Raw genomic sequence first — 55,310 nt, 5'->3', positions numbered from 1 at the left:
CTGTCACGGCGGCGGCGTGCGCGAGGAACTTCCGACGCTTCACCGACTCGTCCTCCTCAGGATGGGGTGTGTCCGCGGCTGCGGCCACCCTCACTGCCGTTGTCTCGTCATAGGCGAGACCCATGTATCCACGTGGGACACCCAGGCCGATGGCGATCCTGGTCAGGACGTCGTAGGCCATCACCTGACGTCCCTTGAGGATCTCCGAGACCTCGGACTGCGACTGCCCGGTGAGCGCCGCGATCTGGCGCTGGGACACGCCGTGCCGTCGGAGCAGCCGGTAGACCGAGCTGATCTCCCGTCGGGCCAGTGCGTCCCGCATCTCCTGCTGGTCCCACACGTCGGTGGGGATCGGAGAGCCCTGGGAACTCATGGTGTTCATCGCGCACCCTCACAGTCCGTTGGGCGTCATCGGCAGACTAGGGGGAGGTCCCCGAGCCCGAGAAGTCCTCTTCGGCAGGGCTGATCGGCCCTGCCGAACACCGCTTACCGCTCACCGTAAGAGTTCCACCGGTGGGCGCTGTGACGTCCCGTTCCGGCATGAATCATCGCAATCTGGATTCCGGTAAGCGAGTGAGCACGGAGAGGAACAGCCAACCGATGGACAGCTCCTCCCCCGGCTCCACCTCCATCGTGGAGACGGGTGACACCGGATCCACATGGCGCGGCACGACCGGGCAGCGTCGGACGTGGCAGATCAGCTGCGGCGACGTGGTCGACCGGGACCGCCAGCTCACCGTGAAGGTGGTTCAGGGCCGAGTGGTCCTGGTCGGCCCTCCCGGGGAGACGGCAGTCTTGTCCCACGACCAGCTCGTACAGCTCAGGGCTGCGCTACGCGAAGCCGCCGACCAGGCGGAAAGGTGACGGTGACGTTTCGATGGACGCGATCCTCGGACAGGTTCTTCGCAACGCTGTGTGGGAACGCCTCGACCTGCTCACGGAGCTGGCGAGCCGCGCTGACGCCCCGTCCCTCCTGTCGGTGGCTCGATCCGAGCTCCCTCGGCTGACCGAGGGATGGCGTGCTCTGCTGGCAGCGCACGAGCCGGACGAGAAGGGCAACTGCCCCGAGTGCTCCGGTCGTTGGCGCCAGCAGAAGTCACCTTGCTCGGTGTGGCGCGCCGCGTACGAACACCTGGTCGCGGGCGGTCTCGCCCCGCGCCCGGCTCGCCACCTGCGCGAGGCCCCGGTGACCCCTCCTGTCACCCGGACCCGCCGCGCGGTGGCTCGAGCCCACTAACGGGCCTTTGCGACCGACCTGGCGTCCCCCCGACACGACCAGGTCTGCAAACGGCCTACTGACCGGTGGTCCGCGATGTGCGAACCCCCGACCGCTGCATCGCGGACCCCGGTCAGCTCAACTCCACAGATTCCCGCGGGCCGGTGCCGTGCACCTTCCCTCCCGACCGGTACCGGTCCGCGGTCACCAACCCCGGCCCCTTGCCTGCACCTCCCGCGCGGGTGAGGGGCCGTTTCCACGTTCGGACGCCGCGAGCACGGCTGGAGCTGCGCGCCGCTTCTTCCCACTTCCCGCGGTTTCTGCTGCCGGTGCTCCCGGTTCCGCGCCCGGCTTCAGCGGCGCGTACCCGTTTTCCACGTGAGGTAGGACGTGAGGCCGGGCAGCAAGCGGCCGGACAGTTCGAACGCCTTGAGCTGCCACGGGAACAGGTGCTCGGCGCGTTCCTTCTCCACGGCGTCGACGATCGCCGTGGCGACACGGTCGGGCGTGACCGTCGGGATCAGCCTGGCGATCGCCGGAATCCGCTCCTCCGCGCCGGGGTTGTTGGCGAAGTACTCGCTGGAGACCTTGCCCGGCACGACCTCGCTCACGCCGACGCCGGTCCCGCGCAGGTCGAGCCGCAGGGACGCGGTCAGGCCGCGCAACGCCCAGCGCGCCGACTGGTAGCCGGCCGCGCCGGGGATCGGCAGCCGCGACACCGGCGAGTTCACGTTGACGATCCAGCCGGAGCCGCGCGACCGCATGGCGCCGAGGAACTCCCTGGTGAGCAGCATGGCGGCCATGAACGGCACGGCGGTCATCGTGGCCAGGTCGTCCTGCGAGCACTCGTCGAGGAACAACCAGCGCCCGACACCCGCGTTGTTGACCAGCACGTCCGGCGTCTCCACGGCCTCGGCGAGCGCGTGGATCTGCGCGGCGTCGGCGAGGTCGGCCGGATGGGCGGTCGCGGAACCGCCGAACTCGGTGATCCGCTCGACCTGCAGATCGAGCAGCTCGGCGCTGCGGGCCACCAGGTGGACGTGCGCACCGCGTGCCGCGAACCGGAACGCGGTCTCCGCGCCGATGCCCTGGGACGCGCCCGTGACCAGTACCCGCTTGCCCGACAGTCGCATCAGTCCACCGATCGCACTCGACTCATCAACACTCCCGCCACCGCCGTCGCCAGCGCCGACGCCGCGAACAGACCGCGGTACCCGCCAAGGTTGGCCAAGATCACCGCGGTCAGCAAGGGCGCGATGACCTGCGGCAACGCGTTGGCCACGTTCAGCACGCCGAGGTCCTTGGCCCGGTCGGACGCCGCCGGCAGCACCTGGGTGAGCAGCGCGATGGCCACGGCCCAGTACGTGCCGAAGCCGACGCCCAGCAGCGGTGCGGCGACCAGCGCGGCGGTCCAGGTCGGCCAGGCGACGAGCAGCAGAGCGGCGAGCGCCATCACGACCGCGGCGAGGTAGACGTACGGCTTCCGGCGCCCGGAACGATCACTCCGTGCGCCGAACAGCACCGCTCCTGCGGCGAGCGCCACCCCGTAGAGCGCCATCAGCACGAGCAGTCCGTCCTCCGGCGACTCGTGGTGGACCACGTCGCCGAGGAAGTAGAGGAGGTAGAGCGTGCCGAACGCGTTGCCGAGGTTGATCAGGAGGTGCCCGGCCCACGCCCAGGCGAAGTCGGGGTGCTCCCGGGGTGAGATCCAGAACGTCGGCCGCACCGGCTTGGTGACGAGCTGCGTGTCGGGCGTGCGCAGGACGAAGAAGACGGCACCGACGAGCACGATGGCCGCGCACGCCAAATAACCGGCTCGCAGTCCGCTGACCAGCAACGTCACCACGACCGCGCCCAGCACCGTGCCGAGCATCTGGCTGATGCCGATCAACCCGCCGACCTGCGCCCGTTGGGCGATGGGCACCTGGTCGGGCACCACGGCGGTGAGCGCGGCGAGCATGCCGCCGATCCCGGCCTGCACCAGGCACCAGCCGGCGGTCATGACCGCGACGGACGGCGCGGTGGCGAGCACCGCCAGGCCGATCGCGCCGACGACCGCCCCGATCAGCGTCCACGGGTGGCGCCGGCCGAACCGCGAGGTCGTGCGGTCGGACAGGTACCCGATGAGCGGCACCACCAGCAGCGACACGGCGGCGCCGACGCCGGTGACGACGCCGAACACGAACTCCTTGTCCGCCACGTCGAGCAGCTCGGCCTGCTGCGGCAGCAGGACCTGGATCGGCGCGTAGACCGCCAGCCACAGCCCGAGGTTCGCGGCGAACAGCCAGGCCATCCAGCCCCGCCGGACCGGGACGACCGGTTCGGCCAGCGCCTCACTCACCGCTGATCACCCTGCGGTACCAGTGGAACGAGTCGCGCGGCGTGCGGCGCTGGGTCTCGAAGTCGACGTGCACCAGGCCGAACCGCTGCGAGTAGCCGGCCTCCCACTCGAAGTTGTCGAGCAGCGACCACACGAAGTACCCGTCGACACCGGCGTCGAGCGCTGCCTTGAGGTGTCCGTCGAGGTAGGCGATCCGGTCGGCGTCCTCGACCTCGTGCGGGAAGCTGCAGCCGCTCTCGGTGACGTGCACCGGCGGCAGGTCCGGGTGCCGTTCGCGCAGGGTGGCGATCATCTCGGTGAGCCCGGACGGCACAACCGGCCAGCCGAACCCGGTGCGCGGGTACTCGTCGACCTCGACCAGCTCGAACGGCAGCGGGTTGCCCTCCGACGGCAGCGTCAGCCTGGTCGGGTTGTAGTAGTTGACGCCGTAGAAGTCGAGCGGCTGGTGGATGGTCGCGAGGTCGCCGTCCCGGACGGGCATGAGCTCGGCGACCGAGTCCGGATAGCGGCCGGCCAGCACCGGATCGGCGTACAGCCAGTTGTGGACGTCGCTGTACGCGTCGGCCGCGGGCTGGTCGGCGGCGGTGGCCGGCCACGCGGGCGTGTGGTTGTTCGCGGTACCGACCGAGCGGGCGTTGTGGCCGCGCAGAACTTCCACCGCACGGCCGTGAGCGAGGTTCAGGTGGTGGGCGGTCGGCAACGCGTCGAAGAGCAGCGTCTTGCCCGGTGCGTGCTCACCGATCGCATAGCCCTGCAACGTGACCATGGCCGGTTCGTTGATCGGAATCCACATGTGGACCCGGTCGGCCAGCCGTTCCGCGAGCAGTGCGGTGTAGTCGGCGAACCGGTCGGCGATGTCGCGGCCGAGCCAGCCGCCCTCGGCTTCGAGCTGCAGCGGCGTGTCCCAGTGGTAGAGCGTGGCCACGGGCGCGATGCCGGCCTCGACGAGCGCATCGACGAGCCGGTCGTAGAAGTCGAGGCCCTCGGCGTTGGCCGGGCCCTTGCCGCTGGGCTGGATGCGCGGCCACGCGATGGAGAACCGGTAGGCGTTGACCCCCAGCTGGGTCATGAGTGCCACGTCCTCGCGCCACCGGTAGTAGTGATCGCACGCAACGCGGGCGCTGTCGTCGTCGTGCACCGGAGCGAAGTCGTCCCACACCGAGGGGCCTCGGCCGCCCGCGTCGAACGCGCCTTCGATCTGGAACGCGGACGTCGACACTCCCCAGAGGAAGTCGCTCATCGATCCTCCAAATGTGAAACTTGTTCGGATCGTAGGCGTGTTGACAGGTTCAGGGAAGTGAAGACGCCGCGCAGAAGGCAAGATGGAAGAACCCGAACTACTGGGAGTCGCCGTGACGAGCACCACCCCGCTCCGCCGTCAGCCCGTCCAGCAGCGCAGCGCCAAGAGGGTCGAGCGCATGCTCGAAGCCTGCGCGACCCTCATCGACGAGGTGGGCTACGACGGCGTCACCACCACGTTGATCGCGGAGAGAGCGGGCGTGGCGGTCGGCTCGCTGTACCAGTTCTTCCCGGACAAGCGGGCCGTCGTGCAGGCGCTGACCCTGCGCAACGTCGACCGGTTCTCCCAGGGCATCACCGACCGCCTCGAACAGGCCACCCTGGAGCACTGGTGGGACGCCGTGGACACGGTGTTCGACGTCTACGTGACGATGCACCGCGAGATCCCGGCGTTCGGCAAGCTGCACTTCGGCGACGTCGTGGACATGCGGCTGCTCGACGACCGGCGGGACAACAACGCCGTCATCTCCGACAAGATCTCCGAGCTGATCTCGGGCAACTTCGGCATCCCGATGAACGAGGTGCAGCTGCCGATCGCGATCGCCGTCGAGGCCGCGGACGCCGTGCTGAAGATGGCGTTCCGCAACAACCCGACCGGCGACCAGGCGATCCTCGTGGAGGCGAAGGCGCTGGTCAGGGGCTATCTGTCGTCGCGGCTGCCGGCCTAGCCGAAGTTGCGGCGCTCACCGCGGTAGGTGGGCACCGTGCGTTCGACGCGGTCGCCGCGCACCAGGTGCACCTCGTCGAACCGCTCGAACAGCTCGCCCGCTTTGGCGTGCCGCATCCAGACGCGGTCGCCGATGCGCAGCTGTTCGGCGGCCTTGCCGGTGACCGGGGTCTGCACCTCGCCCGCGCCTTCGAGGCCGAGCGTCTTCAGGCCCTCCGGCAGGTACGGCGAGGGCTGGCGGTCCGGGGTCGGGGTACCGGAGGCGATGTAGCCGCCGGCGAACAGGGTGGCGACGCGCTTGGTCGGCTTGCGGACCACGGACAGCGCGAAGAGTGCCGCCGGGTGGGGCTTGAAGGCCTGGTAGCCGTCGAAGAGGGTGGGGCCGAAGAGGCCGCTGCCCGCTGCCAGCTCCGTGACCGAGGGGTCGGTGCCGGTGAGCTCCAGGCTGCCGGTGCCGCCGCCGTTGACGAACTGCAGGTCGGTGACCTGGCGGACCGCGGTGATCACGGCGGTGCGCCGTTCGATCAGCTCCGGGCCGGACCTGGCCTGGATGAGCCGGATGCCGATCGCGCGCAGCGGCTGACCGGGCGGGTTGTCGCCCAGGCCCGCGATCTGGCCCTCGTAGGCCATGACGCCGACGAGGGTGAACCCGGTGCGGCGGACGATCTTGGCGGCGAGCGACGCGGCCTGCGCCGGGGTGTGCACCGGCGAGCGGCGTGGTCCGATGTGGACGCCGGGCAGCGGGCGCCAGGAGACGTCGAGCTCCAGGCAGACCCTGATGTCGGCGTGCGGGCCGATGGCGGCGTCGACGAAGTCGAGGTGCTCGACCGAGTCGACCATGATGGTGATGCGCTGGCGGGCGGTCTCGTTCGCGGCGAGCTTCTGCAGCGCGGCGCGGTCGGCCGTGGGGTAGGCGACCAGCAGGTCCTCGCTGACGTTCTGCTCGGAGAGCCAGAGCGCCTCGGCGAGCGAGTAGCACATGACCCCGGCGTAACCGGGTCGTTCGAGGGCCCGGCTCACCAGGTCGCGCACGCGGATCGACTTGCTCGCCACCCGGATGGGATGACCGGCAGCGCGGCGGGCGAGGTCCGCCGCGTTGTGGTCGAAGGCGTCCAGGTCGACGATCGCGAACGGAGGATCGAGGTCCTTCGTCGCGGTGTCGAGTCGAGTTCGGCGCATGCTCCGACGGTACGTCCTCAACCCTTGAAACGTGAAGAGCTTTCACTTACGTTACTCGCAGGTCACACTCCGTGGAGGTACCCGTGTGGACGAACTGGGCTCGCACCGCGACTTGTGCGCCGACGCGCGTCGTCCACCCGGCGAGCACTGACGAGATCGCCGCGACCGTCGTCTCCGGCGGCCGGGTGCGGGCGCGCGGCAGCGGTCACTCGTTCAACGACATCGCCGTCGCCCCCGAGGTGGCGCTCGACCTCGACCGGTGGACCGGCATCGTCCGCGCCGACGTGGAGACGGGCCTGGTCACCGTCCGCTCCGGCACGCCGCTGCACGTCCTGAACGCCGACCTGCACCGACTCGGCCTCGCCATGCCGAACCTCGGCGACATCGACGCGCAGACCGTGGCCGGTGCCGTGTCGACCTCCACCCACGGCACCGGCGCGAAGCTCGGCGTCCTGGCCACCGCCATCGCCGCGCTGGAGCTGGTGCTCGCCGACGGTTCGGTGGTCACCTGCTCGCGCTCCGAGCGACCGGACCTGTTCAACGCCGCCCGCGTCGGCCTCGGCGCGCTGGGCGTGATCAGCACCGTCACGCTGCAGTGCGTGCCGTCGTTCGTGCTGCAGGCCTCGGAGGCACCGGGCCGGCTCGACGCGGTGCTGGAGCAGTTCGACGACCTGTGCGCGGTCGAGGACCACGTCGAGTTCCACTGGTTCACACACTCGGACCGGGTGATCCTCAAGCGCAACAACCGGGTTCCCGAGCCGGCGCAGCCGCTGTCGCGGTTCCGGCAGGCCTGGGAGTACGAGGTCATGGAGAACGCCGCGTTCGGCGCGGTGTGCAAGGTGGCCAAGACCTTCCCGCGCTACACCAGGAAGCTCAACGAGGTCTGCGGCTCGCTGATCAGCGAGCGGTCCTATTCGGACTACTCGCACAACGTCTTCGTGACCCCGCGCCGGGTCCGGTTCGTGGAGACCGAGTTCTCCATCCCTCGCGAGACGCTGATGGACGTCATCGGCGAACTGCGTGCCGTCGCCAACCGCCTGGGCGACCGCGACGCGTTGATCGTCCCGTGCGAGGTGCGGGTGGCGCAGGCCGACGACATCTGGCTGTCGACCGCCTCCGGCCGTGACACCGCCTACATCTCCATGCACCAGGCGCTCGGCATGCCCTACAAGGCGTTCTTCGACGCGTACGCGTCCATCGCCGCGTCGGTCGGCGGTCGCCCGCACTGGGGCAAGATGCACGACCTCACCGCTGCCGAGCTGCGCCCGCTGTACCCGCACTTCGACGACTTCCTGCGCGTCCGCGACGAGGTGGACCCAACCCGCACCTTCACCAACGCCTACCTGACCCGCGTCCTCGGCTAGATGTCACGCGGGAGCCCCACGTTCCCCTGAGGGGCACGCGGGGCCCCCGCGTGCGCCAGGAGAGTACGAAAGCTCCCCGCGTGCACTCAGAGGACGGCGCGGACGGCGTCGGGGATGGGCGTGGAGCCGTTCGTCAGTTCGAGCGTTTTGCGGACGGTCTGGGGTGCGGTCAAGAGCTCCGCGAGCACGGCGGCGACGTCGGCGCGGGTCACCGGGGAGCGCGGCAGCACCGGGGCGGCCAGGGTGACGAGACCGGTCGGGGCGTCGTTCGTCAGCGGGCCGGGACGCAGGATCGTCCAGTCGAGTGAACGCGACCTCAGGTCGTCCTCCGCCGCCTTCTTCGCTTTGAGGTACACCGCGAACTCGGAGTCCACCGACGGCGAGTCCGCTGACTCGATGCCGACCGTGGAGACCTGGAGGAACCGCCGCACGCCCGCCTCGGCCGCTGCCGTGGCGAACAGGGCGGCGGCCCCGAAGTCCACTGTGTCCTTGCGGGCGGCTCCCGAGCCTGCCCCTGCGCCGGCGGCGAAGACCGCGGCGTCCGCGCCGTTCATGTATTCGGCGACCGAGTCCACTGTGGCGGACTCCAGGTCGCACAGCACCGGAACGGCTCCGGCTTCCTGCACGTCAGCGAAGTGATCGGGGTTGCGGACCAGTGCTGTTGCCGCGTCTCCACGGGTGGCCAGCTGCTGCTGGAGAAGCAGCGCGATCTGCCCGTGTCCGCCGGCGATGACTACTCGCATGCCCCGACCGTAGATCAGGAAGCGGTGGCGAGCACCTGCTCGTAGACCAGCTCGTTGACCCAACGGGTGATGGCGGTGTCCTCGACGGGCACGCACTCGTTGCGGCCGGACACGTCCACGGACAGGTCCTTCTCCTCGTCGGCCAGCAGGACCGAGACGCCGTAGCGGCGCACGCGCGGCAGGCAGTTCGTCAGGTAGTCGTTGGTGAACGCGACCGAGTCCGGGAGGACGGCGGCGGCGTTGCCGTAGCGGGCGAAGGGAACCGCGGAGGCCAGCGCGGTGCGCCAGTGGCGTGCGACGGCCAAGACGCCGACGATGCGCACGGCGGCCGGCGGGACGCGGCCTTCCATCTCCGGCCACACCCAGGTGGAGACGGTGGTCTTGTCGACCTCGGGACCCGCACCCACGCACACGCGCTCGGCGTGGGCGTCGGCCAGGAGCTCGGCCACGACGACGACCTTGCGGCCCATGAGGACCATCTCCGGGAGGACCACGCCGTGCCAGCCGAGGCGGATCGCCGCTGCGGCTGCCAGCTCCTCGACGGACGCGGGCAGTTCCGGAACCGGGACCGCGGTCGTCGACAGTCCCTGCGCGCTGCCGGGCGCCGCGATCCTTGCTGGGGTGCTGCTCACGCCAGTGCCTCCTCGCCACCACGCGGCGGGCGATCCGCCACGTTTCGACTCGTGCTCTGGATAAGGCGTACCAGGAAGCGCGCGGCCCGCCCCCAGGTCACCGGAGCCCCTGCGATCGACGGCGCCGACCGGTCGGTGACCGGTCGAGGAGCGGCGCGGGGAGTTCGGTCCTACGGTGCTGCCGTCTGGGTGACGTTAATCCGGTTGGACGCACCAAAAGACCTGCTCACAGTGGGTGCTCCAGGCGTGGTGGCGAAAAGGCGGCGAACGGTGCCGGTCACCGGCCGCCGACCGCTCACCGCGCCAGAACGACCACCTACATGATGATCACGGTTTTGCCAGGCCCGTGACCTGCGAAAACACCGGTGGCTTCGCGCAACGGCACACGGCGGGAAATCGGCACCGAGAGATCGCCGTCGAGCACCATGGACGCCAGGCGGACAAGCGTCTCCGGTGAGCCCTTCATGCCGAAGTTCTGCGCGCTGTCGCTCGACGCGTAGTTGGTGTTGAACGCCAACGGCGCATAGCGCGCGTTCGCCTCGAACGACGAGCGGTCGGCGCTCACGAGGTCGATGAGCGCGTCGGCCTCCACGAGCGAGTCGCCCCGGCCGATCGGGACCACGTGCTTGCCCGCCGCCCGCGCGATCTGGACGGCGAACGAGCCGACGCCGCCGTTCGGACCGACGACCAGCACGGATTTCGCGTCACCGAGCGCTTCCACCAGCTGCAGCGCCGTCATGCCTGCGGTCGGCAATGCCGCGGCGACCGCGGGGTCGAGGCCGTCCGGCAACGGCGCCAACGCGTTCCCGGCCGGAACCACGGCGTACTCGGCGTAAGTCCCCCGTCCGACGGGGCGGTGGAAGAAGGTCCCGAAAATCCGCTCGCCGGAACCGACGACCTCACCGGCACCGTCGGTTCCGGGAACCATCGGAAACCGGTGCTCTGCGGAACTCCGAAGCATCCCGTCGACGACTTTGCGGTCGAAGGGGTTCACGCTCGCGGCGAGCATCCGCACCTTGAGCTCTTCCGGACCCGCCTGCGGCTCCGGCAGCTCCACCAGCTCGAGCTCCGCACCGAAGTCCGCCGCCGCTATCGCCCACATGTCGCCCTCCGAACGAGTGACAGACATCACCTGTTGGATCACGGAATCCGATACTGCCGGTCAACGAAAGAACCCCCCTCGCGATTCCGCGAGGGGGGTTCGATCTGTCTTTCTCTATGGGCAAGGGGGGAGTTGAACCCCCACGTCCTTTCGGACACACGGACCTGAACCGTGCGCGTCTGCCATTCCGCCACTTGCCCCTGGAGACGTTGGAAACACTAGCACGCGTCCAAACCAGGTTCCTAATCGCCCCCTGTAGGCCTGGTCGCACCCGGATACGATCGGTGCAGAAGACCGTCCAGGCGGAAGGAGCTGACATGGGCCTGCAACGCTTCGAGCGCAAGCTCGAAGGTCTGGTCGGCAACACCTTCGCGCGCGTGTTCGGAGGCAACGTCGTGCCCCAAGAGGTGGCACAGGCGCTGCAACGGGAGGGTGACAGCAACATCCGCGAGCTCGCGGGTGGCAGACTGCTAGCCCCCAACCACTACACAGTGCTGCTCGGCCCTCAGGACCACGATCGACTTGCCGGGGACGAGCAGGATGAACTACGCATCACCCAGCTTCTCGCGGAGGGCCTGCGAGAGCACCTGGAAGAGTCCGGATGGGATACCTACGGTGACGTCGTAGTCTCCCTGGAGCGCTCCGAGGCGCTGCACACCGGACAGTTCCGAACCAGCTCGTCCGTCGACCCCGACGTGAAAGCGGCCAGCCGACGGTCAGCACCACCTCGCACCGCAGGAGACCGAGTCATGAGCCAGCCACCCGGCTACGGACAAGGACAGGGCCAGCCCGGCCACGACCCTTATGGTCAGCAGGGCGGCTACGACCAGGGTTACGGCCAGCAGCAGGGCTACGGCCAGCAGCAGGGCTACGACCAGGGCTACGGCCAACAGCAGCAGCAAGGCGGGTACGACCAGGGCTACGGCCAGCAGGGCGGCGGCTACGGCGGCGGCCAGCAGGGCTATGACCAGGGGTACGGCCAGCAGCAGGGCTACGACCAGGGTTATGGCGGCCAGCAGCAGGGCTACGGCCAGCAGGGTTACGACCAGGGCTACGGCGGCGGCCAGCAGGGCGGCGGCTACGACCAGGGTTACGGCCAGCAGCAGGGCTACGGCCAGCAGGGCTACGACCAGGGCTACGGCGGCGGCCAGCCGGCCGGCGGCTACGACCAGGGTTACGGCCAGCCCGCCGGTGGGTACGACCAGGGCTACAACCAGGGCGGATACGCCCCGCCGGCAGTGCAGGGCGGCAACCGCCAGCTCAACGCCACGCTGCACCTCGACGACGGGTCGAACCGGACGTACAACCTCAAGCAGGGTGGAAACGTCGTAGGACGTGGGCAGGAAGCCGACTTCCGCCTCCCCGACACGGGTGTGTCCAGGCGCCACCTGGAGATCACCTGGGACGGGCACAGTGCGATGCTCGCTGATCTCGGTTCGACCAACGGCACCACGGTGAACGGCACGCCAGTGCAGACTTGGCAGCTCGCGGAGGGCGACGTCGTCCGCATCGGCCACTCGTCACTGGTCTTCCGCACCGCGGGCTAGAGGTCGACACGGGCGTCGGTAAGCAACTCAAGGCAGGAGCGGTTACAACCGGTGCCAGAGCTGGTGATGCAGCTGACCAGAGCGGGCTTTCTCGTGCTCCTCTGGCTCTTTGTGCTGGCCGCCCTACGTGTGGTCCGCTCTGATCTCTACGCGGCCTCAGGGCTCCGGGCGTCAGGTCTGCCCGGTTTCCGGAGGTCCGACAAGTCGGCGAGGGGTAGCAAGGCGCCGAGGACGCTCGTGGTCACCCACGGCGCGCTCACCGGCACCCGCATCTCACTCGACGGCCGGCCGATCCTGATCGGCCGCGCGGACGACTCGACTCTCGTGCTGGACGACGACTTCGCGTCGACCAGGCACGCGAGGCTGTCGATGCGCGGCACCGACTGGTACGTGGAAGACCTCGGCTCCACGAACGGCACCTACCTAGACCGAGCCAAGGTCACCGCACCACTGCGCGTACCTCTCGGCACCCCGATCCGCATTGGCAAAACGGTGATCGAGCTGCGCTCATGACCTTGGTTCTTCGATACGCGGCCCGAAGCGACCGGGGCCTGGTCCGTTCCAACAACCAGGACTCCGTGTACGCGGGCCCCCGCCTGCTCGCAGTCGCCGACGGCATGGGTGGCCACGCCGCCGGCGAAGTCGCGAGCAAGGTGGTCATCGCCTCGCTGGCCCACGTCGACGACGACGAGCCCGGCGACGACCTCCTCGGCAAGCTCCGCGACGCGGTCGCGGCCGGCAACGGCGCCATCTCCGAGCTGGTCGCGAGCGACCCGGACCTGGAGGGCATGGGCACCACGCTGACCGCGGTGCTCTTCGCGGGCAACCGCCTCGGCCTGGTGCACATCGGCGACTCGCGCGCCTACCTGCTCAGAGAGGGCGGGTTCGCGCAGATCACGCACGACGACACGTTCGTCCAGTCGTTGATCGACGAGGGCCGGATCACGCCGGACGAGGCGGCCACGCACCCGCAGCGCTCGTTGCTGCTGCGCGCCCTCACCGGGCACGACTTCGAGCCCAGCCTCACGGTGCGCGAGGCACGGGCCGGTGACCGGTTCCTGCTGTGCTCGGACGGCCTGTCCGGTGTCGTCTCGATGGAGACGCTGGACGAGGCGATCCGCATCCCGGACCCGCAGGCCTGCGCGGACCGGATGATCGAGCTCGCGCTCAAGGGCGGCGGCCCCGACAACGTCACGGTGATCGTGGCGGACGTCGAGGACGTCGACTTCGGCGACGACTACCCGATCGTCGGCGGTGCGGCCGGTGACGGCAGCGAGGAGCACAACACCCCGCCGGACTCCGCGGCGTCACGGGCGAGCGCGCTCACGCAGCAGCGCCAGCCGATGCCGCAGCGGATGGAGGCACCGCCGCCACCGCCGCAGGACCCGAAGCGCAAGAAGCGCAACGCCCTCAAGGCGTTCGCGATCGTCTTCCTGCTGCTCGTCGTGGTCGGCGCGGCCGGGGTCGGCGGCAAGCTGTGGCTGAACACCCAGTTCTACGTGGGCGCGACCGAGGACGGTCAGGTCGCGATCTTCCGCGGGCTCAACGGCAGCGTGCTCGGGTTCAAGCTCTCGTCGAAGGTCGAGGACTCGTGCCCGCCCGGCTCGTCGGGCTGCACGCCGATCGCGGTGAAGGACCTGCAGGAGGCCGGGCGCAAGACGATCACCGAGGGCATCCGCAGCGACAACGGCATCGACGGCGCGCGCGCCGCGGTCCGCATGCTGCGCACGGCGCACATGCTGCCGTTGTGCAAGGACACCTCGGCCTCGTCCACCCCGACGTCGCCGACCACGACGACCCCGCCCACGACGACGACCCAGCCCGCGAACGGGACGCCCTCGTCGACCACGGCCCCCGCGGGTGGCGAGACCACCCAACCCTCGCTCACCTCGTCCGCGCAGAAGCCGGGCGTGGAATGCCGGGAGGGTCCGTAGTTGAAGGGCTCACCCGCCCCGTCCGGGGACGGCTCACCAGTCGCGTCGCTGGCGACCAGCACGTCGCCGGGGCTGCGGGCGCCGACGCGGCGCGGCACCGAACTGGTGATGCTCTCGTTCGCGGCCGGGCTCGTCACGCTGGCTCTGATCCTGGTGGAGCTCAACCAGGAGCGCTCGCTCAGCCTGCGCATCCTGTACCTGGGACTCGCCTACCTCGGCCTGTTCGCCTGCGCGCACCTCGCCGTGCGCCGCTGGGCGCCCTACGCCGACCCGGTGATCCTGCCGTGCGTCGCGCTGCTCAACGGGCTCGGCCTGGTGGTCATCCACCGGATCGACCTCGCCATGGAGGGCACCGTCTTCGCGGACGGCTCGACGTGGGACCCGATGGCGTTCAAGCAGGTCATCTGGACCGCGATCGGACTGCTGCTGTTCGCGGCCACGCTGAAGTTCCTCACCGACCACCGCACCCTGGCGCGCTTCGGCTACACGTTCGGCCTGGCCGGGCTGGTCGCCCTGCTGCTGCCCGGTGTGCTGCCGGGCTTCATCGCGCCGACGATCAACGGCGCGAAGATCTGGCTGCGGATCGGCCCGTTCTCCATCCAGCCGGGTGAGTTCGCCAAGATCCTGCTGATGGTCTTCTTCGCCGCGTTCCTGGTGTCGAAGCGGGACCTCTTCACCACCGCGGGCCGCCGGTTCCTCGGCATGGACCTGCCGCGCGCCCGCGACCTCGGCCCGCTGTTCGCGGCGTGGGGCGTGGCGGTCGCGGTCATGGTCCTGCAGAAGGACCTCGGCTCGTCGCTGCTGTTCTTCGGCATCGTGCTGGTGCTGCTCTACGTCGCCACCGAACGCGCGGCCTGGGTGGTGCTCGGCCTCGGTCTGTTCGCCGGCGGCGCGGTCATCGCGTGGAAGCTCTTCACGCACGTCCAGCAGCGCGTGGCGAACTGGTCGGACCCGATCGCCACCTACAACGACGACGGCGGCGGCTACCAGATCGCGCAGTCGCTCTTCGGTCTCGCGACCGGTGGCATCGGCGGTGCCGGGCTCGGCGCCGGGCGGCCGGAGATGATCCCGGAGTCCAACACCGACTTCATCACCGCGGTGATCGGCGAGGAGCTCGGGTTCGTCGGCTTCGCCGCGCTGCTGCTGGTCTACATGGTCGTCGCGATGCGCGGCCTGCGCGGTGCCATCTCGGTGCGCGACAGCTTCGGCAAGCTGCTCGGCGGCGGCCTGGCGTTCGCGATGTGCTTCCAGGTGTTCATCGTCGTCGGCGGTGTCACGAAGCTGATCCCGATGACGGGCATCACCGCCCCGTTCCTGTCCAAGGGCGGTTCGTCGCTGCTGGCGAACTACGTCCTGATCGCGTTGCTGCTGCGGATCTCCGCGGCCGCGCGGGCGCCGCAGCGTGCTCCGAAGCCGAAGCCGCAGCAGCCGGCCATCGCCGACCAGCACACAGTCATGGTGGAGCGTCCGAAATGAACACACCGCTCCGCCGGGTCGGCTTCGCCATGATGGTGATGATCCTGCTGCTGCTGGGCAACGCCACGTGGGTGCAGGTCATCAACGCCGACGAGTGGCGCAAGAACCCGAACAACCGCCGGGTGCTGCTCGACGAGTACGCCCGCAAGCGCGGTCTGATCATGGCCGCCGACGGCATGGTGATCGCGGACGTCAAGGAGACGACGGACCGGCTCCGGTACCTGCGCACCTACGCCGCGCCGCAGGCGTACGCCCCGGTGACCGGGTACCTCTCGGTCACCTACGGCACCGCCGGCATCGAGCGCGCCGAGAACGACCTGCTCAACGGCTCGGACGACCGGCTGTTCGCGCGCCGCGTCTCGGCGTTGATCACCGGTCGCGACCCGGTGGGCGGCAACGTGCAGCTCACGCTGGTGCCGCGGGTCCAGCAGATCGCCTACGACCAGCTGGCGGCGAAGGGCTTCCGCGGCTCGGTCGTCGCGATGAAGCCGGACACCGGCGAGATCCTCGCGATGGTCAGCACGCCGTCCTACGACCCGAACCTGCTGGCGAGCCACGACCCGACCGCGCAGCAGACCGCGTGGAAGCAGCTCACCACCGACGGCAACGGCGACCCGTTGATCAACCGCGCGATCCAGGGCATCTACCCGCCCGGCTCGACGTACAAGGTCGTCGTGGCCGCGGCCGCGCTCGCCAACGGTGACACCAAGGAGTCGCAGTACACGGCGGCGGGCTCGATCCCGTTGCCGGGCACGAACAACTTCCCGTTCCCGAACTACAACGGCCAGCCCTGCGGCAGCGGGCAGACCGCGTCGATGGAGCTCGCGCTCGCCAAGTCGTGCAACACGGCGTTCGGCGAGATGGCGGCGAAGGTCGGCAAGGCCAAGCTGCAGGCCCAGTCGGACAAGTTCGGCTTCAACGACGACGACCTCAGGGTGCCGATGGCGGTCGAGAACTCGACCATGGGCCCGGTCCCCGACGAGCCCGCGCTCTACCAGAGCGGCATCGGCCAGCGCGACGTCCGCGTGACCCCGCTGCAGAACGCGATGATCGCGGCGACGATCGCCAACGGCGGCAAGCGCATGCAGCCGTACCTGGTGTCGAAGATCCTCGGCCCCGACCTGAAGACGGTCGAGGACACCGAGCCCGACGAGATCAACACCGCGATGAGCTCGGCCAACGCGGCCGCGCTGCGCGACATGATGGTCCAGTCGGAGGCGAACACCGGCGGCGAGGGCAGGATCGCGAACGTCCAGGTGGCGTCGAAGACCGGTACCGCGGAGGTCGGCGGCAGCCGGGAGCAGACCGTGGCACCGCACGCCTGGTACATCGCGTTCGCGCCGGCGCAGAAGCCGGAGATCGCAATCGCGGTGATCGTGGAGAACGGTGGCGACCGCGGCCTCGGCGCGACCGGCGGCAAGGTGGCGGCGCCCATCGGCCGCGCCGTGATGAACGCGTATCTGGCGGGTCGCTGATGCTGACCACGGGCCAGCTCCTCGCCGACCGCTACCGCCTCACCAGGCGGATCGCGGTCGGTGGCATGGGCGAGGTCTGGGAGGCGGCCGACGACCGGCTCGACCGCCGGGTCGCCGTGAAGGTGCTGAAGGCGGAGCTGTCCGGCGACGCCGAGTTCCTGCACCGCTTCCGCGTCGAGGCGCGGATGACCGCGTCGCTCAACCACCCCGGCATCGCGTCGGTGCACGACTACGGCGAGACCGCGTCGGTCGCGGACGGGCCGGAGGACACGGCGTACCTGGTGATGGAGCTCGTCGAGGGCGAACCGCTCGCGACGATCATCTCGCGGGGCCGGCTCACCGCCGAGGTGACGCTGGACCTGCTGGAGCAGACCGGGAACGCGCTGCAGGCCGCGCACGAACGCGGGCTGGTGCACCGGGACGTCAAACCGGGCAACATCATGGTGACGCCGTCGGGCAAGGTGAAGATCACCGACTTCGGTATCGCGAAGGCCGTCGACGCCGCTCCCGTGACACGATCCGGCATGGTCATGGGCACCGCGCACTACATCGCTCCCGAGCAGGCGCTCGGCGGCGAGGCCGAACCGGCGAGCGACGTCTACTCGCTGGCCGTGTGCGGCTACGAATGCCTTGCGGGACATCGGCCGTTCCTGTCGGACAACGCGGTGACGGTGGCGATGATGCACATCCGCGACATCGCGCCGCCGTTGCCGCCGGACGTGCCACCGGGTGCGCGGGCGTTGATCGAGGCGACACTGGTGAAGGACCCGCGGCAGCGCTACCGCACCGGTGGCGAGTTCGCCGCGGCGGTCAGCGCGGTGCGGGTGGGCCAGCCGCTGCCGACGCCGTCGGGTTTCACGATGCCGCCGATCCCGCAGCAGGTGCAGCAGCAGCACCAGGTCGCCCAGCAGATGGCACCGCAGCAGCAGATGGCGCCCCAGCAACTGGCGCAACAGCAGCTGACGCCTCCGCAGGTGCCGCAGCAGGTCGCCCCGCAGCAGCCCCAGGTGTCCCAGCCGTTGCAGGTACCACCGCCGATGCCGCACCACTCCGGTGGTCAGCCTCGCGCCGGTACCCATCCGGGCATGCAACCGGTACAACAGCAACCGGTGCCGCACACCGGGACGTTCGCCCCGATGCCACCGCCACCCGGGAGGAACCGGGTGACCGTGTGGGTTATGGTCGCTCTTCTGGTGACTGCTCTGCTGGTGATCGGCGGAGTCGTCGCCTGGAAGCTGACCATCGGGAAGACCGCTGCCGGCGAGCAGGGCGGCTTGCCGCAGAACACGAGCACGAGCAGCCCGAACGCACCGGCGAACGGTCAGGCGAAGCCCGACTCCGCCGACCGGATACCGGGCACCTCGACGACACGGCTCGACGAGGACGACTACCTCGGCCGGACCGGCGACGAGGTCAGCACGCAGCTGAGCGACCACGGCCTGGAGCCGACCGTGCTGAGCCCGCAGGGCACGGCACCGGGAGACCTGAGGAAGTGCCGCGTCACCGCCATCGCGCCGACCGGCGACGTGTCGGCCGGGACGCGGGTGAAGGTGACGTGCCGGGCATGAGCAGAACCAGAACCGAGATGGGAACACCGTCGATGAGGAGCGGGACGAAGCACCGATGAGCACTCCGCGACTGCTCTCAAACCGCTACGAACTGGGTGAGACCCTCGGGTACGGCGGCATGTCCGAGGTCCACAAGGGGCGGGACGTCCGGCTCGGCAGAGACGTGGCGATCAAGGTGCTGCGCGCTGACCTCGCCCGCGACGCCCAGTTCCAGGAGCGGTTCCGGCGCGAGGCGCAGAACTCGGCTGCTCTGAACCACCCGGCGATCGTCGCGGTCTACGACACCGGCGAGACGCAGACCGAGTACGGTCCGCTGCCCTACATCGTGATGGAGTTCGTCGACGGGCGGACGCTGCGCGACATCGTGAAGACGCAGGGACCGCTGTCGGGCAAGCGCGCGATGGAGGTCATGGCCGACGTCTCGGCCGCGCTCGACTTCAGCCACCGCCACGGGATCGTCCACCGCGACGTGAAGCCGGCGAACGTGATGATCACGAAGTCCGGCGCCGTGAAGGTGATGGACTTCGGCATCGCCCGCGCGCTGCACGACGGCCAGGCCGCGGTCACGCAGACCGCCGCGGTGATCGGCACGGCCCAGTACCTGTCGCCGGAGCAGGCCCGCGGCGAGTCCGTGGACGCGCGGTCCGACGTCTACGCGGCCGGCTGCGTGCTGTTCGAGCTGCTGACCGGGGAGCCGCCGTTCACCGGTGACTCGCCCGTCGCGGTCGCGTACCAGCACGTGCGGGAGGACCCGAAGGCGCCGTCGTCGCTGAACCCGAAGGTGTCGCCGCAGCTCGACGCGATCGTGCTGAAGGCGATGGCGAAGGGCCCGGCCAACCGCTACCAGTCCGCCGCGGAGATGCGCGCGGACCTGGTGCGCGTGCTGTCCGGCCAGCGCCCGTCCGCGCCCGCCGTCATGACGGCCGAGGATCGCACGGCCGTGATGAACGAGCAGTCGGCCTCGCGTTCCGCGCGCACCCAGGTCGTGAACGGCGGCCGGCACCGTCCGGCGGCGTTGAAGTCGGAGCCGGACGACGACTACGACCCGATCGCCGACGAGGAAGAGGAGCGGCGCGCCAAGCGCAAGAAGACCATCATGATCGCTTTGGTGGTCTTCCTGTGCATCGCCGTGCTCGGCCTCGCCGCGTGGATCACCACGAGTCTGATGAAGCCGGGCGACAGCAACACCCCGGAGAAGGTGCCGGTGCCCGCCGTCGTCGGCATGGAGCCGTTGACGGCCAACGACAAGCTGACCCAGTCCGGGCTGAAGCCGAAGCAGGAGCTGGTGCCCTGCGAGCCGGGTGCGAACGGGGCCGCGGCGCCGTGCACGTCCGAGCAGATCGGCAAGGTCATCGGCACGAACCCGCCGGAGGGCACCTCGCTGCTGAAGGGTGCCGAGGTCGTCGTGCGCGTCGGTTCGCCGCCGGGCGAGGGTGCCGTGCCGGACCTGAAGGGCAAGACTCCGAACGAGGCCCAGCAGATCCTGGACAAGGACCCGAACGGCTTCAAGGTGCAGCAGAGCACCGACACGGTCGAGACCGACGACCCCAACAAGGTCGGCAAGATCGTGCAGCAGAATCCCGAGTTCGGCCTGAAGCTGAAGAAGGGCGGCACGATCACCATCAGCCTGGGCAGGGCGCCGGACAAGCAGAACGTGCCCGGTGTGGTGGGCCAGGACCTGGAGACCGCGCGCCAGACGCTGGAGGGTTCCGGCTTCAAGGTCAACGTGGCGCAGGCGGACAGCCAGAAGCCGCAGAACGAGGTCATCTCGCAGACCCCGCAGGCCAACAGCAAGGCCGTCAAGGACGCCACGGTCACGCTGACGGTCTCGAAGGGCAACCTGATGGAGATGCCCGACCTGACCGGCCTGTCGCAGAAGGACGCGGAGACCAAGCTGCGGGCGCTCGGCTGGAACGGCAACTTCAACGTCGACGAGCAGCAGGTCCAGCCCGGTTCGCCGCAGAAGGACAAGATCATCTCGCAGCAGCCGGCGAAGGGCTCGCCCATCGGCAAGGGCGCCGCGGTCACGGTGGTCATCGGCCGGACCGGGCTCCTCCCGACCAACTGATCGGCTCATACGAGAAGAGGCCCCCTCCCGGCGTCGGGAGGGGGCCTCTTCTCGTATGAGCTACTGGCGGGCCGCGGCGGCGAGCGTGCGCATGCCGTTCTCCAGCTGCGCGACCGTGGCCTCCGGCACCTCGTACCCGCAGACCTTCAGCCAGTTGGCGAGCATCCGGTGGCCGCCGTCGGTGAGCACCGACTCGGGGTGGAACTGCACACCCTCGACCGGGAGCTCCCTGTGCCGCATGGCCATGACGATGCCGGTCTCGGTCTTGCCGGTGACCTCGAACTCGGCGGGGATCGTCTCCGGCAGCACCGTCAGCGAGTGGTAGCGGGTGGCGATGAACGGCTTCGGCACGCCGTTCAGCACGCCGGCGCCCTCGTGGAAGACGATGCTCGTCTTGCCGTGGAGGAGTTCCGGCGCGCGGTCGACGGTGCCGCCCCACACCACGCCGATGGCCTGGTGGCCGAGGCAGACGCCGAAGACCGGCTTGCCGGTGTCGGCGCACTTCTTGATGACGTCGATGCTCGACCCGGCGCGCTCGGGTGTGCCCGGACCGGGGCTCACCAGCACGCCGTCGACGCGGTCGATCTCGGTGAGGTCCACCTCGTCGTTGCGCCGCACGACGCACTCGGCCCCGAGCTGGGCGAGGTACTGGACGAGGTTGTAGACGAAGCTGTCGTAGTTGTCGACCACGAGCACGCGCATGAAGAGAGCCTAGTCGGTCCCGTCGAGTGAGTTAGCTCTCGTCTTCATTGAGGTAAGGCTTCCCTAAAATAGGTGTCATGAGTCGTCCCTTGCGCGTCGCTGTGATCGGCGCGGGTCCGGCCGGTGTGTACGCGGCCGACATCCTCACCAAGTCCGACGTCGACGTGCAGATCGACCTCTTCGAGAAGCTCCCCGCGCCGTACGGCCTGGTCCGCTACGGCGTCGCGCCGGACCACCCGCGCATCAAGGGCATCGTGACCGCGCTGCAGAAGGTGCTGGACAAGCCGTCCGTGCGCTTCTTCGGCAACGTCGAGTACGGCGTCGACCTCAAGCTCGACGACCTGCGCCAGTTCTACGACGCCGTCATCTTCTCCACCGGCGCCTCCGCCGACCGCGAGCTCGACATCCCCGGCATCGACCTGCCCGGCAGCTTCGGCGCCGCCGACTTCGTGTCCTGGTACGACGGCCACCCGGACGTCCCCCGCACCTGGCCGCTGACCGCGACCGAGGTCGCCGTGCTGGGCGTCGGCAACGTGGCGCTGGACGTCGCCCGCATCCTCGCGAAGACCGCCGACGAGCTGCTCGTCACCGAGATCCCCGCCAACGTGCACGCGGGCCTCGCCGCCTCCCCCGTCACCGACGTGCACGTGTTCGGCCGCCGCGGCCCGGCCCAGGCGAAGTTCACGCCGCTGGAGCTGCGCGAGCTCGACCACTCGCCGAACGTCGAGGTGATCGTGCACGCGGAGGGCATCGAGTTCGACGAGGCCTCGATGCACGCGATCCGCACCAACAAGCAGGTCGAGATGATCGTGAAGACCCTGCAGGAGTGGGCGATCCGCGACGTCGGCAACCGCCCCCGCCGGCTGCACCTGCACTTCCTCGAAGCACCGGTCGAGGTGCTGGGCACCGACGGCGTCACCGGCCTGCGCACCGAGACGCAGGAGCTGACCGGCGACGGCGGCGTCCGCGGCACCGGCCGGTTCACCGACTGGGACGTGCAGGCCGTGTACCGCGCGGTCGGCTACCTCTCCACGCACCTCGCCGACCTCCCGTTCGACCACGTCTCCGGCACGGTCCCGCACCTCGCGGGCCGCGTGCTCGACCTCGACGAGGTGCCGATGCCCGGCACGTACGTCACCGGCTGGGTCAAGCGCGGCCCGATCGGCCTGATCGGCCACACCAAGGGCGACGCGCTGGAGACCATCACGAGCCTGCTGGAGGACGCCGAGTCGCTCCCCCGCGCCACCTCCCCCTCGCCGGACGCCGTCGTGCAGTTCCTGGAGCAGCGCGCCGTCCCGTTCGTCACGAACGAGGGCTGGCGCAAGCTCGACGCGCACGAGATCGCATTGGGTGCCGAGCAGGGCCGCGAGCGCGTGAAGGTCGTGCCGCGCGAGGAGATGACCGCCATCTCGAACGGCTGAGCCCGTTCTCCGATGAAGCCGCCACCACGCTTGACGTGGTGGCGGCTTCAGCTTTTCCGGTCGCGCCGATGCGGACACCGGGTGCGTGAACACCGATCTCGGTCGCCCGCCGGATGACGGGGAGACCGACGGCGTTCGCGCCGAGATGCGCACGCTGGCGGCCGACGTCGTGCGTGCGGTGGACGAGATCCTGGGGACAAGACCGTGAACGACGACCTGCGCAGACGTTTGGCGTTCTTCAACGCCGAGCTGACCGACCGCCGGCTCGACAGCAGGGACACCGTGGGGTTCGCCTGCGACCTGCTGCTCGCGGGTCTGGACACCCCGGCGGTGCGGGAGCTGGCCGGTGAGTCACCGGTCCAGCAGCGCATGAGCGAGACCTACGACCTGGCCCGGCAGATGCTCGTCGAGCTGGGCGTCGAGCCGATGACCTCAGATCAGGCCGAGTGGTTCCTCGGCCGGGACGCCGCGCGGAAGGTCCTCGCCGGCGAGCCCCGTGCGGAGTGGAAGGACCGCACGTTCCACATCACGTTCCAGTTCTCGCGCGAGGACGACGACGTCTACTGGGCGTTGGGGCAGTACGACACGGACCCGGAGCCGTTCCGCGCCTACGTCCGCGAGTACCTGCGCCTCGCGGAGGCGCACCTCACTGGGTGGTGACGTTGTTGAACGGCAGCAGCGGTTCGGCCCACGGGAACACGACGAACATCAGCAGCGCCACGATGCCGAGGACGAGCACGACCGCCTCGGCGACGCGCAGGAACAGCGGGCCCGGCAGGTGCCGCCAGATCCAGCCGTACATCAGGCCTCCGTCATCTCGGGCGGCACGAAGCCGTCGGCGACCGGGTAGCTCTTGGTCTCGATGGCGTGCACGATCAGCCGCTGCTTGTCGGAGAACCGCGGGTGGCAGGTGGTCAGGGTGAGCAGGCGGGCCTGCTGCTCCGGCGGCACCGCCGCGTTCGGCTGGTGGGGAACCGGGGCGATGACCTCGCCCTGGCTCGGCACCACGATCTCCTGGCCGACGGTCTTGGCGTAGGCCTCGCCCAGCGTCGTGGACAGCGGGGCGATGCCGGTGCAGGCGGCTTCCTCGGCCTTCGGGTTGTTCGCCCAGCCGGCGACCTCGTTCTTCATCGGCAGGACCCGGTAGACGAACCACTGGGTCTGGGTCTGCACGACGATCGCGTTGCAGGACTCCAGCAGGTCGAGGTCGTTGAACGGCGCACCCTTGCCGACGCGGTGCCCCGCGATGGAGAAGTTGCCGGGCTGGCCGGGCTGCGCGGTGTCCTTGTAGTGGCCGGGGCCGATCTCGAGGTGCTTGTCGGTGGTGCCCTCGACGACGGAGAACTTCCAGTCGTTGCCGAAGACGGGGATGTACATCTTCGCGAAGGCCTTGCCCTCGATGAGGTTCAGCTGCGACTGGCGGTTCGGGTCGGCCGGGGGCGGCGTGACGGTGTTCGAGTTCCACTCGGAGTCGAGCGCCGCGGTGACCTCGTCCTGCTTCTGCGCGGAGAACAGGTCGGTCACGTAGACCTCGTAGACGACGAACAGCAGCACGACGAGGCCCATCGTGATGAGCACCTCGCCGAAGCCGCGGACGGCCTTGCGGCGGAAGCTCTCCGGCGGGAGCGCGTCCTTCTCGTCCTCGTCGTAGTAATCGTCGTCGTCGTAGTACTCGTCGTCGTAGTCGTCCTCGACCGGCTCGATGATCTCCGTCGGCGGGTCGACCGGGCGTGGACGGGGGCGCTGCGGTGCTCCTCGGGGCGGACCCTGCGGTGCGCCGGGGGGCGGGCCGGGCCGCCAGCCGTTCTGCGGACCGGGGGCCTGCGGGCCGAATGCCCGCGGGCCGGGTGCCGCGCCTCGGGGCACACCTCCCGGTGGGGTCGGCTGCGGGCCCTGCGGCGGGCCGGGGTGGCGCGGCGGAGCGGCGGGCGGGGGCAGGCTACCGGAGAAGGCACTGGTGAACTGCGTGGCGTCCGCGGGCGGCAGCGGCTGCGGTGAAGGTGCCGAGCGCACGTGCCGCAGGTCGTCACGACGGGGTGCAGGACGCCGTGGAGGCGGCTGCTGCGGTCCCGAGTTCACCTGAGAACCTCCGCGCGGACTGTGAACGGATTACAACTGCGTCTGCCAGGTGGTTCGCTCACCACCTCGGCTACGTTAACGTGTCTGCTGAGTAGTGCACGTAAACTCGCGCACTCAGAGACATCCACGTCAGGCGAGGACAGCATGCCCAAGTCCAAGGTCCGGAAGAAGGCGGTCTACACCGCACCCACTGACCGCCGTACGCCGGTCAAGGTCAAGGCAGCGGGGCCGTCCCACCCGGTCTACGTCGTCATCATGCTCGGCTTCATGCTGCTGGGCCTCGCGTGGCTCGTCGTGAACTACATCGCGGCCGAGAAGATCCCGTTCATGCTCGAGCTGGGCGCGTGGAACTTCGCCATCGGCTTCGCGCTGATGATCATCGGTCTCCTGATGACGATGCGCTGGCGGTAAGTCCGCCCCCTGTCACGACTGGTCATCGACGGCCCGGACGTTCACTCGTCCGGGCCGATGTTCGTCCATGCCACGTTCACCTGGTTCACGTGGGCGTCACCGAAGCACATGGTTGTAAGTCATCCCCATTGGGGACAACCCCTGTGGACAACTTTGCGCGAAATTGCACAAGCGCCTCTTCCGCACTTCAGTTGTCCACATTTCATGCGGGACACTCGACGCTGTGACTCGCTCCTGGTCCACTCCCGCGCCGCTCGTCGCCGCCGCCTGGGTGTCCGCCGCCCTGCTCGCGTTCGCCACGGTCATCACCACCGAGAACGCCGGCCGTCTCCTCGTCGGGCTGGCAACGCTGCTGGTCAGCTACCTCGCCGCATTCGCCTCCCTCGCCCGCCCGCGGCTGAGCGCCGACGCGAACGGCATCGCGGTGCGCGGGTTCGCGAGCACCACGCACCTGGCGTGGCACGAGGTGAAGGTCAAGCTGCAGCACACGCGCAGGCTCGGCCGGGAACAGCAGGCGTTGGAGCTCGACGCCGACGACCGTCTCGTGGTGCTCACGAAACTGGACCTCGGCGCCGACCCGGAAGAAGTGGCGAGCGTGCTGCACGCACTGCGCCCGTGACTCAGATCCCGATGAGAGTCCTGAGCTCGCTCGCCCGCAACGCGAACATGCCCGCCAGCAACACGACCGCGGCCGTCACGGCCCCGAACTGGTAGAGGTTCCGGTTCTCGCGCGGTGCCTTGACCATCGCGAGCGTCAGCAGGCCGCCGATCACGAACCCGCCGAGGTGGGCGAGCAGTGAGGCGTTGGTGAAGAGGTTCGACACGAGGTTGATCACCACGATCACCACGACCGTCGAGATGTCGCGCTTCTTGCGCCGCCACACGACGATCAGCGCGCCCATGATGCCGAACACCGCACCGGACGCACCGGCGAGCAGGCCACCGGCCGCACCGAAGTAGAACGCCGCCGCGTTGCCGCCCAGCAGTGCCAGGAAGTAGACGAGGGTGAACCGCAGCCGGCCCAGCTCGGGCTCGACGCTCGACCCGGCGATGTAGAGCACCGCCATGTTGAGCAACAGGTGCCAGAGGCCGATGTGCATGAACCCCGAGGTCAGGATTCGCCACCACTCGCCGTTGGCGACGAGGACGGGCTGGAGCGCGGACTCCAGGAAGATCGCAGAACGCTGGTTCAGCAGCGGGTTGCCCGCCTGCACCGCGGTGACGACGAACGCGAGCGCGTTCAGCACGATCAGCACGGGCGTGACGACCAGGCGTCCGTCGGTCTGCTCGGCCCCCACCAGGGTCTGCGAACGCCGGCCCGACCTGCGGCCCTCGTTGACGCAGTCGACGCACTGGCTGCCGACGGCGGCCTCGCGCAGGCAGTCCGGGCACGCCGGACGGTCGCACCTCGTGCAGCGCAGCCGGGTGGGCCGATCGGCATGACGTGCGCAGACCGGCATCTCCGGCTGCGCTCCGATCGGCCCGTCCGGTGGGACCAGAGCGTCGCTCACGCGCGTTCGATCGTGACCCGCTCGATCTTGATGTCGTTGACCGGGCGGTCGTTCACGCCGGTCGCCGTGCCACCGATGGCGTCGACGACGTTGCGCGACTCCTGGTCGGCGACCTCACCGAAGATCGTGTGCTTGAAGTTCAGCCACGTCGTGGGCGCCACCGTGATGAAGAACTGGGAGCCGTTGGTGTTGGGCCCCGCGTTCGCCATCGCCAGCAGGTACGGGCGGTTGAACTGCAGGTCGGAGGTGAACTCGTCGGCGAAGCGGTAGCCGGGGCCACCGCGGCCGGTGCCGGTCGGGTCACCGGTCTGGAGCATGAAGCCCGCGATGACGCGGTGGAACAGGGTGCCGTCGTAGAACGGACCCGACTTCGTGCCGCTCGCGTTCGCTTCGGTGTACTCCTTCGAGCCCTCGGCGAGCCCGACGAAGTTCGCCACCGTCTTGGGGGCGTGGTCGGGGAACAGGGTGAGCCGGATGTCGCCCTGCGTGGTGTGCAGGGTCGCCGTCACCTTGGTCCCGACGAAGGATTCATTGCTGTCAGCCACCACCCCATCGTGCCATCACGGGCGGAGATGTTCAGAAACGGGCACGATGGGTACCTCTATTGACATCACCGGACGACAACGTGTGGAGCAGAGGATGGACGAGGTGGACGTCATGACCCGCGCCGGCGAATCGGTTGGCAAGGCTGTCGGCACCGGTCTGAAGGCCGCGCGTGAGGGTGTCGTTCGCGCTGGTCACGTCGCAGAGGTCAAGCTCGCCGAGCGTGGCATCACGACCGACCAGGTCCGCGGCGCACTCGTCGACCGCGCCGACCAGCTCATGGGCAAGGCGGAGGACTGGGAGAAGCAGACCCGCAAGTCCCGCAAGCGCCTCGCCAAGAAGAGCGCTCAGACGCGTGCCGACCTCATGACCAAGGCCGAGGTCGTGCGCAAGGAGGTGCGGAAGGCGGCCAAGCACGCCAGGAAGGACGCCAAGGTCCGCGCCAAGGAGCTCCGCAAGGCCGCGGCGAACCTCGGTGCCGAGGCTCCGAAGCGCCGCCGGTGGCCGTGGGTGCTGGGCCTGCTCATCGCGGCCGCGGCAGCCGGCTACGTCGCACTGACGCGGCGCCCCGAGGAGGTCCACCTGCACGAGGAGGAGCAGGCCCCGCACGCGGAGCCCGTCCTCAACGGCCAGGTCCCGACCCAGAAGGAACCCGTCAAGTAGCTACAACCCGAGGTTCTTGATCGCTTCTTCCGCGATCCGACGAGCCTTGATCGACTGCTTCTGGTTGGTAGTGACCACGACAGCGGCGTCGCTCTTCGCCACGGCGTAGACGACGCCGCTGTTGCTGCTCACGTACCCCCCGGTCCACCCGGTGGGTGAGTTGGCGGGCTGTGAACCGTCCGGCGCCGCCTCGTTCACGATCTTCTTGGCGACCCCTTGGTCGCCCGCGTACACGCGCACGGTCAACTGGACCTCAGTCGCGTTGGCGTAGAAAAAACACGCCGGGTGCGGTTCGTCCGTTGACAGTTTCACTTTCGGCACCCGCTGCCCGTTCGCCTCGGCCACGAACGTCGTCGGCAGGTAGGGGCACGCGCCGTCCTTCACGGGCTGTGGCGCGGGGGGCACTGCCGGTGCTGCGCTGGTCGTGGTCACGACCGGCGGAACGGGCGTGGTGGGCACCGGCACGTTCTGGGCGACCTGGGACCCGCACGCGGCGAGGACGCCGAGCAGGGGCAGCAGCAGTGCTCGTTTCATAGGGGCAACAGTCAACCAGATACCGATGGCGCCTCTACCGGCACACTCTAAATTGGTCCATACCTTTTGTGCCCTGTTACCCGCCCCTCGCCTCGGAAGGACCCGAGACCATGGAGTTCCTGGAGCAACGACGAGAGCACGCCCTGGGGCTGTTCCGCATCGTGATCGGACTGTTCTTCGTCATGCACGGCGTGCAGAAGGTGATGAAGGGAACCGAGCTGCTGTCCTGGCCGGCCGGCCCCATGAGCCTGATCGAGCTGATCGGCGGCGGTCTCATCGTCATCGGCCTGTGGACCCGCTGGGCAGCGCTGCTCAGCTCGGGCGCCATGGCCTACGCCTACTTCATCGTGCACCAGCCGAAGGGCCTGCTCCCGATCCAGAACGGCGGCGAGCTCGCCGCGGTCTACTCGTGGGCGTTCCTCCTGCTGGCCTGCACCGGTGCCGGCGCCTGGTCGATCGACAAGCTCCGCCAGTCCTCGAAGCAGCGCACCCTGGCATCCGCCTGACACACCCTTCACCCCCTTCGAAGCCCTGTTCGCAACGCCGCGAACAGGGCTTCCGCCTTGCACCCCCGCGAACGGGCCACCGAAGGCGAGCCTGGTGAGTCCTGGCGAAGGAACCGCGGAGAGACCGCGGAGGCGAGTCCGACCGGGTTCTCGGCGAAGGGCTGAGGGCGGTGCGCGGCTGAGGGTCCGGCGCGAACAACGCGACGAGTCCGACGGAAGCCAAGGGCAAGTCCGGCCGGGAATCTGGCGACGCCCAACGCGGGTCTGGCCGGGAAATCCGGCCTGGGCTCGGCCTGGGGGTCCGGGGAGGCCGAAGGCCAGCAGGACCGGGGGTCCGGGGGTCCGGGGAGGCCGAAGGCCAGCCGGGCCGGGGGTCCGGGGGCGGAGCCGCCCGGCTGGGGTCTGGGGGCTCGGCCCCCAGAAAACACTCGGAACGTAAAAGGCTCGCGCTCTTTGCGAGCACGAGCCGGTGATACGTGGAGACGAGGGGAATCGAACCCCTAACCCCCGCCTTGCAAAGGCGGTGCTCTGCCAATTGAGCTACGTCCCCGAGACCTTGGGGGCGACGCGGCAGGCCGCCCGCGAGATCGAAGCTCAGTCGGTGGGGGCAGTCGCCTCGCGCCACAGGTCCGCGTCGGCCTTGGCGGAACGGCTGCGCTTCACGAAGAACAGGACCGCACCGGCGACCACGACGAGCGCGATGAGCTTCTTAGCCACTCTGAACCCCTCCAACAAGACTGTGATGGCCCCGACGTACCGCACAGCCTACAGGCTTCGCAGATGTCCAGCCGGGGCTCTGGAACTCGAAATCCAGACAGAAACGATGATGATTCGAGAGAAGTTCGAATCGAGTGGGCCTAGGAGGACTTGAACCTCCGACCTCTTCATTATCAGTGAAGCGCTCTAACCGCCTGAGCTATAGGCCCTCGATCAACTGTCACCCTCTCGGGGCGACGAGGAAGACCTTACAGGATCGTCCTCGCCGCTCCCAAATCGGGGGTCACTCTCGCTCGGAGAGCGTCAACTCCAAGCCACCGGCCAGATCCGCGGACACGTTGTAGACGAACGCGCCGACGGTCGCGAGGGCGGTGAACAGCACGATGTTGACCGCGCCGATGATCGCCGAGACGCCGAAGACGCGACCGGCGCTGATCAGCGGTTCCCCCGGCTCGTTGGCCTGGAGGAGGTCGTTCGCGGTGCTGTTGATCTTGTCCCAGACGCCCATGCCGTGCAGCACGCCGTAGAGCACGCCGACGGCCACGAGCCAGACGAAGAACAGCGCGACGCCGAGCACCAGGGCCAGCTTGAGCACCGACCACGGGTCGACGCGCTTGATCTGGAGCGAGGCGCGGCGCGGGCCGCGGCCGGGACGGCGGGCCGACGGGGTGGACGCGGCGGGGCGTGCGCCGCCCGTGCCGAGGTTCACCGACGTGCGGCTGCTGCCCAGGCCGACCGGGACGGCCGAGCCCCCGACCACGGGCTTCTGCACCTTCACGGTGTCCGGGTCGGTGTCGGGGAACGCCGGGGCGGGCTCCGACGCCGACGGCACGGGCGGTGCGGTCGGGGCCACGTAGGCGTCCTGCTGGGTGCCCTCCGTGTCGTTCGTCACGCGCTGCCAGGGCGGCGGCGTGGTGACGGCCGGCTCCTCCGCCGGTGCGGCGGGTTCGGCGGCCGGCGCCGCCACCGAGGCCGTCTTCTCCTCGGCCGGAACGGCCTTGGCCGTGTCGGCGGAGACCGGCTTCGTCTTGTCCTGGGCCGAGGTGTCCTGCCCGTTCCCACCCGAGGAACCGGAGGCCGCGGGCGCGGTCTTCCCGGCGTCGTCGGCCGACTTCGCCGCGGATTGCGGCGTCGGCTTGGTGATCACCGCGGTCTTGTCCGCGTCCCGGCCTTCGCGGTTCTCGGGTGGAGTCACGAGCTTGTCCTTGGCCTCTCGCTGATGCCCGACTACTCAGCCGAGTCGGTCGGGGTTTCTGCCTGGTCGGCGGCAGAGCCCTCCGCGGCAGACGTCTCACCGTTAACGACGTCGCTGGGCTCATCCGCGTTGCGTGCGACCGCGATCAAAGTGGTGCTTTCGCCGAGGTTCATCAGCCGCACGCCCTTCGTCTGCCGGCCTGCCTTGCGCACCTGCTCGGCGCGGGTCCGGATGACCCCGCCGCTCGAGGTGATGGCGTAGAGCTCGTCGTCGACGTCGACGATGAGCGCTCCGACCAGCCTGCCACGTCGGCGGTCGTGCTGAATGGTCAGCACACCCTTGCCGCCCCGACCCTGGACCGGGTAGTCCTCGATCGGAGTTCGCTTCGAGTACCCACCGTCCGTCGCGACCAAAACGAAGAGACCCTCCTGGACGACGCCGACGGAAAGCAGCTCGTCGTCGGCGTTGAACCGCATGCCCTGCACGCCCGAGGTGGCGCGGCCCATGGGGCGCAGCACGTCGTCGGTCGCGTGGAAGCGGATCGACTGGCCGTCCGCGGACACCATGAGCAGGTCGTCATCAGCCGAGCACAGCACGGCTCCGACCAACTCGTCGTCCTCGCGCAGGTTGATGCCGATTAGTCCACCCGATCGGTTGGAATCGAAGTCGGACAACTTGGACTTCTTGACCAAACCCTTGCGCGTCGCGAGCACGAGGTACGGCGACACGTCGTAGTTCTTGATCTGGATGACCTGCGCGATCTCCTCCTCCGGCTGGAACGCGAGGAGGTTCGCGACGTGCTGGCCGCGGGCGTTGCGGTTGGCCTCGGGCAGCTCGTACGCCTTCGCGCGGTACACCCGGCCCTTGTTCGTGAAGAACAGGATCCAGTCGTGGGTGGAGCACACGAAGAAGTGGGCGACGATGTCGTCCTGCTTGAGCTGCGCGCCCTGCACGCCCTTGCCGCCGCGCTTCTGCGCCCGGTAGAGGTCGGTCTTGGTGCGCTTCGCGTAGCCGGTGCGGGTGATCGTGACGACCACGTCCTCGACCGCGATCAGGTCCTCCATGGACACGTCGCCGTCGAACGGGATGATCTTCGTGCGGCGGTCGTCGCCGAACTTGTCCACGATCGCGATGAGCTCGTCGCGGACGATCTTGCGCTGCCGCTCGGGCTTCTCGAGGATGTCGGCGAGGTCCGCGATCTCCAGCTCGATCTCGGCCAGCTGGTCGATGATCTTCTGGCGTTCGAGGGCGGCCAGGCGGCGGAGCTGCATCTCCAGGATCGCGTTGGCCTGGATCTCGTCGACCTCGAGGAGGTCCATCAGGCCCGTGCGCGCGATGTCCGGGGTCTCGGACCGGCGGATCAACGCGATGACGGCGTCGAGCTGGTCGAGCGCCTTCACCAGTCCGCGCAGGATGTGGGCGCGCTCTTCGGCCTTGCGCAGGCGGAACCTGGTCCGCCGCTGGATGACCTCGATCTGGTGCTTCACGTAGTGGCGGATCATCTGGTCGATCCGCAGCGTGCGCGGCACGCCGTCGACCAGCGCCAGCATGTTGACGCCGAACGAGTACTGCAGCTGGGTGTGCTTGTAGAGGTTGTTCAGCACGACCTTGGCCACCGCGTCGCGCTTGAGCGTGATCACGATGCGCATGCCGATGCGGCGGTTCGACTCGTCGGCGATGTTCGCGATGCCGGTGAGCTTGCCGTCGCGCACCAGGGCGGCGATGTTCTCGACCAGGTTGTCCGGGTTGACCTGGTACGGCAGCTCGGTGACGACCAGGATCGTGCGGCCCTTGGCGTCCTCGTCCATCTCGACGACGGCGCGCATGCGGACCGAGCCGCGGCCGGTGCGGTAGGCGTCCTCGATGCCGGAGGTGCCGAGGATCTGGCCGTACGTCGGGAAGTCGGGGCCCTTGATCCGGGCGATCATCGCTTCGAGGGTCTCCTCGTCGGAGGCCTCGTGGTTGTCGAGCGCCCACACGACGCCCTCCGCGACCTCGCGGAGGTTGTGCGGCGGGATGTTGGTCGCCATGCCGACCGCGATGCCGGAGCTGCCGTTGATCAGCAGGTTCGGGATGCGCGACGGCAGGACCGTCGGCTCCTGGATGCGGCCGTCGTAGTTGTCGCGGAAGTCGACGGTCTCTTCCTCGATGTCGGCCAGCATGTGCATGGCCAACGGGGAGAGCCGGCACTCCGTGTACCGCATGGCGGCGGCGGGGTCGTTGCCCGGCGAGCCGAAGTTGCCCTGGCCCTGGATCAGCGGGTAGCGCAGCGCCCACGGCTGCGCGAGGCGCACCAGCGCGTCGTAGATCGCCGAGTCGCCGTGCGGGTGGTAGTTGCCCATCACGTCGCCGACGACGCGGGCGCACTTGTTGAAGCCGCGGTCGGGACGGAAGCCGGAGTCGAACATCGAGTACAGAACGCGGACGTGCACGGGCTTCAACCCGTCACGCACGTCCGGCAGCGCACGACCCACGATGACGGACATCGCGTAGTTGATGTACGAGTTCTGCATCTCCTGCTGGATCTCGACCGGCTCGATGCGGTCGTGGTCCGGCGGCAGAGTCGTCTCGGTCACTGTTCTCTTTCCTTCTCGCCAGAAACGCCAGGACGCCTAGGTGCGCAAGCCGGACTCAGATGTCCAGGAACTTGATGCTCTTGGCGTTGCGGGTGATGAACGAACGGCGTGCCTCGACGTCCTCGCCCATGAGCACGCTGAACAGCTCGTCGGCGGTGGCCGCGTCGTCCATGGTGACCTGCCGCAGGATCCGGTTCGCCGGGTCCATCGTGGTCTCCCACAGCTCCTCGGCGTTCATCTCGCCGAGACCCTTGTACCGCTGGATGTTGTCGTCCTTGCCCAGGCGCTTGCCGCCCTCGAGGCCCGCCTTGATCACGGCGTCGCGCTCGCGGTCGGAGTAGACGTACTCCGGCTCCGCGCGCTGCCACTTGATCTTGTAGAGCGGCGGCTGCGCGAGGTAGACGTGGTTGTGCTCGATGAGCGGCTGCATGAAGCGGAACAGCAGCGTGAGCAGCAGCGTGCGGATGTGCTGGCCGTCGACGTCGGCGTCGGCCATCAGCACGATCTTGTGGTAGCGCAGCTTCGACAGGTCGAACTCGTCGTGGATGCCGGTGCCCAGTGCCGTGATCAGCGACTGGACCTCGGTGTTCTTGAGGACGCGGTCGATGCGGGCCTTCTCGACGTTGATGATCTTGCCGCGGATCGGCAGGATCGCCTGGTACATCGAGTCGCGCCCCTCCTTGGCCGAGCCGCCTGCCGAGTCGCCCTCGACGATGTAGAGCTCGCAGCGCTCCGGCTCGGTCGAGCGGCAGTCCTTGAGCTTGCCGGGCAGGCCGCCGATGTCGAGCGCGCCCTTGCGGCGGACCAGCTCGCGGGCCTTGCGGGCGGCGATGCGGGCCTGCGCCGACGACACCGACTTGGTGACGATCGCCCTGGCCTCGTTGGGGTGGCGCTCGAACCAGTCGGCCAGGTGCTCGTTCGTCGACTTCTGCACGAACGACTTGGCCTCGCTGTTGCCCAGCTTGGTCTTCGTCTGGCCCTCGAACTGGGGCTCCTTCAACTTCACCGAGATGATCGCGGCGAGACCCTCGCGGATGTCGTCGCCGGTGAGGTTGGTGTCCTTCTCCTTGAGCAGCTTCTTCTCGCGCGCGTACTCGTTGACGACTCGCGTCAACGCGGCGCGGAAGCCCTCCTCGTGCGTGCCGCCCTCGTGCGTGTTGATCGTGTTCGCGAAGGTGTAGACCGAGGCCGTGTAGCCGGTGTTCCACTGCATCGCGACCTCGACCTGCAGGTCCTCGCCCTGCGCCTCGAAGCCGATCACCTTCTGGTGCACGGCCTCGCGCGTGTGGTTGATGTGGCGGACGAAGTCCTCCAGACCACCCGGGTAGTGGTAGACGCGTTCCTTCACCGCGGCCTGGTGGCCCTCGGCGTCGGCCTCCTCGTCCTCCTCCGAGACCCGCTCGTCGCGCAGCACGATGGTGATCCCCTTGTTGAGGAACGCCATCTCCTGCAGCCGGCGTGCGATCGTCTCGACGTTGTACTCGGTGGTCTCGAAGATGTTCGGGTCCGCCCAGAACGTGACGGTCGTGCCCGTCTCGTCGGTCGGCTCGCCCTGGCGCAGGTCGTGCGCGGGCTTCGAGTTCTCGTAGCGCTGGCTCCAGACGTAGCCCTGGCGCTTGATCTCGACCTCGACGGCCGTGGACAGCGCGTTCACCACGGAGATGCCGACGCCGTGCAGACCGCCGGAGACCGCGTAGGAGTCGCTGTCGAACTTGCCGCCCGCGTGCAGCACGGTGAGCACGACCTCGACGGTCGGCTTGCCCTCGACCGGGTGCACGTCGACGGGGATGCCGCGGCCGTCGTCGATGACCCGGACGCCGCCGTTGGCGAGCAGGGTGACGTCGACCGTCGTCGCGAAGCCGGCCATCGCCTCGTCGACCGAGTTGTCCACAACCTCTTGGACGAGGTGGTGCAGACCGCGCTCACCGGTCGAGCCGATGTACATGCCCGGCCTCTTGCGCACTGCCTCAAGACCCTCGAGGACGGTGATCGAGGACGCGTCGTACTCATTCTTCTTAGCTGACACGGGCCTGGAGTCTCCTCGCTGATGCGGGCGGGGCCCGCACTGTGTTCCCCGACTTCCCGGGTTGTGGTGACGCTCTCCCCTGATTCTACCGGGGCACACCGACAGAACGGGGTCAAGGACACCTTTGATTCGGTCACAGACGCCCTCAAGCGCGCGTGGATGGGTGCGGACGGCCGAAAAGGGGGTTCAAATCCCCAGGTGAACGCTCATTGAGCCACAGAACGGCCGCTGAGCCCTTGACAGCGGCTCACCCGTAGGTGTCACGCGGGCCGCGGCCGGGAACGTGCCTGGGCCCGTGACGCCAGTTGGGTGCGTCGGGGCCTTTGATCCTGAGCCGGGTCACGACACCGTTGCCGACCCCGGCCGCGATCCTCTTCAGCAGGTCGCGCTGGAGCAGGCGCAGCTGGGTGGCCCACGCCGTGGACGACGCCTGGACCGTCAGCTCACCATCACTGAGAGTGATCGGTTGCGCGTGCTCGGCGAGCTCCTCCCCCACCAGCTTCGCCCACCGCCCGAACACCTGGCCGCCCTGCAGCTGCTCGACCCAGCCGCGGTCCGCGGCGATGCGCGACGCGATGCGGCCGATCGCCTGGGGGTCGCGGTCGTCCGGTCCCGGCCCCGACCAGCGCCGACGGCTGCGGTTGACCGGTCGGCCCTTCGCCTTGCTGCCGGGCGTGCGGCCGCGGGCCTTCGCACTGGCCTTCGCGGCCTCCAGCGCCGCCCGCGCGAGGTCCGAACCCCGCAGCTGCTCACCCTCAGGTGTGAATGAACCTGTGGACAAGTCCCGATTTGTGACGGAGTTATCCACACCATCCACAGACTTGTCCCCAGATGTGTGGGCGGACACACCCGATCGAGCTACATCTTGGGGGTCCGTACCCCCGGAGTCAGGCCTTCGCTCAGACACGCCGCACCTCCCCGCCGTGCACCTCGAACCGGGCGCCGCTGAGCTCGTCCGGCACGTCCTCCGCCACCGCGGCGGTGATCAGCACCTGCTCCGCGGCGGCAGCGAACTTCGCGAGCTGCCGGCGCCGGCCGCGGTCGAGCTCCGCGAACACATCGTCCAGCACGAGCACCGGTTCGATGCCGTCGACACGCATGAGCTCGTACCCGCCGAGCCGCAGCGCGAGCGCGAACGACCACGACTCTCCGTGACTGGCGTAGCCCTTCGCGGGGAGCTCGCCCAGCGTCAGCTCGAGGTCGTCGCGGTGCGGGCCGACCAGGCACACCCCCCGTTCGATCTCCTGCCTGCGCACCCGGTCCAGCTCGGCGAGCAGCAGGTCCTCGATGCTCTCCCGGTCCTCCGGCAGGTCGCCGACGCTCGACCGGTAGGAGATGAGCGCCGGTCGCGACTCCGGCGCCACCTCCGCGTAGGCCGTGGTCACGTGGTCCGCCATGTCGCGGACCAGCTTCAACCGCGCGGCCAGCAGCTCGGCGCCGTGCTTGGCCAGGTGCCCGTCCCAGACGTCGAGCGTCGACAGGTCGGCCGACCTGCTGTGCTTCACCGTCTTCAACAACGCGCTGCGCTGCTTCAGCACCCGGTCGTAGTCGCTGCGCACGCCCGCGAACCTCGGCGAGCGCAGCACCAGCACCTCGTCGAGGAACCGCCGCCGGTCCCCCGGATCGCCGCGCACGAGGGAGAGGTCCTCCGGCGCGAACAGCACGGTCCGCAGGATGCCGAGCACGTCACGCGGACGCGGGACCGGCCCGCGGTTGATCCTGGCCCGGTTCGCCTTGCCCGCCGTGATCTCGATCTCGACGAGCAGCTCGCGGTCGTCGTTGACCACGGCCGTCCGCACGACGGCGCGCTGGGCGCCGTGCCGGATCAGGGGTGCGTCCGTGGCGACGCGGTGCGAGCCCAGCGTCGCCACGTACCCGAGCGCCTCGACCAGGTTCGTCTTGCCCTGGCCGTTGCGCCCGACGAGCACCGACACACCGGGCTCGAAGGCCAGGTCGGCCCGCTCCCACGAGCGGAAGTCGCTGACCTGGAGGTGTCTGACGTGCACCCGTTAGCCCTGGGTGCTGCCCGAACCGGACGACGGACCGGCGAGGTGCACCGAGTGACCGCCGAACTGGTTGCGCAGAGCGGCGACGGCGCGCATGGCCGGCGAGTCCTCTTGGCGGGAGGTGAACCGGGCGAAGAGCGCGGCGGAGATCACCGGCAGCGGCACCGCGTTGTTGATTCCCTCCTCGACGGTCCACCGGCCCTCGCCGGAGTCCTCGACGTACCCGCGCAGGTCGTCGAGCTCCGGGTCGGACTCGAGCGCGCGCACCAGCAGGTCGAGCAGCCACGAGCGCACGACCGTGCCGCGCTGCCACGCCGTGATGACGCCGGGCACGTTGTCGACGACATCGGTCTTGTCGAGCAGCTCGAAGCCCTCGGCGTACGCCTGCATCAGGCCGTACTCGATGCCGTTGTGCACCATCTTCGAGTAGTGGCCGGCACCGACCTTGCCCGCGTGCGCGAAGCCCTCCTCGCGCGGACCCTCGGGGCGGAGCGCGTCGAAGATCGGCTGCGCCTGCTCGACGTGCTCGGCGGCACCGCCGACCATGAGCGCGTAGCCGTTCTCCAGGCCCCACACGCCGCCGGACACACCGCAGTCGAGGTAGCCGATGCTCTTCTCCGCGAGCAGTTCGGCGTGGACCTGGTCGTCGGTGAACTTCGAGTTGCCGCCGTCGATGACCAGGTCACCCGGCTCCAGCAGCTCCTTGAGCTCCTTGACCGTGTTCCTGGTGATCTCGCCGGCCGGCACCATCACCCACACCGTGCGCGGTGCTTCGAGCTTGGACACCATGTCCGCCAGCGACTCCGAGTCGCTGACCTCCGGGTTGCGGTCGTAGCCGATCACCTCGTGACCGGCACGGCGCACCCGCTCGCGCATGTTGAAACCCATCTTGCCGAGGCCGACGAGTCCGAGCTGCACGGTGTTCTCCCCTAACGTTTCTGGTACCCGGTAAGGGTTTTCTCAGCCGGGAAGGCGGACGGGCATCAGCAGGTACAGGTAGCCCGGCGCCACGTTCCCATCCTCGTCCACCGGCTTCAGCAACGCCGGTCGGCTGGGTGTGGTGAAGGACAAGTGGACCTTCTGCGTGCGGACGGCACCGAGGCCGTCGAGCAGGTAGCCCGGGTTGAACGCGATCGTGACCGGCTCGCCGGTGTACTCGACCGGCAGCTCCTCCTCGGCCGACCCCTCGTCGTCGCCACCGGCGGACAGGCGCAGGCCGCCGTCCACGAACTCGAGGCGGACCTGGGTGCCGCGCTCGGCGACCAGCGACACGCGCTTGATCGCCTGCTGCAGGGCGTCGATGTCGATGATCGCCGCGGCCGAGTGCTCGGAGGGCAGCAGCTGGCGGTACTTCGGGAAGTCGGCGTCGAGCAGGCGGGTCGTCGTGCGCTTGCCGGAACCGGACAGGCCGAGCAGCCCGTCGTTGGCCGCGAGCGACATCTCGACCTTGCTGCCGCCGGAGCCGAGCGTCTTGGCAGCGTCGCCGAGGGTGCGGGCGGGGACCAGGACGGCGACCTCGCCGAGGGACGCGTCGGGCTCCCACGGGAACTCGCGCATCGCCAGGCGGAACCGGTCGGTCGCCACGAGGGTCAGCTTGCCCTCGCCGATCTCGACCCGGACGCCGGTGAGCATCGGGAGCGTGTCGTCCTTGCCGGCCGCGACGGCGACCTGGCTGACCGCCTCGCCGAAGACCTCGCCGGGGAGCTCACCGATCAGCTGCGGCATGGACGGCAGCGCGGGGTAGTCCTCGACCGGCATCGTCGGGAGGCTGAACCGGGCACTGCCACAGCTGATCGTCATGCGAGCACCGTCGACCGCGATCTCGACGGGGTGGTTCGGGAGCGCCTTGGTGATGTCGGCGAGCAGACGGCCGGAGACGAGGGCGCGGCCACCGTCGGCGATCGTGGCGGGGACACCGACCTGGGCGGAGACCTCGTAGTCGAACCCGGAGACGGTCAGCGAGTCTTCCGATTCCGCGTCGAGCAGCACGCCGCCCAGCACGGGAACGGGCGGACGGGACGGGAGGCTGCGTGCGACCCAGGCGACGGCGTCGGCCAGGCCGTCGCGCTCGACGCGGATCTTCATGAGGCGTCCTTTCCTCGACAGTCGACAAGCCCGACCACGACAACGTGCCAGTGGGGGTGGGGGAGCCTCGTCCCGGCCTGAGTGTCCTCGATGGCCGAGGGCGGAGCACCACGGTAGAGCGTCCTGGCCCTCCGCGTCACTTCGGGGTTCGGGCACCGATCCCCGGGAGCCGTCCACGCTGTTTTGCTTTTGAAGAACTTCTCTTGAAGAGATCAACAGCAGTAACAGTAGGGGCTGTGGATTGTGTGGACATCCCTTGAACGCCCAGGTCAAGACACCTCACCGCATGTGGACTACAGGGGGATGGCACCCGGGGACAAACCGGCGCACCCGGGGACAGCCAGTTGTACACAGGTCTCGATCCACAGATCGTCCACAGTTGTCCCCGGGTGCGTCCCCGGGTGCGGGGCAGTTGTACCCGGGTGTTCAACAGGCTTTCGTGGCCGGATCGTGGCCCGGGTCTCACACTTTTCCAGTTGTCCCCACCCCTTCGAGTGCGCGGGCAGACGATGTTGCCCGCTCCGCACCCGGTTGGACCTCCTCCACGCCTCCTCCACCCGGGCCCGGCCGCCCCTCTCCACCCGGGTCGCGCGGCGCTCCCCCGTCCCCTCCCCGGGTGTGCGGGGACCCCGCGGCCGCTCCCGCCCGGGTGAGAGCTCACCGCGTGGCGCGGACGCGGCGCGAAGAAGAAGGGGTCCCTCCGCGGTGGAGGAACCCCTTGGCGTCTTACCCGGGTGGGATCAGGGAGCGTGGCGGGCGCGCTGCTTGATCCGGGAGGTGAGCTCCTGGACCTGGTCGTAGATGCGCCGGCGCTCTGCCATCTCCTTGCGGATCTTCTTGTCCGCGTGCATGACGGTCGTGTGGTCGCGGCCGCCGAACGTCTGACCGATCTTCGGCAGCGACAGGTCGGTCAGCTCGCGGCACAGGTACATGGAGATCTGCCGCGCCTGCGCGAGCGCCTTCGTCTTGCCGGGACCGCACAGGTCGTCGATCGAGACGCCGAAGAACTCGGCGGTGACCGCCATGATCGTCGGGGCGGTGATCTCCGGCGCGTGCGAGTCCGGGATGAGGTCGCGCAACACGATCTCGGCGAGCTGGATGTCGACCGGCTGGCGGTTGAGCGACGCGAACGCCGTGACGCGGATGAGCGCGCCCTCCAGCTCGCGGATGTTCCGCTCGACGCGGGAGGCGATGAACTCCAGCACGTCGGCCGGGGCCGCGAGCCGGTCCTGGGCCGCCTTCTTGCGCAGGATCGCGATCCGGGTCTCCAGCTCGGGCGGCTGGATGTCCGTGATCAGGCCCCACTCGAACCGCGTGCGCAGGCGGTCCTCCAGCGTCTCCAGCCGCTTGGGCGGCCGGTCGCTCGACACCACGATCTGCTTGTTCGTGTTGTGGAGCGTGTTGAACGTGTGGAAGAACTCCTCCTGCGTGCCTTCCTTGCCCTCCAGGAACTGGATGTCGTCCACGAGGAGGACGTCGATGTCCCGGTAGCGGCGCTGGAAGGCGACCTTGCGGTCGTCGCGCAGCGAGTTGATGAAGTCGTTGGTGAACTCCTCGGTCGACACGTACCGCACGCGCATGCCGGGGAACAGGCGCTGGGCGTAGTGCCCGACGGCGTGCAGCAGGTGCGTCTTGCCGAGGCCGCTCTCACCCCAGATGAAGAGCGGGTTGTAGGCGCGGGCCGGTGCTTCGGCCACCGCGACCGCGGCGGCGTGGGCGAACCGGTTCGAGGCGCCGATGACGAACGTGTCGAAGTTGTACTTCTCGTTCAGCCGGGTCTGCGACGGCGACGGGTTCGCGGGCCGGGTGTACGGCATGTTCCCGTTGGGCGGTGCGGCCGTGGTCGAACTCGCGGAGTTGAACGTCGGCCAGATCTCGGTGACGGCGGCGAGCGCGTCGCCGGCTTCGTCGACCTCGTCCGAGTCGCTGCCCTCCGCAGGCTCCGCACCCTCGTCCACGGGGCCGGGCGTGTCGCCGGTGACGACGACCGGAGGGACCGGCGCGACCGGAACGGGCTGCCCCACCTGCGCCGCTTGGACGGCGTGGACCGAGATCGGCGCGGTCGGCGGGCTGACCGGTTCCGGGGAGTCGACCTTCACCGCCAGCGAGACGGAACGGCCGAGCCTGCGGGACAGCGCGTCGGTGATCGGGTCGCGCAGCGCGCGTTCGATCGCCTCTTTCGCGAAGTCGCTCGGTGCGGCGAGCAGGGCGGTCCCGTCCAGCAGACCGATCGGACGGGTGACCCTCATCCACGCGCGCTGCTGAGGGGACAGGTGGCTCGCGGCCAGCTCCTGCACCACCTCGGCCCACACGTGACCAAGGTCGACCTGCTGGTTCGACACCCCGCGCTCCCCTCCCCTCCACCGGAGTCCGTGACTCCACATGTGGACACGGAGAATAGAGGTATCCACAGAGTTATCCACAACTGTGCACTAAAAGGTGCGTTGTGTAGCCGGTGCTGGCGGCTCCCACACCGGCCCGGCACGCGCGAGGGAAGAACGGTAACAAGGGTGCGGGCGCCCGACAAGACGTGGCTTGGCCCACCCCGATTTGGTCGCGGCACCCGGGGGTGCGTACCCTCAGATGAGTCTCCCGCTTGCGACGGGCGCCTTTCGCGCGCCTACGTCTACTGCCGTCGGGGACGACCACAGAGGCTTTGTCAGCAGTGAAGCACCGGGAGAACCGACCGTGAGCAAGGGTAAGCGCACCTTCCAGCCCAACAACCGCCGCCGCGCGAAGACGCACGGCTTCCGGCTGCGCATGCGGACCCGCGCCGGCCGCGCCATTCTGGCCGCGCGCCGCAGCAAGGGCCGTGCCACGCTGTCTGCCTGACAGCTGGTAAGCGCAGCGTCGTCGTGCTTCCAGCGGCCGCCCGGCTCACCCGCAGCCAGGACTTCGGCCTGGTGGTTCGCCGAGGCCGCCGCGCTGGACGGCCCCGGTTGGTCGTCCACGCCTTGACGCCAGACGTGCCCACCTTGGATTCGTCCAAGGTGGGCTTCGTCGTGAGCAAGGCCGTCGGCAACTCCGTCGTTCGCCACCGCGTCTACCGCCGCCTGCGGCACGTGGTGCGCGAACACCTCTCCGGCATGCCCGCCGGAACTCTCGTCGTGGTGCGTGCGTTGCCTTCTGCAGCGGTGGCGTCGAGCGCCGACCTGGCCGCCGACTTCTCCTCCGCTCTGCGGAAGGTGCTGCGATGACCACGTTGCCCGCGAAGGTCGCGCTGTTGCCGGTGCACTTCTACCGGCGTTTCATCTCGCCCCTGCTGCCGCCCACGTGCCGCTTCTACCCGAGCTGCAGTGCGTACGCGGTGGAGGCGTTGACCGTCCACGGGGCGTTCCGCGGAACCTGGCTGACCATCCGCCGGTTGCTGCGCTGCGGACCCTGGCACCCTGGAGGCCTGGACCCGGTACCGCCGAGGCGGCAGGTCCCCGATGTATCCACCGAGGAGTAGCTCGTGCTCAACTTCATCTACTACCCGGTGTCCTTCATCTTGTGGTGTTGGCACTGGGTGTTCGGCAAGGTGTTCGGTGAGTCGAGCGGCTTCGCCTGGGCGCTGTCCGTCATCTTCCTGGTCTTCACCCTGCGCGCCATCCTGTTCAAGCCGTTCGTCGGCCAGGTGCGCTCCATGCGGCGGATGCAGGAGTTCGCCCCGGAGATGCAGAAGATCAAGAAGAAGTACCCGAACGACCGCCAGCGCCAGGCGCAGGAGATGCAGAAGCTGCAGTCCGAGCACGGCGTGAACCCGCTCGGCGGCTGCCTGCCGATGCTGGTGCAGATCCCGGTGTTCATCGGTCTGTTCCACGTGCTGCGGTCGTTCAAGCCCGGCTGGGGCGAGGTCTACTTCTTCGACAAGCAGGGCGTCGACTCGTTCGTCAACGCCAAGCTCTTCGGCACCAACCTGTCGACGTTCATCACGATGCCGGCCGACCAGCTCGCGCAGTTCGGCACCGAGCGCCTGAACGTCATCCTCGTGTCCGTGCCGCTGATGATCGTGGCGTCCATCGCGACCCACTTCACGGCCCGCCACTCGGTCGCCCGCCAGAACCAGGCCGCGCTGGACAACCCGCAGACGGCCATCATGAACAAGCTGACCCTGTACTTGTTCCCGATCGGTGTCCTGGTCGGTGGCTTCTTCTTCCCCGTCGCGATCCTGCTGTACTGGCTCTCCAACAACGCGTGGACGCTCGGCCAGCAGTACGTCGTCTACCGCCGCATCGACGCGGAGGAAGAGGAGAAGAAGGCCACCGCGGTGACCACCCGCCAGGCCCTCGCTCCCAAGCCGGGCGTGAAGCCGGTCAACCCGAAGAAGCCCGCACCCGGCGTCAAGCCGGCCAACGGTGCGAAGCGCATGCCGACCGCGGGCCCCGGCGGCTCGCCGGCCGCGCAGAAGCCGGACTCCCCGGCCGACGTGAACGGCAACTCCAACACCGAGATTCCCGGCCTGACCCCAGGCCGATCCACCAGCAAGAAGCCGGGCAGCAAGAAGCGCCGCTGATTTCGGGCGTTCGCCCCGGAGAGGAGACATCGTGTCGGAGACCTTGCAGGCGACCGACGTGGAGGCGTCGTCGTCGGACGAGGCCGAGCCGCAGTCGGAGACGCAGTCAGAGTCGGAGTCGCAGTCGCCGGGCAAGACCGAGGACCTGCTCGTCCAGGAAGGCGACATCGCGGGTGACTACCTCGAGCGCCTGCTGGACCTGCTGGACTACGACGGTGACATCGACCTGGACGTGGAGGGCGGCCGCGCGGTCGTCAGCATCGACGGCGGCGAGGACCTCTCGAAGCTCGTCGGCCCCCGCGGCAACGTGCTCGAGTCGCTCCAGGAGCTCACCCGCCTCGCCGTCCAGCAGGAGACGGGCGTCCGCTCCCGCCTGATGCTGGACATCGCCCAGTGGCGCGCCGGCCGCCGCGCCGAGCTCGCCGAACTCGGCCGCACCACCGCGGAGAAGGTCGCCGCATCCGGCGAGCGCGCCCGCCTGCACCCCATGACCCCGTTCGAGCGCAAGGTCGTGCACGACGCCGTGGCCGCGGTCGCGGGTGTGCACAGCGAGAGCGAGGGCGAGGAGCCGCAGCGCCGGGTCATCGTCTTCCCGAAGCCGTGATGCTCTGAAGGTTCGGCCCTACGGCCCCTGGTTCCGGTTGGAGCCAGGGGCCGTTCGCTGTCTCCGGGGAGGGAGCCGCGGGGAGGGGACCCTCCTCGCGGACGCTGCGCTCCCCCGCTGTCTTCCCCGCTGTGCTCTTTGGCGCTTGGCGACCGCCGCGCCCGAAGATTCCGCCGCGGCCAGTCACTGCAACGACCAGCCACCGCAGCGATCGCCGTTCCACGTGAAACTTCCTGACCCGCGCCGCCCGCCACGTCTCCTGCCAGTTCGACTACTCCCCCGTGTCCGGCATCGAGAGCCCGCCTGCCTCTGAGATCAGCCGCCACGCTTCCGTCGGCTCCACGCCGTCCGATCCTCGATCGGGATGCCGCCGGGTGGGTGCGCCATGGTCGAGATGGTGCCCGGACCGTTCCAGGAGACGGTGTGGATGGGTGGTCTCACGATTTGCCCCAAGTTTCACGTGAAACGGTGCTCAGGATTTGGCGGAGCACACGGTGCATCCGTCATGATGGTGCCCTGGCATTCGCCAGCTTTTCCACCGGCCGCCGGAACGCCGCCGCCGCGTGGTTTCACGTGAAACGTCGGACGGAGAACATGGCCGGGGAGTTGCCCGACAACGCGAAGCTCGTCTTCGGTGAGCACGTCGAGCGTGCCGCCGAGTTCGTCAGGCTCCTGGAGGAGCACGGCGTCGAGCGGGGGCTCATCGGGCCCCGTGAGGTCGACAAGATTTGGAATCGGCACGTGCTCAACTCGGCGGTCATCGAGCAGGTGATCCAGCCGAACGAGCGGGTTGTCGACGTGGGCTCCGGTGCCGGACTGCCGGGGGTGCCGCTGGCGATTGCTCGACCCGATCTCCGGGTCACGCTCCTGGAGCCGATGGCGCGCCGGATCGCGTGGCTCGAAGAGGTCGTCGAGAAGCTCGGCCTGAGCAACGTGGCGGTGGTCCGCGGGCGGGCCGAGGAGGGTCCGGTCAAGGACCGCCTCAAGAACTGTGACGTGGTGACCGCGCGAGCTGTTGCTCCGCTCGACAAGCTCGCGCGGTGGTGCCTCCCCCTGCTCAAGGGTGGCGGGCGGATGGTGGCGCTCAAGGGCGAGCGCGCGCAGGAGGAGTTGGACCGCGACGGAACAGCTGTGCGGCGTCTTGGGGGCGTCAACGGACATGTCGTCGTCGTGGGAGCGGACGTACTTGAGGTGCCGACGACGGTGCTCATCGTCGAGCGCCAGACGCGAAGGGATCGGTGAGCGTGTACCCGGAGTTCCAAACTGCCGACGTTTCACGTGAAACTGGATCCCAGCCGAAGCCGAAGCCGACCAAAAACGGAGATGACAGCGCCGTGGTGTGGACCCCGATTGCAGAAGAGGCGGCTCGTGCGGCAAACGTGCTGCACCCTGACGAGTCCCTGCTCCCCCGCCCGAGGCACCGGCGGGTCATCACCGTCGCCAACCAGAAGGGTGGCGTCGGCAAGACGACGAGCACGGTGAACCTCGCCGCCGCACTCGCCATCCACGGGCTCAAGACGCTCGTGATCGACCTCGACCCGCAGGGCAACGCGAGCACGGCGCTCTCGGTCGAGCACCGGTCCGGCACGCCGTCTGTCTACGAGGTGCTCATCGGTGAGATCTCCATCGCCGAGGCGGCTCAGGTCAGCCCGACGTCCCCGAACCTCTACTGCGTGCCCGCGACGATCGACCTCGCCGGCGCCGAGATCGAGCTCGTGTCCATGGTGTCCCGCGAGTCGCGCCTCAAGGAGGCGCTGAGCCCGGAGGCACTGGACGAGCTCCAGCCCGACTACGTCTTCATCGACTGCCCGCCGAGCCTCGGCCTGCTGACCGTCAACGCGATGGTGGCCGCCCAGGAGGCGCTCATCCCGATCCAGTGCGAGTACTACGCGCTGGAGGGGCTGAGCCAGCTGCTGCGCAACATCGAGCTCGTGCAGCACCACCTGAACCCGGACCTCGGCATCTCCACGATCCTGCTGACGATGTACGACGGCCGCACCAAGCTCGCCGACCAGGTGACGAGCGAGGTGCGCAGCCACTTCGGCGACACGGTTCTGCGGACGGTGATCCCGCGGAGCGTGAAGGTCAGCGAGGCGCCGGGCTTCGGGCAGACGGTGCTGACCTACGACCCCGGCTCGCGCGGGTCGATGAGCTACCTCGACGCCGCCAAGGAGATCGCGCAGCGCGGGGCCAAGGGAGAGGGCGCATGACGGAACAGCGCAAGGGGGGACTCGGGCGCGGCCTGGCCGCGTTGATCCCGCAGGGTCCGCCACCCGGCGCGCCCAGCGCCATCAAGCCCGTGCTGACGGGCAACGGTGCCAAGGCCCAGCAACAGCACCAGCAGTCCCCCGTCGGCGAGGTGGCGGGCGCTGTCTACCGGGAGATCGCGGTCACCGCGATCAGGACGAACCCGAAGCAGCCGCGCCAGGTGTTCGACCCGGACGCGATCAACGAGCTGTCGTTCTCCATCAAGGAGTTCGGGCTCATGCAGCCGATCGTCGTCCGCGAGCTCGGCGGTGACACCTACGAGCTCGTCATGGGCGAGCGCCGGTGGCGGGCCACCCAGCAGGCCGGGCTCAAGACCATCCCGGCGATCGTGCGGCAGACCGCAGACGACGTGATGCTGCGCGACGCGCTGTTGGAGAACATCCACCGCGTCCAGCTGAACCCGCTCGAAGAGGCGGCGGCCTACCAGCAGCTGCTGGAGGAGTTCGGCGTCACGCACGAGGAGCTCGCCGACCGCATCGGCCGCAGCCGCCCCGTCGTCACGAACACCATCCGCCTCCTCAAGCTCCCCCTCCCCGTTCAGCGCCGGGTCGCGGCGGGCGTGCTCAGCGCCGGCCACGCCCGCGCACTGCTCGGTCTCGACGACGCCGGCGCGCAGGAGGAGCTCGCCGCCCGGATCGTCGCGGAGGGCATGTCGGTCCGCGCGACCGAGGAAGCGGTGACGATCGCCAAGAACGAGAAGCCGGCGAAGGCGAAGCAGGCCCCGCGCAAGCAGTTGCACGCGCCGGGTCTGCAGGAGCTCGCCGAGCGCCTCTCGGACAGCTTCGACACCCGCGTGAAGGTCGAACTGGGGCAGCGAAAGGGCCGGATCGTCGTCGAGTTCGGGTCAGTCGACGATCTTGAACGGATCGTCGGCCTGATGAACTCGAATCCGACAATTCGGACTTCGGAGTAGGCCCATAGGATCACCCACGGGCCTTGTGTCACGGTGACGATGACGCCCCGCATCCGAGAGGATACGGGGCGTCACCTGTTTTCCGTTGTCGACAGAGGGCCTCAGCGAGCGACGGCGCGCTCCACCAACCCCGCGTAGATCTCCCCCAGCGACTGCCCCGCTGCCTCGACGGCCATCGGCAGGAGCGAGGTCTCGGTCAGTCCGGGCGACACGTTCACTTCGAGGAAGTAAACGGTCCCGTCCTCCGCCACCACCGCGTCGGTCCGCGACACGTCCCGCAGCCCGAGCAACCGGTGGGCCGCGACCGCGAGCTCGCCGACCGCCTTCGCCGCCGCCGGGTCCAGCCGGGCCGGCGCGTGGAAGTCGGTCAGCCCGGCGGTGTAGCGGGCGGTGTAGTCGTACACGCCGGTCTCCGGCACGATCTCGACGGCGGGCAGTGCCGTGGGCCCGTCCGGACCGTCGACCACCGAGACCGCCACCTCGACGCCGGCGATGAACTGCTCGGCCAGGACGGTGTCGCCGTAGGCGAGGCAGCCGACCATCGCCGGCGGCAGCTCCGCGGCATCCCGCACCACCTGGGCGCCCAGCGCCGAGCCGCCCTGGTCCGGCTTGAGCATCAACGGCAGCCCCAGCGTCGACACCATCGCGTCGAGCACCGGCTTGGCACCCAGTTCCCGGAACGTCGCGTGCGGCAGGACCACCCACTCCGGCGTCGCCAGGCCCGCACGGGCCAGCTCAGCCTTCGCAGTCGGCTTGTCCCACGCCCGGCGGCACGCACGCGAGTCCGTGCCGACGTAGGGCACGCCGAGCATCTCCAGGATCGCCTGCACCGAGCCGTTCTCGCCCTCACCGCCGTGCAGGGCGACGACGACGGCGTCCGGGCGGTGCTCGCGCAGCCGCGTCACCAACGAGGCGTCGGCGTCCCACTCCTCCACGGTGACGCCCACCGAGCGCAGCGCGGCGGAGAGCCGGCGGCCCGAGCGGAGCGAGACCTCGCGTTCGTGGGAGAGCCCACCGGACAGCACAGCGACCATGCGGTCAGCCACAGCACAACTCCAAGGATCAGGCGGTGTCGGGCGACGGGGTCTGCGGACCGGACAGCTGCCGGCCCGTCGTCGCCCCGAAGGTCGCGGCCAGCTGCATCTCGTCCTCGATGACGTTCGCCAGGCGGCGGACGCCCTCCCGGATGCGCTCCGGCGTCGGGTAGCAGTACGAGATGCGCAGCTGGCGGGAGCCGAAGCCGTCCGCGTAGAAACCGGTGCCGGACGCGTACGCCACGCGGGCGGTCACGGCACGCGGCAGCATCGCCTTCGTGTCGATGCCCTCCGGCACGGTCACCCAGACGTAGAAGCCGCCATCCGGGATGTTCCACGTGGAACCTTGCGGCATGTGCTGCTCAAGCGCCGAGATCGCCGCGTCCCGCCGTTCGCGGTAGGCCTCGCGGTAGGTCTTGATCTGACCCTTCCAGTCCTGCGTCGACAGGTACCGGGACACGATCATCTGGTTCAGCGTCGGCGGGCACAGGGTGGCCGACTCGGCCGCCAGCACCAGCTTCTCCCGCACCGCGTGCGGGGCCAGCACCCAGCCGACCCGCAGACCGGCGGCGAACGTCTTCGAGAACGACCCGAGGTACACGACGTTGTCCGGGTCCATCGACCGCAGCGCCGGGTACGTCTGCCCGTCGAACCCGAGCAGCCCGTACGGGTTGTCCTCCACGACCAGCACGCCGTAGCTGCGGCAGATCTCGAGGATCTCAGCCCGTCGCGACACCGCCAGCGTCACGCCGGCCGGGTTGTGGAAGTTCGGGATCGTGTAGAGGAACTTCACCCGTTGCCCGGCGCGCTTGCAGGCTTCCAGCGCCTCTCGCAGCAGCGAGGGCACGAGCCCATCGGCGTCCATCGCCACGTGCACGACCTGCGCCTGATAGGCCGTGAACGACCCGAGGGCCCCCACGTACGACGGACCCTCCGCGATCACCACGTCACCGGGGTCGCAGAAGATCCGGGTGACCATGTCCAGGCCCATCTGCGAGCCGACCGTCACCACCACGTCGTCCGGGTGGCCGTTGATGCCCTCCATCGCCATCACGTCGCAGATCTGCTCGCGCAGCAGCGGAACACCGTGCGCCGAGCCGTACTGCAACGCCACGAGACCTTCGGTGGCGACGAGCTGGCCGATCTCTGCGGACAGCGAGTCCAGCGGCAACGCGGCCAGGTGCGGCATGCCGCCCGCCAGCGAGACCACCTCGGGACGTGACGCGACTGCGAAAAGTGCCCGGATCTCCGATGCCGTCATCCCTGCCGTGCGCGCTGCGTAGCGGCGGAGGTGGGGGTCAAGGCTTCTGGGGCCCTGCTTGGCGGGCTGTCCGGGCATCGTCATGAGGGACTCCTGAATGGGAATTGTCCCGAGCGAGTGTAACCGTCGTCCCGTTCAGGGCACGCGCCTTCCCGGTTCCGTCACATTCGCCTACGCTCGTGTGGGTTCACTGTGTGTGTTAACGGGTGGAGGTCGGGGTGTCCCGTCGCGTCGTGGGCGTCACGCTGGACAACCTGGAGCATCTCTCCAAGCACAGCAGAACGTGCGTCTTCTGGGAACTGGCCCCTCACCTGCGCGAACAGGCCGAGGAGTACGGGGACACGGAGTTTGAGAAGGAAGCCTGGGTCTCCAGCGTCCTGCTCGAGTGGGGTTCGTGCGGCCGTCTCATCTACTGCGACGGCATTCCGGCCGGTTCGGCGTTCTACGCACCGCCCGCTGCCGTGCCGCGCAGTGCTGCCTTCCCCACCTCGCCGGTCAGCCCGGACGCGGTCCTGCTGACGTCGCTCGACGTGCTCCCCGAGTTCCGCGGCGGAGGACTCGGCCGCGTGCTCGTGCAGGCCGTGGCGAAGGACCTGACCCGGCGCGGCGTGAAGGCGGTAGAGGCGTTCGGCGACATGCGGCCGGACGACGAGGCGAGCAGTTGCGTCACGCCCGCCGACTTCCTCACGAGCGTCGGCTTCAAGACCGTGCGGCCGCACCCGCGCTGGCCCCGGTTGCGCCTGGAGCTGCGCAGCGCCATCACCTGGAAGGAAGACGTCGAGGCCGCCCTCGAACGCCTCCTCAACAGCGTCACCGTCTCGACCGCGGAACCCAGCTTCCGCCCGGCCTGAGATGTCACGCGGGGGCCCCGCGTTCCCCTGGAGGGAACGCGGGGCCCCCGCGTGACGTGTGAAACGGCTAGCTCTTCGACATCTCGTAGCGCAGCAGGTCGTTGAACGTGAACGTGCCCGTCGGCTGGTCGTCCTTGCCGAGCAGGTAGAGGCGCTTCACGGCCACGAGGATGCCCTCGGCGACGATGTCGCGGAAGCCGGGCGTGGCCAGCCGGGCGCGGTCCTCGGCGTTCGTCAGGTAGCCCACCTCGACGCGGACGGCCGTGCAGCGGGTGAGCCGCAGCAGGTCCCACGTCTTCGGGTGCGAACCGCAGTTCACCATCGACGTGCGGGCGGTGACCTCGCGCTGGATGAACCCGGCGAGCGCCTCCCCCACCGTCGACGACGTGCCGTTGCCGGTGCCGTAGTGGAACGTCGACACGCCCTGCGCGTTCGGCGACGAGTTGCCGTCCGCGTGCAGCGACAGGATCAGGTCGGCGCCGGCCTCGTTCGCGAAGCGCGCGCGCTCGGCCTCGTCCGGGCAGTTGGCGGGCCCGCGGGTGAGCAGCGCCTCCATGCCGGTCGCCGCCATCTTGCCCTCGAGGCGACGGGCCAGGTCCAGCATCAGGTCCGACTCGGACACGCCGTCCACGACCACACCGCGGTCCTGGCCGCCGTGACCGGGGTCGATGACGATCCGCTTGCCCGACAGCCGCGAACCGGCCGTGCGGACCTGCTCCTGCTCGCGCAGCAGCACCGGACGCCCGCCGCGGACCTTCGGCTGGAGCTGGCGCAACGCGCGCACCGTGTCCGGACCGCACATGCCGTCCACGATCAGGCCGTAGTCGCGCTGGAAGTTCCTCAGCGCCTGCTCGGTCTGCTGACCGAACACGCCGTTCGCCCGGCCGGCGTCGTAGCCGAGCTCGAGCAGGCGTTCCTGCAACATCAGCACGTCGTCACCGGTCGTCGGCTGCGACATCAGGAACGCGAGCGGCCGGTCCCCCAACCGGAAGGTCGCGTCCCGCAGCGAGCGGTAGGTGGCCGGGCCGACGATGCCATCGATGATCAGCCCCCGCTGCTGCTGGAACGCGCGCACGGCGTGCTCGACCTGCTGGTCGAACTCCGGCGGCGCCTGTGGGTCGGCCGGCGGAAGCAGTCCGAGCCTGGTCAGGGTCGACCGGATCTCGGCAACATCACTTCCGACGTCCCCGCGGCGGAGCAGCTGCATGCACCCTCGCTCGACTAGGGCGCCGATCGCTGTCGGCGCGGTAGGTGGGAAGCCCTCATTGTGCCCTGCTGCTCTTAGTGATCGATGCAGGGCTACTCACAGTCGTACTTGGATCACCTTCGAGGCACGCCTTCACGAACATGGCCCGCCCGTCCTATCGATAGACGGGCGGGCCACGTTGCACGTTGCACGCGAGTGGTTGACTGCGTGATCAGCCAACCACGTCGGTCGTCAGCCGATCACGTCGGCCAGGTCGTTCAGCAGCGCGGCCTTGGGCTTCGCGCCGACGATCTGCTTCACCGGACGGCCGCCCTGGAACAGGATCAGCGTCGGCACGGACATGATCTGGTAGTCGCGGGCGATCGACGGGTTGGCGTCGATGTCGACCTTGGCGATGGTGAGCTTCTCGCCGTGCTCGGCGGCGATCTCCTCCAGCACCGGCGCAACCATCTTGCACGGGCCGCACCAGGTCGCCCAGAAGTCGACCAGCACGGGCTTCTCGCTGGTCAGCACGTCGTCCGCGAACGACTTGTCGGTCACCGTGACGGTGGCGCCTGCCATGGTTCTCTCCCTAGTTCCGAAGTCAGAAGGTCCGTGCAGAGGAACTTCAGCTGCTCTTGCCGTAGCCGCCGCCGACCGCCTCCGCGGCGATCTCGGCGTGCTCCTCGCCGTGCTCGGCCAGCCACCGCTCCGCGTCGATCGCGGCGCTGCAGCCGGAGCCGGCGGCGGTGATCGCCTGGCGGTACTCGTGGTCGACGAGGTCGCCGGCCGCGAACACGCCGTCCAGGTTCGTGTAGGAGGTCTTGCCCTTGGTCAGGACGTAGCCCTCCTCGTCCAGGTCGACCTGGCCCTTGACCAGCGCCGAGCGCGGGTCGTGGCCGATCGCCAGGAAGAAGCCGGTCACCGGCAGCTCGGACTCGGCGCCGGTCTGCGTGTCCCTGACCTTGATGGACGACACGGTGCCGTCACCCAGCACGTCGGTGACCTGGGTGTTCAGCTGCCACTTGATCTTCTCGTTGGCGCGGGCGCGCTCCAGCATGACCTTGGAGGCGCGGAACTCCTCGCGGCGGTGGATGACCGTCACCGACTTGGCGAAGCGGGTGAGGAAGGTGGCCTCCTCCATCGCCGTGTCACCGCCGCCGACGACCGCGATGTCGTGGTCGCGGAAGAAGAACCCGTCGCAGGTCGCACAGGCCGACACACCGCGGCCGAGCAGCTCCTGCTCGCCGGGGATGTTCAGGTAGCGGGCCGCGGCGCCCATCGCGAGGATGACGGCCTTGGCCTCGTAGGTGACGCCGTTCGCGACGACCTTCTTGACCTCGCCGGTCAGCTCGACCGACTCGACGTCCTCGGCCCGCAGCTCGGCGCCGAAGCGGGTCGCCTGCTCGCGCATCTGCTCCATGAGCTCGGGGCCCATGATGCCGTCGCGGAAGCCGGGGTAGTTCTCGACCTCGGTCGTCGTCATGAGGGCGCCGCCGTACTGCGAGCCCTCGAAGACCAGGGGCTCGAGCTGCGCGCGTGCGGCGTAGACCGCCGCGGTGTAGCCCGCAGGCCCCGATCCGATGATGATCACGTTGCGCACGCTCACGGTCCCGGCAACTCCTCGATCTCGTCGTCTGACTGGCTCAACGGATCGTAGGTGCAGCTAATTCCGTGATCTGAGCGACCACCTCCGTGATCGATCCCGTCGCTACCTCTGGCCGATGGTGGTGTTCGCCAGAACGCCCTCCGGCTTGTCCGGTCCGCAGGTGTCGGGGTCCAGCACGACCAGCCGGTACTGGCCCAGCCCTGCGGGCAGGACGGCCATCACCGCGTTCCTGCCGTCGAGCGTGATCGGGCTGATCCCCAGCGGCTTCGCCGAGCTGGCGATGCCACCGCCCTGCAGGCAGCCGGCCAGGCGGTCCTGGGTCTCCAGCGGGCCGTAGTTCTGCGCCTTGAGCACGTCACCGACCGCGGCGCCCAGCTCGGACTCCTTCACGGCCAGCGGCGGTTCGGCCGCGGGGTTCGTGGTCGTCGTCGGCTTGGTCTGCTGCGCGGCGGGCGGGTTGTTCGCCTGGTCACCGCCGGGCGACATCGCGAAGACGATGCCGAACGCGGCAGCGGCCGCGACCAGCACCCCGCCGCCCAGGCCCATCCTGCGGTTGCGCCTCTTGCGGGCCTCGTCGAGCGACACGACGGGTGCGACCGGCCTGGCCTCCGCGGCGAGCGCCGCGTCGATCCGCGCCGCCACGTGGTCGGGCATCGGGATCGGGGGCAACGCCTCCAGGTCCGCCAGCGTCGCGTCCAGCGCGTCGAGGATCTCGCGGGCCTCCTGGTCCGCCTCGACGCGCGGGCGCAGCTGTGCGGCGACCTCAGGGGGCAGCACGCCCGCGTGCAGGTCCGCGATGAGGTCAACCGACCACGGCGGACCCATCGGCACGCGCTCCATGCCGGTCATCGGCCCTCCCACTGACGTTGCTCTTGCACATTCACACCGTCAGCTGGGACGTTCGCATCTGCGACTCGGTTCCTGAGGTGCCCGAGAACTTTGGCGAGCTTGGCGCGACCTCGCGCACACCGGCTCTTCACCGTGCCCTCCGCGATGCCGAGCAGCTTCGCCGTCTCCGCGACGGAGTAGCCCTCGACGTCGACCAGCACGATGGGGGCGCGCTGCTCCTCCGGCAGCTCCATCAGCGCTTTCTGCACGATCAGGCTGGTCTCGCGGTCGCTCATCGCGTCACGGGGTGCGACGGGCTCGCCGGGACCGGCCTCGGGCAGCGGCACCGTGGGTCTTGTTTGTCGCCGTCTCATCCGGTCGAGGCACGCGTTCACCACGATCCGGTGCAGCCAGGTGGTGACCTGTGACTCCGCGCGGAACGACGACGCCGCCCGGAAGGCCGAGATGAACGCTTCCTGGAGCGCGTCCGCGGCCTCCTCCGGGTCGCGCAGCGTGCGCAGCGCCACCGCCCACATCCGGTCGCGGTGCCGTTTCACCAACTCCGAGAACGCGTAGGGGTCACCTGCGGCGTGGGCCGAGATGAGGTCGGCGTCCGAGCTGGCTGCGGCGGTCACGGCCCGAGGATAGCGAGGCTGGTCACAGCCGATCTGCCCG

At 69.2% G+C, this 55,310-nt stretch carries 56 protein-coding genes, 3 tRNA genes and 1 pseudogene (1 of these 60 only partly in view); 27 read left to right on the top strand and 33 right to left on the bottom strand.

Going from position 1 to position 55,310, the window contains the following annotated elements:
- On the bottom strand, nt 1-382 hold the start of the coding sequence (locus ACZ7CD_RS04270) for a helix-turn-helix transcriptional regulator (protein WP_360397058.1). It extends 1,001 nt beyond the left edge of the window; only the first 382 of its 1,383 coding nucleotides appear in the window; it begins with the start codon at nt 380-382; its stop codon lies beyond the left edge, outside the window.
- 218 nt (nt 383-600) lie between these two features.
- Between ACZ7CD_RS04270 and ACZ7CD_RS04265 the strand changes: the two genes are divergently transcribed.
- Together ACZ7CD_RS04265 and ACZ7CD_RS04260 are read left to right on the top strand one after the other, a co-directional pair.
- Entirely contained in the window at nt 601-864 is a 264-nt protein-coding gene (locus ACZ7CD_RS04265; RefSeq protein ID WP_360397059.1) for a hypothetical protein, read from the top strand.
- A gap of 13 nt (nt 865-877) precedes the next feature.
- Nucleotides 878-1,237: a hypothetical protein gene (locus tag ACZ7CD_RS04260; protein WP_035909125.1), complete on the top strand. Its 360-nt coding sequence runs from the start codon at nt 878-880 to the stop codon at nt 1,235-1,237.
- Between the two features lie 332 nt (nt 1,238-1,569).
- Here the strand turns inward: ACZ7CD_RS04260 and ACZ7CD_RS04255 are convergent, their stop codons facing one another.
- Genes ACZ7CD_RS04255 through ACZ7CD_RS04245 form a run of 3 tightly spaced genes read right to left on the bottom strand, consistent with a single transcriptional unit; the run spans nt 1,570 to nt 4,797 of the window.
- The gene (locus ACZ7CD_RS04255) at nt 1,570-2,349 is read right to left on the bottom strand and encodes an SDR family NAD(P)-dependent oxidoreductase (protein WP_470378289.1); all 780 of its coding nucleotides are present in this window, start codon (nt 2,347-2,349) and stop codon (nt 1,570-1,572) included.
- Complete coding sequence (locus ACZ7CD_RS04250) at nt 2,349-3,509, bottom strand: MFS transporter (RefSeq protein ID WP_470378395.1); 1,161 nt, start codon at nt 3,507-3,509, stop codon at nt 2,349-2,351. The genes ACZ7CD_RS04255 and ACZ7CD_RS04250 overlap by 1 nt, the downstream gene beginning before the upstream one ends.
- 40 nt (nt 3,510-3,549) lie before the next feature.
- Entirely contained in the window at nt 3,550-4,797 is a 1,248-nt protein-coding gene (locus tag ACZ7CD_RS04245) for a GH1 family beta-glucosidase (protein WP_470378288.1), read from the bottom strand.
- 82 nt (nt 4,798-4,879) lie between these two features.
- Here ACZ7CD_RS04245 and ACZ7CD_RS04240 point away from each other — a divergent pair, with 82 nt between their 5' ends.
- On the top strand, nt 4,880-5,524 hold the full coding sequence (locus tag ACZ7CD_RS04240) for a TetR/AcrR family transcriptional regulator (protein ID WP_458429821.1): 645 nt from the start codon (nt 4,880-4,882) through the stop codon (nt 5,522-5,524).
- Here the strand turns inward: ACZ7CD_RS04240 and ACZ7CD_RS04235 are convergent.
- Entirely contained in the window at nt 5,521-6,702 is a 1,182-nt protein-coding gene (locus ACZ7CD_RS04235; protein ID WP_458429822.1) for an amino acid deaminase/aldolase, read from the bottom strand. The two genes, ACZ7CD_RS04240 and ACZ7CD_RS04235, sit on opposite strands and share 4 nt — an antisense overlap.
- Nucleotides 6,703-6,785: 83 nt before the next feature.
- Here ACZ7CD_RS04235 and ACZ7CD_RS04230 point away from each other — a divergent pair, with 83 nt between their 5' ends.
- Nucleotides 6,786-8,066 (top strand): D-arabinono-1,4-lactone oxidase, encoded by a 1,281-nt coding sequence (locus ACZ7CD_RS04230; protein WP_360397064.1) that lies wholly within the window; start codon nt 6,786-6,788, stop codon nt 8,064-8,066.
- A gap of 86 nt (nt 8,067-8,152) precedes the next feature.
- Here the strand turns inward: ACZ7CD_RS04230 and ACZ7CD_RS04225 are convergent, their stop codons facing one another.
- The 4 genes from ACZ7CD_RS04225 to ACZ7CD_RS04210 all read right to left on the bottom strand — a co-directional run bounded on the left by ACZ7CD_RS04225 (nt 8,153) and on the right by ACZ7CD_RS04210 (nt 10,743).
- Nucleotides 8,153-8,809: an NAD(P)H-binding protein gene (locus ACZ7CD_RS04225; protein ID WP_470378287.1), complete on the bottom strand. Its 657-nt coding sequence runs from the start codon at nt 8,807-8,809 to the stop codon at nt 8,153-8,155.
- Nucleotides 8,810-8,823: 14 nt separating this feature from the next.
- On the bottom strand, nt 8,824-9,441 hold the full coding sequence (locus tag ACZ7CD_RS04220) for a hypothetical protein (RefSeq protein ID WP_360397066.1): 618 nt from the start codon (nt 9,439-9,441) through the stop codon (nt 8,824-8,826).
- Nucleotides 9,442-9,757: 316 nt separating this feature from the next.
- Nucleotides 9,758-10,498, bottom strand: a complete 741-nt coding sequence (locus tag ACZ7CD_RS04215; RefSeq protein WP_470372903.1) for an alcohol dehydrogenase catalytic domain-containing protein — start codon at nt 10,496-10,498, stop codon at nt 9,758-9,760.
- A 162-nt stretch (nt 10,499-10,660) separates the two neighbouring features.
- A tRNA-Leu gene (locus ACZ7CD_RS04210) sits at nt 10,661-10,743 on the bottom strand.
- A gap of 117 nt (nt 10,744-10,860) precedes the next feature.
- Between ACZ7CD_RS04210 and ACZ7CD_RS04205 the strand changes: the two genes are divergently transcribed.
- From ACZ7CD_RS04205 to pknB, 7 genes are read left to right on the top strand one after another with little or no spacing between them, the layout of a single operon-like run.
- Nucleotides 10,861-12,090 carry a DUF3662 and FHA domain-containing protein gene (locus ACZ7CD_RS04205; protein WP_360397068.1) on the top strand — a complete coding sequence of 410 codons (1,230 nt, stop codon included), beginning with the start codon at nt 10,861-10,863 and terminating at the stop codon, nt 12,088-12,090.
- Between the two features lie 51 nt (nt 12,091-12,141).
- Nucleotides 12,142-12,603, top strand: coding sequence for an FHA domain-containing protein FhaB/FipA (locus ACZ7CD_RS04200; protein ID WP_053732084.1), 462 nt, complete (start codon nt 12,142-12,144; stop codon nt 12,601-12,603).
- Nucleotides 12,600-14,024, top strand: a complete 1,425-nt coding sequence (locus ACZ7CD_RS04195; protein WP_360397069.1) for a PP2C family protein-serine/threonine phosphatase — start codon at nt 12,600-12,602, stop codon at nt 14,022-14,024. The genes ACZ7CD_RS04200 and ACZ7CD_RS04195 overlap by 4 nt, the downstream gene beginning before the upstream one ends.
- Nucleotides 14,025-15,500 (top strand): FtsW/RodA/SpoVE family cell cycle protein, encoded by a 1,476-nt coding sequence (locus tag ACZ7CD_RS04190; RefSeq protein WP_458429825.1) that lies wholly within the window; start codon nt 14,025-14,027, stop codon nt 15,498-15,500.
- Nucleotides 15,497-16,975, top strand: coding sequence for a peptidoglycan D,D-transpeptidase FtsI family protein (locus ACZ7CD_RS04185; protein ID WP_360397070.1), 1,479 nt, complete (start codon nt 15,497-15,499; stop codon nt 16,973-16,975). The genes ACZ7CD_RS04190 and ACZ7CD_RS04185 overlap by 4 nt, the downstream gene beginning before the upstream one ends.
- The gene (locus ACZ7CD_RS04180; RefSeq protein ID WP_470369748.1) at nt 16,975-18,543 is read left to right on the top strand and encodes a protein kinase domain-containing protein; all 1,569 of its coding nucleotides are present in this window, start codon (nt 16,975-16,977) and stop codon (nt 18,541-18,543) included. The genes ACZ7CD_RS04185 and ACZ7CD_RS04180 overlap by 1 nt, the downstream gene beginning before the upstream one ends.
- A 55-nt stretch (nt 18,544-18,598) precedes the next feature.
- The gene (gene pknB / locus ACZ7CD_RS04175; protein ID WP_470378286.1) at nt 18,599-20,611 is read left to right on the top strand and encodes a Stk1 family PASTA domain-containing Ser/Thr kinase; all 2,013 of its coding nucleotides are present in this window, start codon (nt 18,599-18,601) and stop codon (nt 20,609-20,611) included.
- Nucleotides 20,612-20,671: 60 nt separating this feature from the next.
- Here the strand turns inward: pknB and ACZ7CD_RS04170 are convergent, their stop codons facing one another.
- Nucleotides 20,672-21,313 (bottom strand): aminodeoxychorismate/anthranilate synthase component II, encoded by a 642-nt coding sequence (locus tag ACZ7CD_RS04170; protein ID WP_360397073.1) that lies wholly within the window; start codon nt 21,311-21,313, stop codon nt 20,672-20,674.
- Between the two features lie 104 nt (nt 21,314-21,417).
- Here ACZ7CD_RS04170 and ACZ7CD_RS04165 point away from each other — a divergent pair, with 104 nt between their 5' ends.
- The 3 genes from ACZ7CD_RS04165 (at nt 21,418) to ACZ7CD_RS04155 (ending at nt 23,394) form a co-directional block, all read left to right on the top strand.
- On the top strand, nt 21,418-22,734 hold the full coding sequence (locus ACZ7CD_RS04165; protein ID WP_360397111.1) for a ferredoxin--NADP reductase domain-containing protein: 1,317 nt from the start codon (nt 21,418-21,420) through the stop codon (nt 22,732-22,734).
- An 85-nt stretch (nt 22,735-22,819) separates the two neighbouring features.
- Nucleotides 22,820-22,942 (top strand): hypothetical protein, encoded by a 123-nt coding sequence (locus tag ACZ7CD_RS04160; RefSeq protein ID WP_470378285.1) that lies wholly within the window; start codon nt 22,820-22,822, stop codon nt 22,940-22,942.
- Nucleotides 22,939-23,394: a hypothetical protein gene (locus ACZ7CD_RS04155; protein WP_470378284.1), complete on the top strand. Its 456-nt coding sequence runs from the start codon at nt 22,939-22,941 to the stop codon at nt 23,392-23,394. Before ACZ7CD_RS04160 ends, ACZ7CD_RS04155 begins: the two co-directional genes overlap by 4 nt.
- Here the strand turns inward: ACZ7CD_RS04155 and ACZ7CD_RS04150 are convergent.
- Nucleotides 23,381-23,536, bottom strand: coding sequence for a hypothetical protein (locus ACZ7CD_RS04150; RefSeq protein ID WP_360397075.1), 156 nt, complete (start codon nt 23,534-23,536; stop codon nt 23,381-23,383). The two genes, ACZ7CD_RS04155 and ACZ7CD_RS04150, sit on opposite strands and share 14 nt — an antisense overlap.
- Nucleotides 23,536-24,747, bottom strand: coding sequence for a class E sortase (locus ACZ7CD_RS04145; RefSeq protein WP_470378283.1), 1,212 nt, complete (start codon nt 24,745-24,747; stop codon nt 23,536-23,538). The genes ACZ7CD_RS04150 and ACZ7CD_RS04145 overlap by 1 nt, the downstream gene beginning before the upstream one ends.
- Nucleotides 24,748-24,957: 210 nt before the next feature.
- On the opposite strand from ACZ7CD_RS04145, the gene crgA reads away from it, so the two are divergent.
- On the top strand, nt 24,958-25,224 hold the full coding sequence (gene crgA, locus ACZ7CD_RS04140; RefSeq protein ID WP_065915483.1) for a cell division protein CrgA: 267 nt from the start codon (nt 24,958-24,960) through the stop codon (nt 25,222-25,224).
- 223 nt (nt 25,225-25,447) lie between these two features.
- Nucleotides 25,448-25,843: a PH domain-containing protein gene (locus ACZ7CD_RS04135; protein WP_458429830.1), complete on the top strand. Its 396-nt coding sequence runs from the start codon at nt 25,448-25,450 to the stop codon at nt 25,841-25,843.
- Between the two features lies 1 nt (nt 25,844).
- Here ACZ7CD_RS04135 and ACZ7CD_RS04130 read toward each other — a convergent pair whose 3' ends face one another.
- Nucleotides 25,845-26,735: a rhomboid family intramembrane serine protease gene (locus ACZ7CD_RS04130; RefSeq protein WP_470378282.1), complete on the bottom strand. Its 891-nt coding sequence runs from the start codon at nt 26,733-26,735 to the stop codon at nt 25,845-25,847.
- On the bottom strand, nt 26,732-27,280 hold the full coding sequence (locus tag ACZ7CD_RS04125) for a peptidylprolyl isomerase (RefSeq protein WP_360397079.1): 549 nt from the start codon (nt 27,278-27,280) through the stop codon (nt 26,732-26,734). Before ACZ7CD_RS04125 ends, ACZ7CD_RS04130 begins: the two co-directional genes overlap by 4 nt.
- Before the next feature lie 94 nt (nt 27,281-27,374).
- Between ACZ7CD_RS04125 and ACZ7CD_RS04120 the strand changes: the two genes are divergently transcribed.
- On the top strand, nt 27,375-27,941 hold the full coding sequence (locus ACZ7CD_RS04120) for a hypothetical protein (protein ID WP_360397080.1): 567 nt from the start codon (nt 27,375-27,377) through the stop codon (nt 27,939-27,941).
- Here the strand turns inward: ACZ7CD_RS04120 and ACZ7CD_RS04115 are convergent, their stop codons facing one another.
- The gene (locus ACZ7CD_RS04115; protein WP_458429832.1) at nt 27,942-28,475 is read right to left on the bottom strand and encodes a DUF2020 domain-containing protein; all 534 of its coding nucleotides are present in this window, start codon (nt 28,473-28,475) and stop codon (nt 27,942-27,944) included. It lies immediately after the preceding gene.
- 110 nt (nt 28,476-28,585) lie between these two features.
- Between ACZ7CD_RS04115 and ACZ7CD_RS04110 the strand changes: the two genes are divergently transcribed.
- Complete coding sequence (locus ACZ7CD_RS04110) at nt 28,586-28,981, top strand: DoxX family protein (RefSeq protein ID WP_360397082.1); 396 nt, start codon at nt 28,586-28,588, stop codon at nt 28,979-28,981.
- A gap of 477 nt (nt 28,982-29,458) precedes the next feature.
- Here the strand turns inward: ACZ7CD_RS04110 and ACZ7CD_RS04105 are convergent.
- From ACZ7CD_RS04105 to dnaA, 11 genes and pseudogenes are all read right to left on the bottom strand, one after another.
- Nucleotides 29,459-29,531: transfer RNA gene (locus ACZ7CD_RS04105), tRNA-Ala, on the bottom strand.
- A gap of 47 nt (nt 29,532-29,578) precedes the next feature.
- Nucleotides 29,579-29,698: pseudogene (locus ACZ7CD_RS04100) on the bottom strand (DLW-39 family protein); the annotation flags it as partial.
- Between the two features lie 135 nt (nt 29,699-29,833).
- A tRNA-Ile gene (locus ACZ7CD_RS04095) sits at nt 29,834-29,907 on the bottom strand.
- 74 nt (nt 29,908-29,981) lie between these two features.
- Entirely contained in the window at nt 29,982-30,665 is a 684-nt protein-coding gene (locus tag ACZ7CD_RS04090; protein ID WP_360397112.1) for a DUF3566 domain-containing protein, read from the bottom strand.
- Between the two features lie 260 nt (nt 30,666-30,925).
- Nucleotides 30,926-33,469 (bottom strand): DNA gyrase subunit A, encoded by a 2,544-nt coding sequence (gene gyrA, locus ACZ7CD_RS04085; protein WP_470369754.1) that lies wholly within the window; start codon nt 33,467-33,469, stop codon nt 30,926-30,928.
- A 55-nt stretch (nt 33,470-33,524) separates the two neighbouring features.
- Entirely contained in the window at nt 33,525-35,495 is a 1,971-nt protein-coding gene (gene gyrB, locus ACZ7CD_RS04080; protein ID WP_360397084.1) for a DNA topoisomerase (ATP-hydrolyzing) subunit B, read from the bottom strand.
- Between the two features lie 247 nt (nt 35,496-35,742).
- A complete protein-coding gene (locus ACZ7CD_RS04075; protein ID WP_360397085.1) occupies nt 35,743-36,276 on the bottom strand; it encodes a DciA family protein in 534 nt (177 codons plus the stop codon).
- A 118-nt stretch (nt 36,277-36,394) separates the two neighbouring features.
- Nucleotides 36,395-37,501: a DNA replication/repair protein RecF gene (gene recF / locus ACZ7CD_RS04070; protein ID WP_470378281.1), complete on the bottom strand. Its 1,107-nt coding sequence runs from the start codon at nt 37,499-37,501 to the stop codon at nt 36,395-36,397.
- A gap of 3 nt (nt 37,502-37,504) precedes the next feature.
- Nucleotides 37,505-38,419: a phosphogluconate dehydrogenase (NAD(+)-dependent, decarboxylating) gene (gnd, locus tag ACZ7CD_RS04065; RefSeq protein WP_470372907.1), complete on the bottom strand. Its 915-nt coding sequence runs from the start codon at nt 38,417-38,419 to the stop codon at nt 37,505-37,507.
- A 42-nt stretch (nt 38,420-38,461) separates the two neighbouring features.
- Nucleotides 38,462-39,586, bottom strand: coding sequence for a DNA polymerase III subunit beta (gene dnaN, locus ACZ7CD_RS04060; protein ID WP_360397088.1), 1,125 nt, complete (start codon nt 39,584-39,586; stop codon nt 38,462-38,464).
- Nucleotides 39,587-40,326: 740 nt separating this feature from the next.
- Entirely contained in the window at nt 40,327-41,928 is a 1,602-nt protein-coding gene (dnaA, locus tag ACZ7CD_RS04055) for a chromosomal replication initiator protein DnaA (RefSeq protein ID WP_470378280.1), read from the bottom strand.
- A gap of 346 nt (nt 41,929-42,274) precedes the next feature.
- Between dnaA and rpmH the strand changes: the two genes are divergently transcribed.
- The 8 genes from rpmH to ACZ7CD_RS04015 all read left to right on the top strand — a co-directional run bounded on the left by rpmH (nt 42,275) and on the right by ACZ7CD_RS04015 (nt 47,866).
- Entirely contained in the window at nt 42,275-42,418 is a 144-nt protein-coding gene (rpmH, locus tag ACZ7CD_RS04050; RefSeq protein WP_030465619.1) for a 50S ribosomal protein L34, read from the top strand.
- Nucleotides 42,419-42,441: 23 nt separating this feature from the next.
- Nucleotides 42,442-42,783, top strand: coding sequence for a ribonuclease P protein component (gene rnpA, locus ACZ7CD_RS04045; RefSeq protein WP_360397090.1), 342 nt, complete (start codon nt 42,442-42,444; stop codon nt 42,781-42,783).
- The gene (yidD, locus tag ACZ7CD_RS04040) at nt 42,780-43,037 is read left to right on the top strand and encodes a membrane protein insertion efficiency factor YidD (protein ID WP_360397091.1); all 258 of its coding nucleotides are present in this window, start codon (nt 42,780-42,782) and stop codon (nt 43,035-43,037) included. Before rnpA ends, yidD begins: the two co-directional genes overlap by 4 nt.
- Before the next feature lie 3 nt (nt 43,038-43,040).
- Nucleotides 43,041-44,081, top strand: coding sequence for a membrane protein insertase YidC (gene yidC, locus ACZ7CD_RS04035; RefSeq protein WP_360397092.1), 1,041 nt, complete (start codon nt 43,041-43,043; stop codon nt 44,079-44,081).
- Nucleotides 44,082-44,112: 31 nt separating this feature from the next.
- Nucleotides 44,113-44,685 carry a Jag family protein gene (locus ACZ7CD_RS04030; RefSeq protein ID WP_360397093.1) on the top strand — a complete coding sequence of 191 codons (573 nt, stop codon included), beginning with the start codon at nt 44,113-44,115 and terminating at the stop codon, nt 44,683-44,685.
- A 594-nt stretch (nt 44,686-45,279) separates the two neighbouring features.
- Entirely contained in the window at nt 45,280-45,927 is a 648-nt protein-coding gene (gene rsmG / locus ACZ7CD_RS04025; RefSeq protein ID WP_360397113.1) for a 16S rRNA (guanine(527)-N(7))-methyltransferase RsmG, read from the top strand.
- A gap of 92 nt (nt 45,928-46,019) precedes the next feature.
- Nucleotides 46,020-46,895: a ParA family protein gene (locus ACZ7CD_RS04020; RefSeq protein ID WP_360397094.1), complete on the top strand. Its 876-nt coding sequence runs from the start codon at nt 46,020-46,022 to the stop codon at nt 46,893-46,895.
- Entirely contained in the window at nt 46,892-47,866 is a 975-nt protein-coding gene (locus tag ACZ7CD_RS04015; protein ID WP_360397095.1) for a ParB/RepB/Spo0J family partition protein, read from the top strand. Before ACZ7CD_RS04020 ends, ACZ7CD_RS04015 begins: the two co-directional genes overlap by 4 nt.
- A 101-nt stretch (nt 47,867-47,967) precedes the next feature.
- On the opposite strand, the gene ACZ7CD_RS04010 is transcribed toward ACZ7CD_RS04015, so the two are convergent.
- Nucleotides 47,968-48,912 (bottom strand): D-alanine--D-alanine ligase family protein, encoded by a 945-nt coding sequence (locus tag ACZ7CD_RS04010; RefSeq protein WP_360397096.1) that lies wholly within the window; start codon nt 48,910-48,912, stop codon nt 47,968-47,970.
- A gap of 16 nt (nt 48,913-48,928) precedes the next feature.
- On the bottom strand, nt 48,929-50,245 hold the full coding sequence (locus tag ACZ7CD_RS04005; RefSeq protein ID WP_360397097.1) for an aminotransferase-like domain-containing protein: 1,317 nt from the start codon (nt 50,243-50,245) through the stop codon (nt 48,929-48,931).
- 134 nt (nt 50,246-50,379) lie between these two features.
- Between ACZ7CD_RS04005 and ACZ7CD_RS04000 the strand changes: the two genes are divergently transcribed.
- Nucleotides 50,380-51,012: a GNAT family N-acetyltransferase gene (locus ACZ7CD_RS04000; RefSeq protein WP_458429837.1), complete on the top strand. Its 633-nt coding sequence runs from the start codon at nt 50,380-50,382 to the stop codon at nt 51,010-51,012.
- Between the two features lie 67 nt (nt 51,013-51,079).
- On the opposite strand, the gene ACZ7CD_RS03995 is transcribed toward ACZ7CD_RS04000, so the two are convergent.
- The 5 genes from ACZ7CD_RS03995 to sigM all read right to left on the bottom strand — a co-directional run bounded on the left by ACZ7CD_RS03995 (nt 51,080) and on the right by sigM (nt 55,270).
- A complete protein-coding gene (locus tag ACZ7CD_RS03995) occupies nt 51,080-52,219 on the bottom strand; it encodes an N-acetylmuramoyl-L-alanine amidase (RefSeq protein ID WP_360393757.1) in 1,140 nt (379 codons plus the stop codon).
- Between the two features lie 231 nt (nt 52,220-52,450).
- Nucleotides 52,451-52,780 carry a thioredoxin gene (gene trxA, locus ACZ7CD_RS03990; protein WP_053732153.1) on the bottom strand — a complete coding sequence of 110 codons (330 nt, stop codon included), beginning with the start codon at nt 52,778-52,780 and terminating at the stop codon, nt 52,451-52,453.
- A 46-nt stretch (nt 52,781-52,826) separates the two neighbouring features.
- Complete coding sequence (gene trxB, locus ACZ7CD_RS03985; protein ID WP_360393760.1) at nt 52,827-53,807, bottom strand: thioredoxin-disulfide reductase; 981 nt, start codon at nt 53,805-53,807, stop codon at nt 52,827-52,829.
- A gap of 102 nt (nt 53,808-53,909) precedes the next feature.
- On the bottom strand, nt 53,910-54,656 hold the full coding sequence (locus ACZ7CD_RS03980; protein WP_360393763.1) for a hypothetical protein: 747 nt from the start codon (nt 54,654-54,656) through the stop codon (nt 53,910-53,912).
- Entirely contained in the window at nt 54,653-55,270 is a 618-nt protein-coding gene (gene sigM, locus ACZ7CD_RS03975; protein ID WP_360393766.1) for an RNA polymerase sigma factor SigM, read from the bottom strand. The genes ACZ7CD_RS03980 and sigM overlap by 4 nt, the downstream gene beginning before the upstream one ends.
- Between the last annotated feature and the right edge of the window lie 40 nt (nt 55,271-55,310).

Source organism: Lentzea sp. NPDC036949 (assembly GCF_055608075.1).
The sequence above is the reverse complement of the archived record's forward strand: the minus strand, read 5'-3'. Positions and strand labels throughout refer to the sequence as shown.

What these genes read in the sequence shown, in the direction of transcription:
- ACZ7CD_RS04265 (WP_360397059.1), top strand. Translation starts at nt 601, where the DNA reads ATGGACAGCTCCTCCCCCGGCTCCACCTCCATCGTGGAGACGGGTGAC.
- ACZ7CD_RS04260 (WP_035909125.1), top strand. Translation starts at nt 878, where the DNA reads ATGGACGCGATCCTCGGACAGGTTCTTCGCAACGCTGTGTGGGAACGC.
- ACZ7CD_RS04255 (WP_470378289.1), bottom strand. Translation starts at nt 2,349, where the DNA reads ATGCGACTGTCGGGCAAGCGGGTACTGGTCACGGGCGCGTCCCAGGGC.
- ACZ7CD_RS04250 (WP_470378395.1), bottom strand. Translation starts at nt 3,509, where the DNA reads ATGGCCTGGCTGTTCGCCGCGAACCTCGGGCTGTGGCTGGCGGTCTAC.
- ACZ7CD_RS04245 (WP_470378288.1), bottom strand. Translation starts at nt 4,797, where the DNA reads ATGAGCGACTTCCTCTGGGGAGTGTCGACGTCCGCGTTCCAGATCGAA.
- ACZ7CD_RS04240 (WP_458429821.1), top strand. Translation starts at nt 4,880, where the DNA reads ATGGAAGAACCCGAACTACTGGGAGTCGCCGTGACGAGCACCACCCCG.
- ACZ7CD_RS04235 (WP_458429822.1), bottom strand. Translation starts at nt 6,702, where the DNA reads ATGCGCCGAACTCGACTCGACACCGCGACGAAGGACCTCGATCCTCCG.
- ACZ7CD_RS04225 (WP_470378287.1), bottom strand. Translation starts at nt 8,809, where the DNA reads ATGCGAGTAGTCATCGCCGGCGGACACGGGCAGATCGCGCTGCTTCTC.
- ACZ7CD_RS04205 (WP_360397068.1), top strand. Translation starts at nt 10,861, where the DNA reads ATGGGCCTGCAACGCTTCGAGCGCAAGCTCGAAGGTCTGGTCGGCAAC.
- ACZ7CD_RS04195 (WP_360397069.1), top strand. Translation starts at nt 12,600, where the DNA reads ATGACCTTGGTTCTTCGATACGCGGCCCGAAGCGACCGGGGCCTGGTC.
- ACZ7CD_RS04185 (WP_360397070.1), top strand. Translation starts at nt 15,497, where the DNA reads ATGAACACACCGCTCCGCCGGGTCGGCTTCGCCATGATGGTGATGATC.
- ACZ7CD_RS04180 (WP_470369748.1), top strand. Translation starts at nt 16,975, where the DNA reads ATGCTGACCACGGGCCAGCTCCTCGCCGACCGCTACCGCCTCACCAGG.
- pknB (WP_470378286.1), top strand. Translation starts at nt 18,599, where the DNA reads ATGAGCACTCCGCGACTGCTCTCAAACCGCTACGAACTGGGTGAGACC.
- ACZ7CD_RS04170 (WP_360397073.1), bottom strand. Translation starts at nt 21,313, where the DNA reads ATGCGCGTGCTCGTGGTCGACAACTACGACAGCTTCGTCTACAACCTC.
- ACZ7CD_RS04150 (WP_360397075.1), bottom strand. Translation starts at nt 23,536, where the DNA reads ATGTACGGCTGGATCTGGCGGCACCTGCCGGGCCCGCTGTTCCTGCGC.
- crgA (WP_065915483.1), top strand. Translation starts at nt 24,958, where the DNA reads ATGCCCAAGTCCAAGGTCCGGAAGAAGGCGGTCTACACCGCACCCACT.
- ACZ7CD_RS04120 (WP_360397080.1), top strand. Translation starts at nt 27,375, where the DNA reads ATGGACGAGGTGGACGTCATGACCCGCGCCGGCGAATCGGTTGGCAAG.
- ACZ7CD_RS04115 (WP_458429832.1), bottom strand. Translation starts at nt 28,475, where the DNA reads ATGAAACGAGCACTGCTGCTGCCCCTGCTCGGCGTCCTCGCCGCGTGC.
- ACZ7CD_RS04110 (WP_360397082.1), top strand. Translation starts at nt 28,586, where the DNA reads ATGGAGTTCCTGGAGCAACGACGAGAGCACGCCCTGGGGCTGTTCCGC.
- dnaN (WP_360397088.1), bottom strand. Translation starts at nt 39,586, where the DNA reads ATGAAGATCCGCGTCGAGCGCGACGGCCTGGCCGACGCCGTCGCCTGG.
- yidD (WP_360397091.1), top strand. Translation starts at nt 42,780, where the DNA reads ATGACCACGTTGCCCGCGAAGGTCGCGCTGTTGCCGGTGCACTTCTAC.
- rsmG (WP_360397113.1), top strand. Translation starts at nt 45,280, where the DNA reads ATGGCCGGGGAGTTGCCCGACAACGCGAAGCTCGTCTTCGGTGAGCAC.
- ACZ7CD_RS04015 (WP_360397095.1), top strand. Translation starts at nt 46,892, where the DNA reads ATGACGGAACAGCGCAAGGGGGGACTCGGGCGCGGCCTGGCCGCGTTG.
- ACZ7CD_RS04005 (WP_360397097.1), bottom strand. Translation starts at nt 50,245, where the DNA reads ATGACGATGCCCGGACAGCCCGCCAAGCAGGGCCCCAGAAGCCTTGAC.
- ACZ7CD_RS03995 (WP_360393757.1), bottom strand. Translation starts at nt 52,219, where the DNA reads ATGCAGCTGCTCCGCCGCGGGGACGTCGGAAGTGATGTTGCCGAGATC.
- trxA (WP_053732153.1), bottom strand. Translation starts at nt 52,780, where the DNA reads ATGGCAGGCGCCACCGTCACGGTGACCGACAAGTCGTTCGCGGACGAC.
- ACZ7CD_RS03980 (WP_360393763.1), bottom strand. Translation starts at nt 54,656, where the DNA reads ATGACCGGCATGGAGCGCGTGCCGATGGGTCCGCCGTGGTCGGTTGAC.